Source organism: Candidatus Desulfovibrio trichonymphae (genome assembly GCF_002355955.1).
Lineage (GTDB): Bacteria > Desulfobacterota > Desulfovibrionia > Desulfovibrionales > Desulfovibrionaceae > Desulfovibrio > Desulfovibrio trichonymphae.
In genome coordinates this window covers 1,230,411-1,288,081 of sequence record NZ_AP017368.1, presented here as the reverse complement: position 1 = coordinate 1,288,081, position 57,671 = coordinate 1,230,411, and the positions used below count along the sequence as shown (strand labels likewise).

At 53.6% G+C, this 57,671-nt stretch carries 45 protein-coding genes and 1 pseudogene (2 of these 46 cut by a window edge); 33 read left to right on the top strand and 13 right to left on the bottom strand.

The genetic code is table 11. From position 1 onward, the window contains the following. On the top strand, nt 1-460 hold the 3' portion of the coding sequence (gene larB, locus RSDT_RS06235; RefSeq protein WP_096400081.1) for a nickel pincer cofactor biosynthesis protein LarB. It extends 326 nt beyond the left edge of the window; only the last 460 of its 786 coding nucleotides appear in the window; the start codon falls outside the window, past its left edge; its stop codon occupies nt 458-460. 283 nt (nt 461-743) lie between these two features. Here larB and RSDT_RS06230 read toward each other — a convergent pair whose 3' ends face one another. Next, nucleotides 744-2,012 carry a M23 family metallopeptidase gene (locus RSDT_RS06230; protein ID WP_231941831.1) on the bottom strand — a complete coding sequence of 423 codons (1,269 nt, stop codon included), beginning with the start codon at nt 2,010-2,012 and terminating at the stop codon, nt 744-746. A gap of 324 nt (nt 2,013-2,336) precedes the next feature. On the opposite strand from RSDT_RS06230, the gene RSDT_RS06225 reads away from it, so the two are divergent. From RSDT_RS06225 to fmt, 9 genes are all read left to right on the top strand, one after another. Further along, nucleotides 2,337-3,356 carry a helix-turn-helix domain-containing protein gene (locus RSDT_RS06225; RefSeq protein WP_096400077.1) on the top strand — a complete coding sequence of 340 codons (1,020 nt, stop codon included), beginning with the start codon at nt 2,337-2,339 and terminating at the stop codon, nt 3,354-3,356. Nucleotides 3,357-3,500: 144 nt separating this feature from the next. After that, nucleotides 3,501-4,652 carry a DNA polymerase III subunit beta gene (gene dnaN / locus RSDT_RS06220; protein ID WP_096400075.1) on the top strand — a complete coding sequence of 384 codons (1,152 nt, stop codon included), beginning with the start codon at nt 3,501-3,503 and terminating at the stop codon, nt 4,650-4,652. After that, nucleotides 4,652-7,060 (top strand): DNA topoisomerase (ATP-hydrolyzing) subunit B, encoded by a 2,409-nt coding sequence (gene gyrB, locus RSDT_RS06215; protein WP_096400073.1) that lies wholly within the window; start codon nt 4,652-4,654, stop codon nt 7,058-7,060. Before dnaN ends, gyrB begins: the two co-directional genes overlap by 1 nt. Nucleotides 7,061-7,113: 53 nt before the next feature. Beyond that, nucleotides 7,114-9,621, top strand: coding sequence for a DNA gyrase subunit A (gene gyrA, locus RSDT_RS06210; RefSeq protein WP_096400071.1), 2,508 nt, complete (start codon nt 7,114-7,116; stop codon nt 9,619-9,621). Between the two features lie 227 nt (nt 9,622-9,848). Next, nucleotides 9,849-11,255: an amidophosphoribosyltransferase gene (gene purF, locus RSDT_RS06205; RefSeq protein ID WP_096400605.1), complete on the top strand. Its 1,407-nt coding sequence runs from the start codon at nt 9,849-9,851 to the stop codon at nt 11,253-11,255. Between the two features lie 32 nt (nt 11,256-11,287). Beyond that, nucleotides 11,288-12,547 (top strand): histidine--tRNA ligase, encoded by a 1,260-nt coding sequence (gene hisS / locus RSDT_RS06200; RefSeq protein WP_096400069.1) that lies wholly within the window; start codon nt 11,288-11,290, stop codon nt 12,545-12,547. Then, the gene (gene aspS, locus RSDT_RS06195; RefSeq protein ID WP_408606699.1) at nt 12,540-14,381 is read left to right on the top strand and encodes an aspartate--tRNA ligase; all 1,842 of its coding nucleotides are present in this window, start codon (nt 12,540-12,542) and stop codon (nt 14,379-14,381) included. The genes hisS and aspS overlap by 8 nt, the downstream gene beginning before the upstream one ends. Further along, entirely contained in the window at nt 14,378-14,896 is a 519-nt protein-coding gene (gene def, locus RSDT_RS06190) for a peptide deformylase (protein WP_096400067.1), read from the top strand. The genes aspS and def overlap by 4 nt, the downstream gene beginning before the upstream one ends. After that, nucleotides 14,869-15,855 (top strand): methionyl-tRNA formyltransferase, encoded by a 987-nt coding sequence (fmt, locus tag RSDT_RS06185; protein ID WP_096400065.1) that lies wholly within the window; start codon nt 14,869-14,871, stop codon nt 15,853-15,855. The genes def and fmt overlap by 28 nt, the downstream gene beginning before the upstream one ends. Here the strand turns inward: fmt and RSDT_RS06180 are convergent. Both RSDT_RS06180 and RSDT_RS06175 read right to left on the bottom strand, forming a co-directional pair. Beyond that, nucleotides 15,825-16,793 carry a ParB/RepB/Spo0J family partition protein gene (locus tag RSDT_RS06180; protein ID WP_096400063.1) on the bottom strand — a complete coding sequence of 323 codons (969 nt, stop codon included), beginning with the start codon at nt 16,791-16,793 and terminating at the stop codon, nt 15,825-15,827. The two genes, fmt and RSDT_RS06180, sit on opposite strands and share 31 nt — an antisense overlap. Before the next feature lie 36 nt (nt 16,794-16,829). Further along, nucleotides 16,830-17,615, bottom strand: coding sequence for a ParA family protein (locus RSDT_RS06175; protein WP_096400061.1), 786 nt, complete (start codon nt 17,613-17,615; stop codon nt 16,830-16,832). A 222-nt stretch (nt 17,616-17,837) separates the two neighbouring features. Here RSDT_RS06175 and recA point away from each other — a divergent pair, with 222 nt between their 5' ends. The 9 genes from recA (at nt 17,838) to RSDT_RS06130 (ending at nt 29,151) form a co-directional block, all read left to right on the top strand. Then, complete coding sequence (gene recA / locus RSDT_RS06170) at nt 17,838-18,926, top strand: recombinase RecA (protein WP_096400059.1); 1,089 nt, start codon at nt 17,838-17,840, stop codon at nt 18,924-18,926. 15 nt (nt 18,927-18,941) lie between these two features. Further along, nucleotides 18,942-21,632 carry an alanine--tRNA ligase gene (gene alaS, locus RSDT_RS06165; protein WP_096400057.1) on the top strand — a complete coding sequence of 897 codons (2,691 nt, stop codon included), beginning with the start codon at nt 18,942-18,944 and terminating at the stop codon, nt 21,630-21,632. Between the two features lie 155 nt (nt 21,633-21,787). Continuing rightward, complete coding sequence (gene ahbC / locus RSDT_RS06160; RefSeq protein ID WP_096400055.1) at nt 21,788-22,963, top strand: 12,18-didecarboxysiroheme deacetylase; 1,176 nt, start codon at nt 21,788-21,790, stop codon at nt 22,961-22,963. Between the two features lie 54 nt (nt 22,964-23,017). Continuing rightward, nucleotides 23,018-24,007, top strand: coding sequence for a porphobilinogen synthase (hemB, locus tag RSDT_RS06155; RefSeq protein ID WP_096400053.1), 990 nt, complete (start codon nt 23,018-23,020; stop codon nt 24,005-24,007). After that, a complete protein-coding gene (gene ahbD, locus RSDT_RS06150; RefSeq protein WP_096400051.1) occupies nt 24,007-25,113 on the top strand; it encodes a heme b synthase in 1,107 nt (368 codons plus the stop codon). The genes hemB and ahbD overlap by 1 nt, the downstream gene beginning before the upstream one ends. Nucleotides 25,114-25,165: 52 nt before the next feature. Then, the gene (gene ahbA / locus RSDT_RS06145; protein WP_096400049.1) at nt 25,166-25,660 is read left to right on the top strand and encodes a siroheme decarboxylase subunit alpha; all 495 of its coding nucleotides are present in this window, start codon (nt 25,166-25,168) and stop codon (nt 25,658-25,660) included. 1,048 nt (nt 25,661-26,708) lie between these two features. Further along, entirely contained in the window at nt 26,709-27,935 is a 1,227-nt protein-coding gene (locus RSDT_RS06140; RefSeq protein ID WP_096400047.1) for a hypothetical protein, read from the top strand. After that, nucleotides 27,932-28,492 (top strand): bifunctional adenosylcobinamide kinase/adenosylcobinamide-phosphate guanylyltransferase, encoded by a 561-nt coding sequence (locus tag RSDT_RS06135; RefSeq protein WP_096400045.1) that lies wholly within the window; start codon nt 27,932-27,934, stop codon nt 28,490-28,492. Before RSDT_RS06140 ends, RSDT_RS06135 begins: the two co-directional genes overlap by 4 nt. Then, complete coding sequence (locus RSDT_RS06130; RefSeq protein WP_096400043.1) at nt 28,486-29,151, top strand: hypothetical protein; 666 nt, start codon at nt 28,486-28,488, stop codon at nt 29,149-29,151. The genes RSDT_RS06135 and RSDT_RS06130 overlap by 7 nt, the downstream gene beginning before the upstream one ends. A gap of 6 nt (nt 29,152-29,157) precedes the next feature. On the opposite strand, the gene RSDT_RS06125 is transcribed toward RSDT_RS06130, so the two are convergent. The 3 genes from RSDT_RS06125 to RSDT_RS06115 form a co-directional block, all read right to left on the bottom strand. After that, nucleotides 29,158-30,423 carry an MFS transporter gene (locus tag RSDT_RS06125; RefSeq protein WP_096400041.1) on the bottom strand — a complete coding sequence of 422 codons (1,266 nt, stop codon included), beginning with the start codon at nt 30,421-30,423 and terminating at the stop codon, nt 29,158-29,160. 32 nt (nt 30,424-30,455) lie between these two features. Beyond that, entirely contained in the window at nt 30,456-32,960 is a 2,505-nt protein-coding gene (locus RSDT_RS06120) for a PEP/pyruvate-binding domain-containing protein (RefSeq protein WP_231941829.1), read from the bottom strand. A gap of 62 nt (nt 32,961-33,022) precedes the next feature. Next, the gene (locus RSDT_RS06115; RefSeq protein ID WP_096400037.1) at nt 33,023-35,548 is read right to left on the bottom strand and encodes a sigma 54-interacting transcriptional regulator; all 2,526 of its coding nucleotides are present in this window, start codon (nt 35,546-35,548) and stop codon (nt 33,023-33,025) included. Nucleotides 35,549-35,714: 166 nt separating this feature from the next. On the opposite strand from RSDT_RS06115, the gene RSDT_RS06110 reads away from it, so the two are divergent. The 7 genes from RSDT_RS06110 to RSDT_RS06080 all read left to right on the top strand — a co-directional run bounded on the left by RSDT_RS06110 (nt 35,715) and on the right by RSDT_RS06080 (nt 41,932). Further along, nucleotides 35,715-36,017 carry a DVU0150 family protein gene (locus RSDT_RS06110; RefSeq protein ID WP_096400036.1) on the top strand — a complete coding sequence of 101 codons (303 nt, stop codon included), beginning with the start codon at nt 35,715-35,717 and terminating at the stop codon, nt 36,015-36,017. Between the two features lie 21 nt (nt 36,018-36,038). Continuing rightward, on the top strand, nt 36,039-37,100 hold the full coding sequence (locus RSDT_RS06105; RefSeq protein WP_096400034.1) for a sulfite exporter TauE/SafE family protein: 1,062 nt from the start codon (nt 36,039-36,041) through the stop codon (nt 37,098-37,100). A 13-nt stretch (nt 37,101-37,113) separates the two neighbouring features. After that, a complete protein-coding gene (locus RSDT_RS06100) occupies nt 37,114-37,692 on the top strand; it encodes a DUF4881 domain-containing protein (protein WP_096400032.1) in 579 nt (192 codons plus the stop codon). Nucleotides 37,693-37,780: 88 nt separating this feature from the next. Beyond that, the gene (locus RSDT_RS06095; RefSeq protein WP_096400030.1) at nt 37,781-38,089 is read left to right on the top strand and encodes a hypothetical protein; all 309 of its coding nucleotides are present in this window, start codon (nt 37,781-37,783) and stop codon (nt 38,087-38,089) included. A gap of 107 nt (nt 38,090-38,196) precedes the next feature. Continuing rightward, a complete protein-coding gene (locus RSDT_RS06090) occupies nt 38,197-39,027 on the top strand; it encodes a hypothetical protein (RefSeq protein WP_096400028.1) in 831 nt (276 codons plus the stop codon). A 55-nt stretch (nt 39,028-39,082) separates the two neighbouring features. Beyond that, nucleotides 39,083-40,423 carry a glucose-6-phosphate isomerase gene (locus RSDT_RS06085; protein WP_096400026.1) on the top strand — a complete coding sequence of 447 codons (1,341 nt, stop codon included), beginning with the start codon at nt 39,083-39,085 and terminating at the stop codon, nt 40,421-40,423. A 78-nt stretch (nt 40,424-40,501) separates the two neighbouring features. Continuing rightward, on the top strand, nt 40,502-41,932 hold the full coding sequence (locus RSDT_RS06080) for a sensor histidine kinase (RefSeq protein WP_172414422.1): 1,431 nt from the start codon (nt 40,502-40,504) through the stop codon (nt 41,930-41,932). 1,283 nt (nt 41,933-43,215) lie between these two features. Here the strand turns inward: RSDT_RS06080 and RSDT_RS07580 are convergent. Further along, a pseudogene (locus RSDT_RS07580) lies at nt 43,216-43,333 on the bottom strand (transposase); the annotation flags it as partial. Nucleotides 43,334-43,720: 387 nt separating this feature from the next. Between RSDT_RS07580 and RSDT_RS06075 the strand changes: the two are divergent. The 7 genes from RSDT_RS06075 to RSDT_RS06045 all read left to right on the top strand — a co-directional run bounded on the left by RSDT_RS06075 (nt 43,721) and on the right by RSDT_RS06045 (nt 51,589). Then, nucleotides 43,721-44,521: a type III pantothenate kinase gene (locus tag RSDT_RS06075; protein WP_096400024.1), complete on the top strand. Its 801-nt coding sequence runs from the start codon at nt 43,721-43,723 to the stop codon at nt 44,519-44,521. Nucleotides 44,522-44,580: 59 nt separating this feature from the next. Beyond that, nucleotides 44,581-45,897 carry a phosphopyruvate hydratase gene (eno, locus tag RSDT_RS06070; protein ID WP_096400022.1) on the top strand — a complete coding sequence of 439 codons (1,317 nt, stop codon included), beginning with the start codon at nt 44,581-44,583 and terminating at the stop codon, nt 45,895-45,897. Then, nucleotides 45,894-46,748 (top strand): bifunctional methylenetetrahydrofolate dehydrogenase/methenyltetrahydrofolate cyclohydrolase FolD, encoded by an 855-nt coding sequence (folD, locus tag RSDT_RS06065; RefSeq protein WP_096400020.1) that lies wholly within the window; start codon nt 45,894-45,896, stop codon nt 46,746-46,748. The genes eno and folD overlap by 4 nt, the downstream gene beginning before the upstream one ends. Nucleotides 46,749-46,759: 11 nt before the next feature. Continuing rightward, nucleotides 46,760-47,842 carry an iron-containing alcohol dehydrogenase family protein gene (locus tag RSDT_RS06060; protein ID WP_096400018.1) on the top strand — a complete coding sequence of 361 codons (1,083 nt, stop codon included), beginning with the start codon at nt 46,760-46,762 and terminating at the stop codon, nt 47,840-47,842. Between the two features lie 82 nt (nt 47,843-47,924). Further along, complete coding sequence (locus RSDT_RS06055) at nt 47,925-49,124, top strand: DegT/DnrJ/EryC1/StrS family aminotransferase (protein ID WP_096400016.1); 1,200 nt, start codon at nt 47,925-47,927, stop codon at nt 49,122-49,124. 36 nt (nt 49,125-49,160) lie between these two features. Further along, nucleotides 49,161-50,819: a glycosyltransferase gene (locus tag RSDT_RS06050; RefSeq protein WP_145954820.1), complete on the top strand. Its 1,659-nt coding sequence runs from the start codon at nt 49,161-49,163 to the stop codon at nt 50,817-50,819. A gap of 32 nt (nt 50,820-50,851) precedes the next feature. Continuing rightward, a complete protein-coding gene (locus tag RSDT_RS06045) occupies nt 50,852-51,589 on the top strand; it encodes a cytidylyltransferase domain-containing protein (RefSeq protein WP_096400014.1) in 738 nt (245 codons plus the stop codon). Here the strand turns inward: RSDT_RS06045 and RSDT_RS06040 are convergent. From RSDT_RS06040 to tadA, 6 genes are all read right to left on the bottom strand, one after another. Then, entirely contained in the window at nt 51,558-53,516 is a 1,959-nt protein-coding gene (locus RSDT_RS06040; RefSeq protein WP_096400012.1) for an ABC-F family ATP-binding cassette domain-containing protein, read from the bottom strand. The genes RSDT_RS06045 and RSDT_RS06040 overlap by 32 nt on opposite strands. Then, entirely contained in the window at nt 53,513-54,556 is a 1,044-nt protein-coding gene (locus RSDT_RS06035; RefSeq protein ID WP_096400010.1) for an NAD-dependent epimerase/dehydratase family protein, read from the bottom strand. The genes RSDT_RS06040 and RSDT_RS06035 overlap by 4 nt, the downstream gene beginning before the upstream one ends. Before the next feature lie 33 nt (nt 54,557-54,589). Then, nucleotides 54,590-55,717, bottom strand: coding sequence for a PI-PLC domain-containing protein (locus RSDT_RS06030; protein WP_096400008.1), 1,128 nt, complete (start codon nt 55,715-55,717; stop codon nt 54,590-54,592). Then, complete coding sequence (locus RSDT_RS06025; RefSeq protein WP_096400006.1) at nt 55,714-56,673, bottom strand: dihydroorotate dehydrogenase; 960 nt, start codon at nt 56,671-56,673, stop codon at nt 55,714-55,716. The genes RSDT_RS06030 and RSDT_RS06025 overlap by 4 nt, the downstream gene beginning before the upstream one ends. A 5-nt stretch (nt 56,674-56,678) precedes the next feature. Continuing rightward, nucleotides 56,679-57,497: an iron-sulfur cluster-binding protein gene (locus RSDT_RS06020; RefSeq protein WP_096400597.1), complete on the bottom strand. Its 819-nt coding sequence runs from the start codon at nt 57,495-57,497 to the stop codon at nt 56,679-56,681. A 90-nt stretch (nt 57,498-57,587) separates the two neighbouring features. Continuing rightward, a protein-coding gene (gene tadA / locus RSDT_RS06015; protein ID WP_331712856.1) for a tRNA adenosine(34) deaminase TadA crosses the window boundary here: on the bottom strand, nt 57,588-57,671 show its end. Its footprint extends 435 nt past the window's final position; the window shows 84 of its 519 coding nt (coding positions 436-519); its start codon lies off the right edge, out of view; it ends in the stop codon at nt 57,588-57,590.

Below are 57,671 nucleotides of genomic sequence, written 5' to 3'. Positions count from 1 at the left end.
CCTTTTTGCAGTCAACGCCCCGGCGCGCTTTGCCAACGCCATACCGCCCCCCTGGCCGCAGAGTGGCGACATACTGATTGTTTCAGCCGGTGCGTCAGACATGCCTGTGGCGCTGGAAGCCTTCGGTTCTCTGGCATTTTTAAACCGGAATGCAGGCCTTGTGACGGATGTGGGCGTAGCTGGCCTGCACCGGCTCACGCCGCATATTGCGGCGCTACGCAAGGCAAAGGCCGTTATTGCTGTGGCCGGCATGGAAGGAGCGCTGCCCGGCGTGCTGGCGGGGCTGACAAAAGCTCCGGTGATAGCCGTGCCGACATCTACAGGATACGGTGTGGGCGCGGACGGCTTTGCGGCTCTCTCAACCATGCTGTGCACATGCGTGCCCGGCGTTGCTGTGGTAAATATTGACAACGGATTCGGCGCGGCGGCCTTTGCGGCCAAAATATCCCTCACTGGTTAAAAAGCAAAAAATGCAACACGCTCTTATTTTCTGCATGAACCATGCTTCCATTCTGAGGAATCCACATGTGGAACACGCAATAAAACAACCATGCCACAACTGATGAACGACTTCACATGCCCGAACACAAGCCATTGGGCTGGCGATGGCGGTCTTCAACACGACCGGATGTAGGCACCGCACCTTACCTTGATACGGCAAAAGACGTTGTTGGGCGTAGCTGCCCACACAAAATGACCGCAACAAGAGTTTATATCGCTAACATAAGCGACGCCAGCAGATGTCAATTTGTTTTATGTCGGCGTTTTGTTTTACGCTCGGACTTGTATGAACCTTCGTCAGACGTGGCCTTCCTGTGCACCTCAAAACGCTCCGGCACAAGGCTCTCGATCGTATATCCGGCCAGCGGCTTTGCGCCGTTCAACAAAGCCAGCTCTTCGGCCGCCGTTTTTTCAAATTCGCCTTTACGCGCTGCAGAAACAGGCTCGCCGCGCGGGTTGACAGCTTTGACAGGGTTGATAAATCTGCCGCCTTGTCGCAAGCGGAAATCCAGGTGCGGGCCTGTCGCCAGGCCCGTACTTCCCACAAAGCCTATCACCTGGCCCTGCCGCACGTGCAACCCTGTTTGCAGTCCCCTGGCATAGCCGGAAAGATGGCCATACATGGATTCCAGCCCGGCCATATGCTTGATGATAATCTGATTACCATACCCGCCGGACCAAGCCTTTTGCACAACAGTGCCATCACCAACGGCTTTGACGGGCGTACCGGTCGGAGCGGCGTAATCCACACCTTCATGCGGGCGGTTCACCCCAAGAATGGGATGTCTGCGGTGCATGGTAAATCGTGAAGTTATGCGGGTAAACGCCAAAGGCGCCTGTAGCAAGGTTTTACGCAAATTTTCCCCTTTGTGGTTGTAATACTGAGCTCTGTTGTTCCCGTCGCGGAAAAGAAAAGCTTCAAACAGTTTGCCCTGATTGATGAAAGTGGCTGCCAAAATGCGGCCATAACCCCTGTATTCGCCTTCACGCCAGCGTTTTTCAAGCAGAACGGCAAAAGAATCTCCTTCCTGAAGATCACGTATAAAATTTATTTCAGCTCCGAAAAGTTCCGCAATCTGTAAGGCGAGCTGAGGGCTTTCACCAACATCGGCCACGGCCTGAAAAAGATTGTCATTGATAACGGCTTCAACAACAGAAAGCAAAGTAACATATTCTATAGCTTCCACCCGCGCCACAGGGTTTTCAAGGCCTTCGACCACCAGACGGCGGCGCATGTCTATTTCATACTCAAAACGTTTGACGAGGCCGGTGGCCGCATCTGTAACGACAACATAGGAACGCCCTTCACGAAACGCCAGCGGGGGAAAAACCTGACGCGCCGCGCTTATATATGGGTACACATTTTTGCCGGCCGTTTCTTCCAGAATTTTGCCAACAGTGTCGCCTTTTTCCACAACACCTTTGACAATGGCTTCGTTGCCGCTTTGCGGTGTTGGCTTGTTTACAGATTTGACCGCAAGGACGGTTTGTTTCGCATTATCTTGTTTCACCGTTGTTGGCGGAACAAAATCAGACAGTTGAACTTCTCTGACAGCTGGTTCCCAGCTTGTTTCAAAAGCTGAATTTTGACCTGCAGACACAAAAAAAAATAAACCCGCAAGAAAAAAAAGCAGGGGGGGGGAAATTAAAGGCCTTCTCATTAAAATCTACTATATTCGTAACAAAGCCTCATGTCCATCTGACAGCAATGCACGCAAAACCAGAAGGTTGACTACAACGACACAAACACAGCAAGACTTGTTTCCAAAAAAAAAAAAGAGTAAAAACATTTTTTACTTTACAAAACCAAACACAGGCAGCAGCCACATATACTTATGTTGACAGACACATCAGACAGCAATGAAAAAAATCCGTTTGACACATTTTTATGTAATGCAAAAAACGCTTTCCCTTTGGCTGCAATCACAGAAATAGCCAACAGCAATCCCGGAGAAGCCTATAACCCCTTTACGGTCTGCGGACCTGTAGGTGTCGGCAAAAGCCACCTTCTACAAACGCTGTCCACAGTTTTTAAACAAAAAAGCCTGCCCGGACAAATCATTTACAGCAATGCTGCGCGGTTTTGCTCTGAAAATACACACTGGGCAATGCGCCCAGAAATTTTCTGGCGACAATGCAGCGCGCTGTTACTAGACGATCTGCAGGAGATCACAGAACAAAAAAAATACCAGCATATTTTAACTGTTCTGCTCGAGTCCTGCCCCAACTACACGGAAGGGCAGGGCAGGCAGATCGCCATTGCCTGCTCCGGCAGGGCAGGCATTCTGAAATTGCTGGAAGAACGGCTATGTTCGCGTCTAGAATGCGGCATTGTTATGGAATTGACTGAACCTGACATGGAAGTACGCTTGCGTTATACGCGCGCGCTGTGCAAGCAAAAAAAAATAAACTTAAGCCGTGAACAGTGTCTTTTTCTCGCACAACGTTGCACAGGCTTTCGCCTTTTGCAAGGTTTTCTGCTGAAAATAAAAGCCTTTATCAGCATTCACAAAAAAACCCCCACAGTGGCGGATATGGAAAACATCGTCCATACAGGCGGAATATACAAACCTATCAATTGTCAAAAAATACTAAACAAAGTGGCCCATGCCTTCAATCTGCGGGCTGACGACATTTTGAGCGAAAAACGCCGTCCGGATATTGTCACTGCGCGACAAACAGCCATGTATCTCTGCAGACAAAAATTACACCTTTCCTATGAGGAAATCGGACAGGCATTTGAAGGCAGAGATCACAGTACCGTCATCTATGCTGTAAATAAAATTAAAAAAATTATCCCTGCGAACAAAGATGTGAACAAAATTGTCACAGAAATGGAACAAAATTTACAATAAAAGGAGCTTACTCTGAAAAAATATGGCCTTTTGTGCGCGACGTTACTTGCTTTCACCTTGAACCGCCATAAATTTCTTTTTAATTTCAGTATGCTATTAATGTAAGGAACAAAAAAACACACAATAATAATAAGGAAAAATACTATGAAATTTACAGTTAACAAAGAAGAAATTATTGAGGGTCTGCAAAAAGCCGGGGCAATTATTCCTGCCAAAACAGGCACTGCATATTTGCGGTCTTTATGGCTCAAGGCCGAACATGACAGTCTTTTTGTCATGTCTACAAACGCCGATATTGAATTTACAGGCCGATATCCTGCGGATGTTTCTGAAACGGGGATTATCGGCGTGCAGGGACGAGCTTTTGTTGATCTTGTGCGTCAGCTTCCTCCAGGAAAAATAAGCATAACCCTTGATAATAATGCCGGAAATTTGCTAATGGAACAGGGCAGGCGCGTGTATAAGCTTCCTGTTAACAATGCGGAATGGTTTCAAAATTTTGTTGTTTTTCCGGAAGAAAACGCCGTTGCCTGGTCCGGTGATTTTTTGCGGGAATTACTGGAAAGGGTGGATTTTTGCATTGAAGATAGTAACGATGAGGGACTTGCCTGCCTGTACATGAAGCCGGTTGGCAACGGGCGCATAGATGTGTGCGGCTTGAACGGGCATCAGCTTGCGCTTGTTTCTTTTCTTCATGATGATTTGGCGACGCGTTTGCCGGAACAAGGCATTTTGATTTATAAAAAATATTTGCAGGATGTGAAAAAATGGCTTGGCGCGGACGACATAGAATTTAATTTCACAGACAACCGTCTGTGTTTGCGCACTATGGACGGTAAAGAAATGTTAAGTCTGCCGCGTGCCACATATGCATACCCTGACTACACTATTTTTATAGCAAAACTTTCTGATGAAAACGCAAGTCTTGTTACCGTGGACCGCAAGGAAGGCATGGAGGCTTTGAGCCGTATTTTGATTTTTAATACGGAAAGCGACCGTTCCACCTATATGGATTTCATGGAAAATGAAGTACAAATGACAGCCCAGGGGCAGGATACCGGTTCAGCCAGTGAAAGTCTGGAAGTGACTTTCAAAGGAGATATCGCACGGATAGCCTTTCCCACGCGTAATCTTGTGGATGTGCTTGGGCATTTTGTTTCAGAAAAGGTAGAATTGATAATGACGAGTGCGGAAGGCCCATGCGGCGTTCGCGGTGTAGAAGATGGCGATTATACAGTTATTATTATGCCGATGAAAATTCTTGATGATGTGTATTACAGCGAGGAAGAAGTTTGATGACAGAGGAATATTCTGATAGCGGAGCGTACAATGCCGCTTCCATCACCGTTCTGGAAGGGCTTTCCGCCGTGCGCAAACGTCCGGCAATGTATGTCGGCTCAACAGACGCGCGTGGTCTGCATCATCTTGTATATGAAGTGGTGGATAATTCCATTGATGAGGCCATGGCCGGTTTTTGTTCGCGTATTACGGTCATGCTGCACGCCGACAACAGCGTTACCGTGCGTGATGATGGACGCGGCATACCTGTAGACATACATCCAAAGGAAGGCGTGCCTGCTGTGCAGGTAGTGATGACAAAACTGCATGCCGGCGGCAAGTTTGACAATGCAAGCTACAAGGTTTCCGGCGGACTGCACGGTGTCGGTGTTTCCTGTGTGAACGCTCTTTCTGAAACATTGACTGTTACTGTGCGCCGGGACGGCAAGCGTTACCGTCAGCATTACGCGCGGGGCGTGCCGCAGGATCAACTGAGCGTGATAGGTGAAGATGTTGACGGCCATGGCACAACAGTTAGGTTCAAACCGGATGAAGAACTATTTGAAATTCTTGAATTTTCTTATGAAACTCTGAAAAAGCGTTTTGAGGAACTCGCCTATCTCAATAAGGGTCTGAATATCGAATGCGTGGACGAACGCACAAGCGAAATTCATACTTTTCATGCAGATGGCGGCATACGCCAGTTTGTGGATTATCTTAATTCATGCGAACAGGGCGTTCATCCCATTATTGCCGGTGAAGGAGTGCTGGACAACGTGACGGTGGAGTTTGCTCTGCAATATAACGCAGGTTACAAAGAAAATATTCTTACTTTTGCCAACAATATCCGTACGAAGGAAGGCGGTACGCATCTTGTTGGCTTTCGCACGGCCTTGACGCGCGCCATCAATGCATATGTAAAAAACCAGCCGGATCTGACAAAGAAACTGAAAGGCGTGGCGCTGTCCGGCGACGATGTACGCGAAGGGCTTGTCTCGGTTATCAGTGTGAAATTACCGCAGCCGCAGTTTGAAGGACAGACAAAAACAAAACTCGGCAACAGTGAAATTGCGGGTCTTGTGGCAAATGTAGTGTACGACCGTTTGAATGTATATTTTGAGGAAAACCCTAAGGATATCAGATTAATTATTGACAAGGCAGTGGACGCCGCGCGCGCGCGCGATGCGGCGCGTCGGGCAAAGGAACTTGTGCGGCGCAAAGGAGTGCTTTCAGACAACGCTCTACCCGGCAAACTCGCTGATTGTCAGAGCAAAGATCCACAGGGATCGGAACTGTTTATTGTTGAGGGCGATTCAGCCGGTGGTTCGGCAAAACAGGGACGTAACCCAAAAAATCAGGCTATTCTTCCTCTGCGCGGCAAAATTTTAAATACTGAACGCACCCGTTTTGACCGCATGCTGGCCAACAAGGAAGTTAAAGCCCTTATCACGGCAATGGGCGCTGGCATCGGCCAGGATGACACAGATTTGAACAAGCTGCGTTATCATAAAATCATTATTATGACAGATGCTGACGTGGATGGCGCGCACATACGCACCTTGCTTTTGACCTTCTTTTTTCGTCAGTATCAAGAAATGGTGGAACGCGGTTTTGTGTATATCGCGCAGCCGCCGCTTTACCGCGTGCACAATTCGCGTATGGAAAAATTTATAAAGGACGACGCTGAATTGAACGCGTTTTTATTGACGCGCGTCAGCGATGATGTAAGCGCGGTTGCACGCAACGGCAAGCTGTTTACCGGCACTGATCTTGTCGCCTTGATGCGGCAGATAGAAAAATTGGAGGCACGCGCTGCGGACGCGGAAATAGCCGGTGTTCCACGCAATCTTTTCCTGGCTCTAACCACTTACCCTGTGCGGGTGGAAGCCGGCATGCTGGAAGATCAGAACAGTGAATTCATAGCTTGGCTTGAGGAAAGCGGTTATCAGCTGACGCTGGAGCGCGAACGTAGTGAGGAAGATGATGAAGAGCGACTGTTCGCCGTTTTTGAAAATGCCGGCACTCATCAAACGCGGCGCGGCATGGAATTTTTTACGTCACGCATGTATAAACAGGCTTGGCAAACATTTGCCGATCTGCGCGATGCGTGCGGCGGCCTTGCATTTGGCATGCGCCGCAAGGAGGGAGAAACAAAGGCGCAGGATGTTTTTACGCTGTTGCGTCTTGTGCTGGACGAAGCCCGCAAGGGCATTAACATTCAGCGCTATAAGGGCCTTGGCGAAATGAACCCCGACCAGCTTTGGGAAACGACTATGAATCCGCAACATCGTGTGCTTCTGCAGGTTTCTGTGGAAGACGCCAATGAGGCTTCCGACGCTTTTGTTGAATTAATGGGCGATCGCGTTGAGCCGCGCCGTATTTTTATTGAACGTAATGCTCTGGCGGTTCAAGATCTGGATATTTAGCATCGCCAGCATCCCACATCTACATTTGATATTTTCAGCATTTCGAGGAAAACGTGTCAGACAAACCGCAAGTCAGCATAGAAAAAGAACTTCGCAAATCCTATCTGGAGTATTCGCTCTCGGTCATTATCGGACGCGCCATTCCGGACGCACGCGACGGACTGAAGCCTGTACACCGGCGCATTATGTTTGCCCAACATGAACTCGCCAACAACTATAACCGGCCGCATAAAAAATCTGCGCGTATTGTGGGTGATGTGATAGGCAAATATCACCCGCACGGCGATTCCGCAGTTTATGACGCCCTAGTGCGCATGGCCCAGGATTTTTCCATGCGCGACCCTCTGGTTGACGGTCAGGGGAATTTTGGTTCTGTGGATGGCGACGCCCCGGCGGCAATGCGCTATACTGAGGTGCGTATGTCGCGCCTTGCCCAGGAATTTTTGAACGACCTTGACAAGGACGCGGTGGATTTCAGACCGAATTACGACAACACCCTGCTGGAGCCCTCTGTTTTGCCGACCAAGGTTCCCAATCTGTTGCTTAACGGTTCTTCCGGAATTGCCGTGGGCATGGCCACCAAGATTCCCCCTCACAATCTGGGGGAATTGTGCGGCGCGTTGCAACTGCTGCTTGATAACCCTCAATGCAGCGTTGACGATCTCATGGAATTCGTCAAAGGGCCGGATTTCCCCACCTATGGCTTTGTCTATGCCGGCAAGGCCCTCTCGGACGCCTACCACACCGGCCGCGGCACGGTGAAAGTGCGTGGTCGAGTTGAGCTGGAAGAGCGTAAAAAGGGCGCACAGTCTATTGTTATTAAAGAAATTCCTTTTGCTCTGAACAAATCAAGCCTTGTGGAAAAAATCGCCGCTTTGGTCAATGACCGCAAAATTGACGGCATTGCGGATTTGCGTGACGAATCTGACCGCAACGGCATTCGCATTGTCATTGATTTGAAGCGCGGGGTTATTGCCGATATTGTCATCAATTCCCTGTATAAATTCACGTCGCTGGAAACAAGCTTCGGCATCAATATGCTGGCTGTGGCGGAAAACAGGCCTCAATTGCTGACCCTCAAAACTGCCTTGGGCCATTTTGTCGACCACAGGCGTGAAGTGGTTATACGGCGCACACGTTTTGATCTTGAAAAGGCGCAGGCGCGGGCGCATATACTGGAAGGCCTGCAAATCGCCATAGACAATATTGACGCGGTGGTTGCGCTTATCCGCGCTTCTGCAAGCCCTGAGGAAGCCCGTCTCAGCCTCATGCGCGCGTTTTCTCTTTCTGAAGTCCAGGCCAAAGCCATTCTGGAAATGCGTCTGCAGCGTCTTACCGGCCTACAACGCGAAGAATTGCAAAATGAGTATAATGAACTTTTGGGCAAGATCGAATTTTTCAGATCTGTGCTGGATAATCCGGAAGTACTCCGCAACGAGCTCAAACGGGAGTTGCGTGAAATACGCGAAACATTTGCTACGCCGCGCCGCACGGAAGTCCTGACAGAAGCGTTGACCGGCATTGATATTGAAGATTTGATACCGGATGAAGAAGTGGTGATCACGCTCTCTCGGCGCGGCTATATGAAGCGTACCAATCTTGAAAATTACCAGCAGCAGAAGCGCGGCGGCAAGGGCATAACCGCGCTGCTTATTTCTGAGGGCGATTATGTACAGGAATTTCTGACTACAACAAACCATCAATATCTTTGCCTGTTTACCAACAGGGGACGCATGCTCCAGCTCAAGGCACATCAGGTGCCCGATGGCAGTCGTACGGCCAAGGGCGTGCACATTAACAACATTTTGCCGCTGGAAGAGGGTGAATGGGTCACAACGGTGCTGGCCCTGCGCGAATTTGCCGACGACAAATATTTTCTCTTTGTAACGCGACGCGGCATGGTGAAATGTTCCGCCGCTTCACTCTATGCGCGTTGCCGCAAAACAGGCATCATGGCTGTGGGGCTTCGGAAAGACGATGAGCTTGTGGCTGTGCGCCCCATACGCATGGACAGCCATATTGTACTCGCTACGGCCGACGGTCTTGCTATACGTTTTGCCTGCGGTGATTTGCGTCCGCTGGGCCGTGTGGCTACGGGTGTCAAGGGCATTGCCTTGCGCAGAAAAGATTGCGTGGTGGCCGTGGTCGTCCTGAAAGAGCCTGATCAGAGCACGGAAATCATGTCCATTTCTGCTAACGGTTATGGCAAGCGTACCAGTGTGGATTTGTACCGTCTGCAGTCGCGTGGTGGCAAGGGAGTGGCCAATTTCAAGGTAACCGCAAAAACAGGCAAAGTGCTGGGTGCCATGCCTGTGCGGGACAATGACGGCCTTGTGCTGCTCACTTCAGCGAGCAAGGTTGTGCGCATAGGAGTGGACGAAGTGCGTAGTATGGGGCGGGCAACACAGGGTGTTATGCTGGTGCGTCTGGACGGCGGCGCGTGCGTTATGGGCTTTGACCGTGTGGATGAGGGTGGTCAGATACTAAAAGCCGATGACGAAAATGTGTCGCAGATCGTCGTTGACGGCTTCACCGATATGGATCGGGGAGATGCGAACTGATATTGCGGTCGGCGCTGTCCCGTTTTGTTTGCTTTTCACATTAGCTCTTTGGGCGGCGATGACATCACGTTCACTCGTTCGAAAGTGCGACCTCGCCCAGCAGACTTCTGGACAGTGAGCTGGGTAAAATTTTCATGGCCTTGCAGCGTGTCTGCGCCGTCATAGACAATCGCATTGCGCATTTGCGAAAAAAATTAAATAGCATGTTGTGTGCTGGAGATAGTTTTATGATACGGCATGAATGCGGCCTTTTTGGCATTTACGACCATGAGGACGCGGCGCGGCTTGCATATTTCGGTCTTTACGCCCAGCAGCACAGGGGCCAAGAAAGCGCCGGCATTGTCACGCTAGACAACAACACGGTATATGAACACAAAGGCATGGGCCTTGTGCCTGATGTCTTTTCTGAAGCGGATTTGCGCCGCCTGCAGGGCCGTATTTCCATCGGGCATGTACGCTACTCCACCACCGGCGTTTCTGAACTGCGCAACGCCCAACCCTTTCTAGTCCGTTACAGAGGTCAGACCATTGCTGTGTCCCACAACGGCAATCTGATTAATACGCAGGCTCTGCGTGACGAACTGGAAAATGCGGGCAGCATTTTTTCCACCAGCAATGATACTGAGGTGTTCGTGCATCTGCTTGTCCTTGCTTTGCGAGAACATGAGTTGCCTAATGCCGTGCGCGAGGTGTGCGCCAGAGTGCGAGGCGCGTATTGTCTGCTTGTGCTCTCCGGTTCCACCCTTATTGCTGTCCGTGATCCGCAGGGGTTTCATCCTTTGGCGCTGGGGCGTCTTGACGCAAGCCCTGTTTTCGCCTCGGAAACCTGCGCCTTTGATTTGCTGGAAGCCGAGTATCAACGTCCTATTGCGCCGGGTGAGATGTATATTGTGGATGAACGGGACGAGCGTAGCGAGCGCTTGTGCGATCTGTTGCCGCAGAGCCCCAGTCAGTGTATTTTTGAGCTCATTTATTTTGCGCGGCCTGATTCCTATGTCTTTGACGAGCAGGTCTACCTTTGCCGCAAGCGCATGGGTTGGCAGCTTGCCTGTGAATCGGCGCCTGATGTGGATTTTATTTTACCTTTTCCGGATTCTGGCGTTTATCCGGCAGTGGGTTTTGCCCAATGCGTTGAGTTGCCCTACGAACACGCTATGATACGCAATCATTATGTTGGACGCACTTTTATTCAGCCAAGCCAGAGCATGCGCAATTTCGGAGTTCGTGTTAAAATCAATCCCGTGCGTCCCATGATACACGGCAAGCGCATATGTATAGTTGATGATTCAATCGTGCGCGGCACAACTATGATAACGCGCGTTAAAAAACTGCGCGAACTCGGCGCGCGTGAAGTGCATATCCGCATCAGTTCCCCCCCTGTAAAATTTCCCTGTTACTATGGCATAGATTTTTCCTCGAAGGGGGAATTGATTGCGGCCACACATTCCTTGGAGGAAATAATCAGACGGCTTGATGTGGATTCTTTACATTATTTAAGTGTTGACGGGCTGTTGCATGCTGTTATGCAGTCAGATAACTATTGTCTTGCCTGTTTTACTGGCAACTATCCCCTGCCCTGTGAGGAGTGCGGCAAATATCGTTTTGAAACCATTTGCGGAGCTCTTCCCGGTTGATTTTATCCGGTTTACCGTCAAAGAGGGGACGTATGTCGCGGGTGACGCGCATTAAAGGGTTTGCGGATATGTTTCCGCCGGAAAGCGATGTCTTTACACGCATGCAAGATTGCGCGCGAGCTGTGTTCTCCCGGTATGGTTTTATGGAGTTGCGCACGCCTGTGCTGGAATTTGCCGAACTTTTTTCGCGCTCCATCGGTTCGGAAACTGATGTTGTACAAAAAGAAATGTACACTTTTTCTGATCGTAAAGGGCGTTCTTTGTCGTTGCGCCCGGAAGCCACGGCCGGCGTCATGCGCGCTTTTCTTGACGCCTCGCTGTTTAGTCGCGAGCCGGTGAGCCGTCTTTTCACGATGGGCCCCATGTTTCGGTATGAGCGTCCCCAGCTTGGTCGCATGCGGCAGTTTCATCAGATTAATTGCGAGTGTCTTGGGTCGGACAGTCCTGTGGCTGATGCGGAACTCATTGCCATGCTTTTGCTTTTTTTAGCAGATCTTGGCGTAAAAGACCTGACATTGAAGATTAACTCTTTGGGCTGCGCCGAGTGTCGACCGCGCTACCGAGCCGCTCTTGCTGCATATCTGGCGCAGGTTGATCAGTCAACTTTGTGCGCGGATTGCGGTCGGCGCGTTCTGACAAATCCCTTGAGAGTGCTTGATTGCAAGCATCCCGCCTGCAAGGCTCTGACCGCGCAGGCCCCCAAAATACTTGATTGCCAATGCCCTGACTGCGGTCGGCATTTTGATGCGGTTCTTGCATTCTTGCGCGTCCAGGATGTCGGATTTGAGCAGGATCACCGCCTTATGCGCGGCCTTGATTATTATTGCCGTACCACGTTTGAGGTTGTGAGCGGAGCTATTGGCGCGCAAGCGGCTGTTGCAGGCGGCGGCCGTTATGACGGTCTTGTTAAAACCCTTGGAGGGCCGGACATACCTGGCGTTGGTTTTGCCTGCGGCATGGAGCGACTGGCTTTTTTACTTGACAAAAAGCAGCGGCTCCGACCGGATTTTTATCTTTTGGCCTTGGACGCCACTGTGCAGCTCCAGGTTTTTGTGCTTGGGCAGAAACTACGCGCAGCCGGGTTGTCTGGTCTGCTCAATTTTACCCCTGCTGGCTTCAAGAGTCTTATGCGGCAGGCAGGTCGATCTGGTGCGCGCTATTGCTTGATAATCGGCCAAAATGAAACTGCTGCAGGTCTGGTGACTGTTAAAAATATGAACAATGGGGTGCAGAACGCCATGCCCGAGGCTGATGTTTTTCACTTTTTGCAGGCGGGAATATTTCATGACTGAATCTATGCCGGAAGACATACAACCTGCTGATCTGCAGCAGGAACATCAAAAATTTATTCAGGATGTGGGTGGCTGGTTGCGCACGCACTGTTGCGGTGCCCTGACGCTGGATGATGTCGATCAGGAAGTCTGTCTGATGGGTTGGGTGCAATACCGTCGGGATCATGGGGGGCTTATCTTTGTCGACCTGCGTGACTGTTTTGGTTTGACACAGGTTGTTTTCAGCCCTGATACAGCCTCGGGCGCTCACAACAATGCGCACATCCTGCGTTCGGAATATGTGCTCGCTGTGCGCGGCAAAGTGCGGCCGCGTCCGGCAGGCATGGTCAATCCAGCTATGCCAACAGGGAAAATTGAGGTTGTGGCCATTGACTGGAAACTTTTGAACACTTCAAAACCCCCCCCTTTTTCTGTTGAGGAACGCTCAGAGACAGGGGAAAATCTGCGCCTTGCCTGGCGCTATCTTGACCTTCGCCGTCCCCGCATGCAGGCAAATTTGCGACTGCGCCATCTGGTGGCCCAGACAGTCCGGCGTTTTCTGAATGAAAACGCCTTTGTGGAAGTGGAAACACCCATGCTTACAAAATCAACTCCTGAAGGAGCCCGGGATTTTCTTGTTCCCAGCCGGCTGAACTTTGGTCAGTTTTATGCACTGCCGCAGTCTCCACAATTATTTAAACAATTACTTATGATTGGTGGTTTTGATCGATATTTTCAGATAGTCCGCTGTTTTCGCGATGAAGATCTGCGCGCTGACCGACAGCCGGAATTCACGCAAATTGACATTGAAATGAGCTTTGTCAATGAAAATGCTGTGATGTGTATGGCTGAAGGCCTCATGGCGCGCGTTTTCAGCGACGTTCAAGGGATTTCGCTGAAACGGCCCTTTCCCGTCCTGTCTTGGGATGAATCTATGAACCGCTATGGCGTTGACAAACCGGATACGCGTTTTGGCCTTGAACTGCACGATATTACCCATATTGTGTATGCTTCAGCTTTCAAGCTTTTTGCCGCCGCAAAGCTTGTCAAGGCGATGAAAGTGACTGGAGGAGATGCCTTTACCCGCAAGGAAATTGATGAGTGCACGGAATTTGTAAAAATTTATGGTGCACAGGGTTTGGCCTGGATCAAAATTAAATCTGGTGAATGGCAATCACCCGTTGCAAAGTTTCTCTCCGAGCGTGAGCGCTACAGCATTGCGCAAGTACTTGATCTGCAACAGGGCGACATCGTTTTTTTTCAAGCCGGAGAACCTGCCGTGGTCAATGCGGCTCTGGGAAATTTGCGTCTCAGGCTTGGCGAGCATTTGCATCTTGTTTCTGAAAACAGTTTTAATTTTTTGTGGGTGACGGATTTTCCACTCTATGAATATGACAATGCGGAAAAACGCTATGTCGCCCGTCATCATCCTTTTACGGCGCCTGCGCATGGACATCTTGAGCGTATGCTCAGTGACCCCGAAAATGCCCGCGCCCGTGCCTATGATCTTGTACTCAACGGCAATGAAATAGGCGGCGGCTCCATACGCATTCATTCTGCCGATGTGCAGCGGCGTATGTTTGCGGCGTTGGGTTTTTCTCCTGATTCTGCGGAAAAACGCTTCGGTTTTCTCCTCCGCGCTTTGGAACTTGGTGCCCCACCGCATGGCGGCATTGCCTTTGGCCTTGATCGTCTGGTCATGCTGCTTGCAGGTGCCTCCAGCATACGCGACGTCATTGCGTTTCCTAAAACGCAAAAAGCTGCCTGCCTGCTTACGGATGCGCCGTCGGGCGTTGCCTCCGGCCAGTTGTGTGAACTTGGGCTCAGATTGAGAGAACCGGCTGCCGAGACATGATTCTTGACATTCTTACATACCCAGACCCGCGTCTTGCGCGTATGTGCGAGAAAATATCTGAAATTACGCCGGAAATCTGCGCATTAGCCGATGACATGCTTGAGACAATGTATGCGGCGCGTGGCGTTGGTCTAGCTGCGCCGCAGGTTGGCCATGCAATCCGCATGCTGCTTATAGATCCCTCAAGAGGGGGTGCTCCGTCAGCGCCACGGATCCTTGTGAACCCGGTTCTTGAGCTTTCAGGTGAGGATGTGGCAAGCGAGCAGGAGGGATGCCTTTCCGTGCCTTTGGATTATCGCGCAGATATTGTGCGTAAAAGCCGTGTACTTTTAACCGCAACAGACATTGACGGCAACAGCATTGTTGAAGAATTGCTTGATTTCCCCGCTATTGTTTTGCAGCATGAATATGACCATCTTGATGGCGTTCTTTTCATTGACCGCCTTAGCCGCTTGCGCCGTGTCCTGTTTGACGGTAAAATGAAAAAATGGCTGCACCGCAAAAAGCGCGCATAGTTTTTATGGGCACGCCGGAGTTCGCGGCCCGGATTCTCCGGGGTCTACTTTTTTGGCCAAAGGGACGTGTTGTAGCTGTGTATACGCGTCCTGACCGTCCTGCAGGCAGGGGACATAAAATTGCCGTCTCTCCCGTTAAAGTGCTGGCTCTTGCGTCATCTCTGCCCGTAATACAGCCATTGCACTTTAACAGTACTGCGGCGTTTGATGAACTGGCCGCTTTCGCTCCAGATTTTCTTGCCGTTGCGGCGTATGGTATGATTTTGCCTGACAGGATTATTGCCGTTCCACGTCTGGCGCCGCTCAATGTGCACGCCTCTTTGTTGCCGCTGTATCGCGGCGCGGCGCCTGTCCAGCGGGCGCTTATGGAAAATTGGCATGATGGTGCCGTGACCGGCGTTTCCGTTATGCATATGGTTTCACAGCTTGATGCCGGCCCGGTGTACGCCGTGCAGACTGTTCCTATTAGCGATTCAACGGCTGGGCAAATGCAAGATCTGCTTGCGCAAGAAGGCTCGCGTCTTTTGTGCGCAGTGATGGATGATTTGCTTTCTGGCCGGGCAAATCCTGGGAAGCAGGATTCTGACAAGGCATCTTATGCTGCAAAAATTCGTAAAAAAGACCTGATAATTAATTGGAATCTGCCTGCGCTTGCCGTGCACGCCCATCTTCGCGCACTTGCGCCGTGGCCGTCGGCCAGGGCTCTTTTCCGTTTTGTAGGGTGGACTGATGACTGGTCTTTGTTGCTTTTTCCCGGTTTTCCGGGTGATCCGCTCACAGGCGAGACGCCAGGCGTACTCAGTCATACTCGCCATGCCCTTGCTGTCGCCTGCGCTGACCGCTGGTATGAGCTTGATTTGGTCCGTCCGGAAGGCTCCGCCACAATGTCTGTACGCGATTTTGTCAACGGTCGTCTTCGCGGCATGCCTTACGGTCTGTGCGGAGCGGCTCTCTCTTGACGACCTTTCATGATTTTCTGTGAAGTTTTTACATTCTGCGGAAGCACGCCCATACGTTCCAACAAGCCCTGTAACTCTTCCCTGCTCGCGTAGTTCAGTGTGATGTGACCACAGTGTTCGTCGCCGCTGATTCGTGCGCAGCAAGCAAAGTGTGTGCTTAAACTATTTTGGAGCGTCCGCAATTCCGCAGTTTTTCTTTTCCTGCTACCTGCTCTTTTATCCATGGTCACCGTGCCGTCGCCTATAGATTGTTTCCAGGGCAACCTGCCGGTTTTATGCCATGCTGCAACGGCTTCCTCGGTTTCTCTTACTGTGAGCTGGCGTGTAATGATGTCTTCCCGCATGGCGTCTGCCGTATTCGCATTGTCAATGCTGAGCAGACAGCGGGCGTGTCCCGCGCTGATACGTGCTGTGCGCAAGTCGTCCTGCGCTTGGGGAGAAAGCTGCAGCAGGCGCAACGCATTGGCAACTGCGGGCCGGCTTTTGCCCAAGCGTGCAGCTGTTTCTTCTTGTGTCAAGCCCATTGTTTCACGGAGCGCCTGAAGCGCCCGTGCTTCTTCCATCGGATTTAAATCTTCTCGTTGCAAATTTTCAATCAGTGCTGCGGCCATTGCTTCCTGACCGGACAGGATGCGCACAAAAACCGGCACTTGTTTCAAACCGGCTGCTTGCGCGGCACGCCAGCGGCGTTCGCCGGCCACAATCTGCCAAGTTTTGCCGTCGGGCATCGGCCGCACAAGCAGAGGCTGAATAACACCTTGAATTTTGATGGAATCAGCGAGTTCTTTGAGCGCTTGCGCATCAAAATATTGCCGCGGCTGGTCGGGATTGGGCGTAAGTGCTGTAATAGGCAGCAGTTTGACAGAGGTGTTTTCCTCCAGTTTTGCTCCAGCTCCTGCCAACAATGCGTCCAGGCCGCGTCCGAGGCCTTTGTTCATGCTGCTCTCCTTGTTTCTGACAATACCGTTTATTTATTACAGGATGGTTTGTTTTTTTGTGGGGCGGCGTAAAACAACTTCTTTTGCCAGACCAAGATAAGCTTCAGCTCCTTTTGATTTAATGTCGTAATGGATGATTGATTTGCCGTGGCTTGGCGCTTCAGACAGCCGTACATTGCGCGGAATTGCTGTTTCAAACAAATGGTCAGGAAAACACCGGCGCACTTCGTTTTTGACTTGGCGCGTCAGCCTGTTGCGGATGTCATACATAGTTAAAACAACGCCCAGCAAACAAAGATTCGGGTTTAAACGCTTTTTGATCTGTTCGTATGTCTGGAGCAATTTAACTATTCCCTCCAAGGCAAAAAATTCACATTGTAATGGTATGAGCAATTCTCCTGCCGCACAAAGCGCATTGAGCGTGAGCAGTCCAAGTGATGGTGGACAATCAAGAATGATGTAGTCGTAGTAGTTTTTTATCTGTTTCAGACATTCATCCACATAGAATTCGCGGCCAATTTTGTCGACAAGTTCAAGTTCGGCACCCACAAGATTGGTACTGCCAGGCAGTATGTCGAGATAGGGCGGGCGAACGGATGCAATGCTTTGACGCACGTTTTCTGGGGAATAAAGAGTGCTGTACAAATCATCGGTGAATTCTTTCTGGACAAGGCTGACGCCGCTGGTGCTGTTTGCCTGGGGGTCGCAGTCCACCAGCAATACTTTTTTTTCCATAACTGCCAGAGCGGCGGACAGATTGATTGCAGTCGTTGTTTTGCCGACGCCGCCTTTTTGGTTGGCAATTGAAATTATGCGCGTCATCCCTTCTCCGTTTGTATTGCCGTCACGAAATGTTTCACATGAAACATCCGTTGCGAATATGTAATTGCGAAAATCATAAAACAGATATTACATAAAAGAGTCGGTGCACATCCGTCAAGATGAAAGATTAAAACAAAGGGTCATGACGCATGCCGCTGTTGCCTTGCAGGTGTACCTCTGGTAGGATAATGTGATTGAGCACATTTTACCCGGAGCATCTGTATGGCTAAAAAAAACGTCTCAGCGGAAAATGCGCGCGCTGAAGCTCTTTCCACCGCCCTTGCCACCATTGAACGCAAATACGGCAAAGGCGCTGTGATGAAACTTTCTGACGAGGCCCACGTCAACATTCCCGTCATTCCCACAGGCTCTATCGGTCTTGATCTGGCGCTGGGCGTGGGCGGCATACCACGCGGCCGCATTACAGAAATTTTCGGCCCCGAATCTTCGGGCAAAACCACCCTTACGCTGCACATCATTGCGGAATGTCAGAAACTCGGCGGCGCATGCGCCTTTGTAGATGCCGAACACGCTCTAGACGTAGCATACGCGAAACGCCTCGGCGTGAACACAGACGATCTGCTCATCTCGCAGCCGGACTACGGCGAGCAGGCTCTTGATATAGCGGACATGCTGGTGCGCTCCGGCGCAGTAGATCTTGTGGTGGTAGACTCCGTGGCCGCGCTCATCCCCCAAGCGGAACTGGAGGGAGACATGGGCGAAACCCAAGTGGGTGGTCATGCAAGGCTTATGTCGCACGCCATGCGCCGGCTGACGGGAACCATACACAAATCACGCACCTCGGTGATATTTATCAACCAGATACGCATGAAAATCGGTGTTCAGGGTTACGGCAGCCCGGAAACAACCACCGGTGGCAACGCGCTCAAATTTTATGCCTCGGTGCGTATGGACATACGCCGTATCCAGACTCTCAAGGACAAAGAGGAATCCTTCGGCTCGCGTACCAGGGTCAAGGTGGTTAAAAACAAAGTGGCTCCGCCCTTTCGTAGCGCGGTGTTCGATATTCTATACGGCCAGGGCATTTCGCGCTCCGGTGAACTGTTGGACATCGGCATTGATGCCGGCATTATAGAACAAAGCGGCTCGTGGTTTGCCTTCGGCGCGGAAAAACTCGGTCATGGCCATGAAAAAGTGCGCGCGCTGTTGGACGCAAACGAAACCTTGCGCCTTGAAATAGAAAAAGTCGTCATTGAGCATCTTGGCATACACCCCGGGGCATTCGCACCGGCGGCAGACAGGGACACCGCCGCGCAAGCGTCTTTCTCGGCAGTGCCGGACACTGATTAAATTAACGGAACAGCCATGCTCACCGCTAAAGAAATACGCCGCCGCTACTTGGACTTTTTCCATCGCCTCGGACACGAAATAACGCCCTCAGCGCCGCTCATTCCGCCCAATGATCCAAGCCTGTTGTTCACCAATGCGGGCATGGTGCAGTTCAAAAAAATCTTCCTGGGCGAGGAAAAAAGGCCTTGCAGGCGCGCCGTTTCCTGCCAGAAATGCCTGCGCGTGTCCGGTAAGCACAACGATCTGGAAAATGTGGGACGCACGGCCCGCCACCACACATTTTTTGAAATGCTGGGCAATTTTTCCTTCGGCGACTATTTCAAACGCGAGGCTATAACCTGGGCATGGGAATTTGTTGTCGGCGAACTTGAGCTGCCTAAAGACAAGCTATGGGTGACGATATTCCGCGATGATGATGCCGCCGCTGGCCTCTGGCAGGAGATCGCCGGTCTGCCGCAGGAGCGCATTGTGCGCATGGGCGAAAAAGACAACTTCTGGACCATGGGAGACACAGGGCCTTGCGGCCCTTGCTCTGAAATCTATATTGATCAGGGCGCAGACATGAGCTGCGGGCCAGACTGCGGCATCGGCAAATGCGATTGTGACCGCTTTCTGGAAATCTGGAATCTTGTCTTCACTCAGTTTGACCAGAGCACGGACGGAAGCCGCGCGTTGCTTGCCTCGCCCAACATAGACACTGGCATGGGGCTGGAACGCATAGCCGCCGTGTGTCAGGGTCAAAAATCCAATTTCGACTGTGATCTCTTCCAGCAAATTATTCAGCGCGCGGCGGAGCTCGCGGGCGTGGCTTACAGCTTCAGCACGCCGGACACGAACGATGTGGACACGGCGTTGCGCGTCATAGCCGATCACAGCCGCGCCGCGGCTTTTCTCATAGCTGGCGGGGTGCTGCCTTCCAACGAAAACTGGGGTTATGTGCTGCGCCGCCTCATCCGGCGCGCCCTGCGTTTTGCCACGCTCATGGGTGTGCATGAACCTTTTTTGTACAAAGTCGCCCGTACAACAACCGCAGTTATGGGCGACGATTACCCGGAGCTGAGGCAAAACGCGGGCTTTATTGCCCGCGCCGTGTTTGAAGAAGAGCAGCGCTTTTCTCAAACACTTGAAAAAGGCCTCTCCCTGCTGGAAGAAGAACTTCAGCGTCTTGCCGCTGCGGGCTACGGGGAAATTTCAGGGGATTTCTGCTTTCAACTGTACGACACATACGGCTTTCCTCTTGACATTGTTACTGACGTGGCGGGCAAACGCGGTTTTACGGTGGACGGTGCAGGATTTGAGACCAATATGCGCGCCCAGCGCGAACGATCCCGCCAAAGCCGCAAAAACGACATGTGCGCTCTGGACGAAAAGAACCGGAGCGCTCTGGACGCAGCCTTTGCCCGTCTGAAAGACGACGATCTGCAAAGCCACTTTGTGGGTTATGAATGCCTGACAGTCCAAAGCCGCATTGTGGCGCTGCTCGACGCGGACGGTTTGCCCGCGGGCTGTCTGGATCATGGGCAGAAGGGTTTTTTCGTTGCCGGGCGAACACCTTTTTACGGTGAATCCGGCGGGCAGATGGGCGACAAGGGCCTTGTTCGCTCCGCAACCGGGCAGGCGAGGGTGATCAATACCCGTCATCCATCGCCGGAACTCATTGTACACGACATTGAAGTGTTTCGGAACACGCTTTATGCTGATCAGGAAGTCATCCTGCATGTGGATGCAGACGAACGCACTGCCGCTGCCCGTAATCATACCTGCACACACCTGCTGCACGCGGCTTTGCGCCGGACGCTCGGAACACATGTCAAACAGGCAGGCTCCTTGGCGGACAGCCGCCGCGTGCGTTTTGATTTTTCCCATATCACGGCACTGACTCCGGAAGAACTCGCCGCAGTGGAACGGGACGTCAACCGCGCCATACTGGCAAACCTGCCGCTCACAACGCGGGCAATGCCGCGGGAACAAGCTCTGGCCGCAGGGGCTATGGCGTTGTTTGGCGAAAAATATGGAGACACGGTGCGCGTAGTCAGCATAGGCGACAACGATATGCCTGAATCTGTAGAACTGTGCGGCGGCACCCATCTGGCCTGCACGGGACAGGCAGGAATTTTTCTCATCACGGCTGAAACAGGTGTAGCTGCGGGAAGGCGCCGCATTGAAGCCGTCACCGGTTGGAACGCCTACAGTGTCGCCCTGGAACAGCGCGCTGAACTGAACTCCCTCTCCGCCATGCTCAAATCCCGACCGGGGCAATTGACAGAGCGCGTGCAGGCCATGTCCGCGGATATCAAAACACTGCGCAAGGCTTCTGACAAAGCGGCCGCAGCCACTGCTTCCGGCGCGGACATAGTCAAACAGGCAGAAGTCGTCAACGGCATAACCCTGCTGGCGGCACGGCTGGACAACGTGCCGGTGAAAGCCCTGCGCGAAATTATGGACGACGTGCGCTCGCGCCTGGCGGAAAAAATCGTGATCTGCCTTGCCACAGTGGAAGACGGCAAAGTAGGGCTTCTGGTCTGTATTTCAAAAGACTTGCACTGCCGCTTCACCGCGCCCGTCCTGATTAAGGATGTGGCGGCGTTCTGCGGCGGTTCTGGCGGCGGCCGTCCGGATATGGCTCAGGCAGGCGGCACGAAACCGGAAGGACTGCCCGCGGCTTTTGCCGCCTTAAAACAGATCGTCAATAATATTTCATTGTAACTCCCAGCATATTTTGAGGATATGAAAATATCTCCCAAGACGATAAATAAGGCATGCCTTGCCGCGCCCCTGCAGATCCATCAAGATACAGTTTTGTCATTGCCGGGGCACAGTGACGTCGGCATCCATAAGATTATGACAGACTGGGCACGATTATGATAGGCATATCCAAACTCTACTGCGGGCAGGCGGAGGCCTCGGACGCGTTGCGTTACGGCCGCGAATCCTGCAAATTGTCCTCACATCTGCTGCAATTTTCCAAAGACAAAAAACCCGTCATTGTCTGGAACATGACGCGGCGCTGTAACCTCAAATGCGTACACTGCTATGCGCACGCCACAACAATGGAAGGTGCGGACGACATCGATACAGAACGGGCAAAAAACATGATTGACGACCTCGCGGCCTACGGCGCGCCGGTGATGCTTTTCTCTGGAGGAGAGCCGCTGGCCCGCAAGGATCTGACGGACCTCGCGCGCCACGTGACGAGGAAAGGCATGCGCGCTGTTATTTCCACCAACGGCACGTTGATTACACCGCAAAAAGCGCGTGAACTCAAGGAGGTGGGGCTTTCTTACGTGGGCATTTCCCTTGACGGTCTTGAAGATGTGCACGACCGTTTCCGCAGCGTGCCCGGCGCATTTAGAAAAGCGCTGGACGGCATTGCCAACTGCCAGACAGAAGGACTCAAAGTGGGCTTGCGTTTTACCATCAACAAAAGAAATATCTCTGAAATTCCGGGTATCTTCCGCTTGTTGAAAGAAAAGGACATTCCGCGCGCCTGTTTTTATCATCTTGTCTATTCTGGACGAGGCTCGGATTTGATCAGAGAAGACCTAGACCACAATGCAACCCGCAAAACGCTTGACCTCATCATGGACGAAACACGCGCCCTCTTTGACGCCGGTCATCCCAAGGAAATTCTGACGGTGGACAACCACGCCGACGGCCCGTACGTGTGGATGCGTCTGGCCCGTGAAGACAAAAAACGCGCCGATGAAGTCTACACTCTTTTGCAGTTCAATGGGGGCAACAGCTCAGGTCACGGCATAGGCTGCATCTCCTGGGACGGCAAGGTGCACGCAGACCAGTTCTGGCGTGAGCACGTTTTCGGCAATGTGCTTGAGCGGCCTTTCTCAACGATATGGGATGACCCGTCAATTGAGCTTCTCCACAAACTCAAGAACAAAAAAGCTTATGTCAGTGGTCGTTGCGCAAAATGCCGGCACCTGAACATCTGCGGGGGCAATTTCAGGGCCAGAGCAGAGGCTTTTTACGGCGACGCGTGGGCTGAAGACCCGGCCTGTTATCTCACAGACGAGGAAATTTAGAACATTCATTCCGCGAATAATCATGTCCACCTGTGACAAGGTTTGCAAAACAGTATGACCACGACTTTTCATCGGGGGCGGCGTTTGCGCAAAACGCCAGAACTACGCGCCCTTGTGCGGGAAACAGCACCGTTGCTGGCTGAAGATTTGATCATGCCCTATTTTGTGCTGGAGACAGACAGCACCGCCTTTCGCAAACCCATTCCATCTATGCCCGGCCAGTTTCAGCTCTGCCTGCCGGAACTGGAAAAACAGATGGAAAAAGCAGTGGATATGGGGCTTGCGTATGTGCTCCTGTTCGGAATTCCAGCCCGCAAGGATGAGCAGGCTCACGGCGCATATGACGAAAGCGGAGTGGTGCAACGGGCCGTGCGCCGACTGAAGGCCCGCTGGCCGAAACTTTTTGTCATCACAGACGTGTGCCTATGCGGATACATGAGCCACGGCCATTGCGGCCTGCTTGCCACGGACGGCACGGTGCAAAACGACCAGACCCTGTCGCTGCTTGCCAAAACGGCCGTAAGCCATGCGGCCGCCGGGGCTGATATGGTGGCTCCGTCAGATATGATGGACGGCCGCATAGCCGCCCTGCGCGCCGCCTTGGATGACAACTGCCTTACAGACACGCCCCTCTTGTCCTATGCCGTCAAATACGCCTCTGCCTATTACGGGCCCTTCCGCGAGGCAGCGCAGTCATCTCCGGCCGCAGGCGACCGCAAATCGTATCAGATGGATCCCGGGAATGCCCACGAAGCTCTGATTGAGGCGCGTGCGGACATAGCCGAAGGCGCTGACGCCCTTATTGTCAAGCCCGCCGGGCCCTATGCCGACATTTTGTACAGGGTGCGCGAGGCTTGCGACGTGCCGGTCTGCGCGTATCAGGTCAGCGGCGAATACGCCATGTTGCGCGCGGCGGGCATGCAGGGATGGGTGGATGAGCAGGCTGTCATGATGGAATCTCTGCTGGGTTTGAAACGGGCCGGCGCGGACATGATCATTACCTATTTTACAGAAGCGCTGCTCAGGCAAAGGCTGGTGCGCTGATGCCGGATACACGCGCTCCGGCGGCGCGTTTACATGCCGTCACGGCACACGAGCTTGAAGACGGCATCCCCCGTTGCCGCCTGATAGCGTGGGAAATCACCCGCTCCTGCAATCTGGCGTGCCGACACTGCCGGGCCGAGGCATACAAAGAGCCGTACGAGGGTGAACTTTCCACAACAGAGGCACGCAATCTTATTGATACTTTCCCGGAAGTGGGCAATCCCATCGTTATTTTTACGGGCGGCGACCCCATGATGCGCCCAGACGTGTATGAGCTTGTGGCCTATACCCATAACAAAGGTCTGACCTGCGCCTTTTCCCCCAACGGTACACTGATCGACGCAGACAATGCAAAAAAATTGAAACAAATAGGGGTAGACCGCTGCTCCATATCCATTGATGGGCCGGACGCGCAAAGCCACGACGCCTTTCGCGGCGTGTCCGGCGCCTTTGCCGCCTCGCTGCGCGGCATTGAACACTTGAAAAACGCGGACCTGCCTTTTCAGATCAACACTACCGTGACTCGTGACAATCTGGCGAGCTTCAAAAAAATTTTTGCTCTCTGCGAGCGCCTTGAAGCCGCCGCCTGGCACATTTTTCTACTGGTTCCTGTGGGGCGTGCCGCAGGACTGGCGGATCAGGTCATCACGGCAAAGGAATATGAAGACGCTCTGCACTGGCTCTATGAGTTCCGCAAAACAACAGGCATGCACTTAAAAGCCACCTGCGCTCCGCACTATTACCGCATTTTGCGGCAGCGCGCGCATGCGGAAGGACTGCGCGTCACCTCGGATACATTCGGCATGGATGCGCTCACGCGCGGCTGTCTGGGCGGCACAGGCTTTTGCTTTATCAGCCATACCGGGCAGGTGCAGCCCTGCGGCTATTTGGATCTTGACTGCGGGAATGTCAAGACAAGTCCCTTTCCAAAAATCTGGAGGGCAAGCGGATACTTTCGCCAATTTCGCGACCAGACATGTTACGGGGGGAAATGCGGGCAATGTGAATACCACAATGTCTGCGGCGGCTGCCGTGCGCGGGCTTACAGCATGTACGGCGACCACCTTGCCGAGGAACCGCTGTGCAACTACATGCCCACCCGCTGATCCGCCGGAGCTGCGCACAAACAGATCACACACGCTGAGGCCGGGGAACGTCATGCCGCATACAACAAAAATACGTGCGCGAGGCGAAAAGCAGCTTGCTTTGGACAGCACGGATCGACGACTGCTGGACATCATACAGACAGACTTCCCTCTGCTTTCCCGACCCTATGCTGAACTCGGCAAACGCATCGGCATATCGGAAGAAGAGGCGATTGCCCGTGTGCGGGCCATGCGCGAGAAATGTGTTATCCGGCGACTAGGGGCCAATTTTTGGTCCGCCGGGATTGGCTTTGTCTCGACACTGTGTGCGGCCAAAGTGCCGCAAGACCTTCTGGAGTCGTTTATTGCCGACGTCAATGCGCAACCCGGCGTAACTCACAATTATCTACGCGACCACAGCTATAATGTGTGGTTTACCTTGATCAGCCCTTCGCGTGAAGAAATTCAGACCATACTGAACGGCGTCAGCGAGCGCACAGGTGTGCCGGTGCTCAACCTTCCAGCCACGAAAATTTTCAAAATTCGCGTGGATTTTCGTATGACCTGAATCCGCAGGAAGTTGCAGCAACACAGAAATATACCAGTATAATTGTTTATTATTGTGGTAATCCTTCATTATGACAACTTCCTTATATAAGGAGATTTTGGACATGCTTCATCATATTGCTCTCTTTTCTCAAACACTGTTGTTCATTACGCCATATTCTTGTGGACGGGCGTGGTGTTCCCGATCGTCCTACCAAGGCGAACAGACATGACGTAAGCTGGCGGCAGCAATAATGTTGTTGGCAAGTTACGAGATGGGGTCATGCCTCGCGGCGCAGAGAAAAGTCAGCGATAGAGGGCAACCTTATATTTGACTTTAAAATAATATTACTTTGATTCTTGTTCATATATAATTACCTTTTCATTTTCAGACAAAAACATAAATCAAAAATTTCAGAAGTAACTCGCTCACATTTTTGCTTACTGTAACAAGTAACAGTAATGACAATATTGTTGTTAAGACTAGAACTGACATTAATATTATCAGGACTACGTAACGAAGGAGAATTTTCTAAAGGAATGTTGATAAGTTAAAGGTTTCTATCTTTTTTGTTATACTCAAAGCCTTCAGATATAATTATTTTAGCACTCATTATATTTTTTAAAAGAAAAGGAAGCTGGGCGCTTGCCTTGATTGACGGGTTTACTGCGAATGTTTTTTGGCGGATCGGGACTAGGACTCCGATGCAATCATCGAGCATGCAAAGCTCCAGGGGATCTCCCAGGTTATCCCGCTAAAAAAGAATCGTAAAATACAGTGTGACTATGACAAAAAATTTTATAAAACCAGGCACTTGGTAGAAAATATTTTTCTACATTTGAAACCATGGCGCGAAATAGCAATCCGATACCTGAAAAATACAGCATCATTCTTGTTGCCATGCAGATTTTGCTGTGGATATATTATCAGAAAAATTCTTCACAGCCGAAAAAAGCCATGCTATCGTAACACTCTGCCCCGGATATTTTTGGGAATACACATTCGCGGACAATCGTCGGGCGCAAGTTCGACGCGCCGCCGGAGGCGGCGCGGAAGCGAGGAGATCGGCATGAAACTGGAGCAAAAACTCCTAGAAATTCCCAGGATCGACAGCATCCCCAATCCGCAACCGGCAAAAGCCGGCGGCAGGCTTTTGCCGCTGACTCTGCTGACTCTGCTGCTTGTCGGCGGGGCCGCCTTCTGGCTAACCCGCGACGGTGAAACACGCGAACAGTGGCGGCATCAGGCTGCGGAAGCAATCAAGAACGCCACGGATGGAACCCCGCTGGCCGAGCTGAATGACCTTTTGCGGGGCGGATCGCCCCTCCCGCCTGTCGGCGCGTCGTCAGGGGCTTCCGGATATATTGTTCATGGCACGGTTGCCGCGCCGATAGATGCAACCCTGCCGCCGCAGGGTGCCGCAGCGGCCGGGCAACAGGCGCAGGCCGTTATTCCGAAAGTAACGGCGGATAATATTGTCCGCCCTGACTTTATAGAAGACCTTGCCGCCTGGCTTGTATCACAGTACAAGCCAGGATTGCCCACAGGAACGCTCGCCGTCAGCGCGCAGAGCGCCAATCAGCGCTACGGCGAAAAAATGACGGGGCTTTCCGGCGACGGTCAGGGCGGACGGGCCGGCATACTGCGTTACGTCTTTCATCCGGCCATGATTCAGGGCATGTATGCACTGTATGTCGACAGCTTTCTGGAGGCTGTTCAGCGGGAAAGCGCGGCAATAGCGCTGCCGCCAGAGCAATGCCGGCAACTGCTGCTGGCAGTTGCCGGGCGTAGCGTTCTGCTGGCCGTTGCCTTGGAAGGGGTGGCCTCTGTGCCGGATTTGGATGAGCAGATCAAAAAACTGGAGTGGATATCGCAGAATGTGGTCAGCGTGAACTCACAGATGACCCAGGTTGTTTTTGATCTTGACGAGCTGCGTGAAAACAGGGCGGCGCAATCCAGAATTGACGAGCTGCAGGCGTGTGTCACCACTCTCGCCGCCCGCTACCGCAAGGAGCTGGAAGACAGGGAAGCGGCCCGCCGCGCTCTTGTTGCCGCTGTCCGTGTTGCCGCTGTCCGCAAGGGCGGAGGCCAGGCATTTGATGAAGATTTTCTGCTCTTCCTTGCGCACTGGGTAGACCGTCGCCTGCGCACAGAGCCGCAGGCTCTGGCTTCGGTGTGGAGCGCGGCGGGCGTTTTGCGTGACCTGGCAAGGCGTTGCGCCCAGATAGCCTTACAGCAGGATACAGCCGACGGCGCGTTGCCCGCGCCTGTTCAGATTGGTGGCCAAGGCCGGTGAAAAATTCCGCACTGCTCTTTGTCGGCGGCGTACGTAGCGGCAAAAGCGGTCTCGCCGTGCGATGGGCGGAGCGGCAGGCGCAGCGTCGGCTCTTTCTTGCCACATGCAAACCGCAGGATGCGGAAATGGCTGAACGCGTTGCCGCGCACAGGGCTGAACGCGGCGTCGGCTGGCAATGTGTTGAAGAAACGATGAATCCGCAGGGTGTCTTGCGCGCTCTTGCCGCAGCCCGCTCCGACGACGGACCGGGCGTATTGCTGCTCGACTGCGTCAGCATGTGGGTGGCCAACATGTTGACCGCCGGTCTGACGCGGGACGTCGCACTGGACAAAGTCGCCGCCCTTGCGGCTTACCTTGTCGCCGTCGGCATTCCTATCGCCCTTGTCAGCTCGGAAACAGGCCTCGGTCTTGTGGCACCCACATCTTTGGGACGTCAGTTTCAGAACGCCCTCGGCCGCGCCAATCAGATGCTGGCAGGCGCCTGCGGTACGGTGATCTTTGTGAGCTGCGGCCTGCCCGTCGCGCTCAAGGGCGCGCTGCCGGAGGAACTATGCTGAACATCAGGCGTGTGTCCGCACGCGCGCTTGCCTTGCTGTGCCTTATAGCTGTGACAGCTTTAAACCTGCCGCGCGCCGCCTCCTGCGCCCCGTTCGCTGATCCGCGCCAAACCCCGGCGGAAATCGCCGGAGTCATAGACGCTGCTGACGCCGAGGCCTTCGAACGCCTTGTGGATGTGGACTCCATTCTCAATGCGGCCCTCACGCTCTTTTTACGCGAGGCGCAACAGCCGGAAATTGTAAATGAACTGCCGCCGTTGCTGGCGCTGATGTTTTCCAAGGCCGCAGCGTTGGATACGGAAGGCAATGCCCTGCGCACCCTGCTTGTTCATGAGGCGAAAGCCTTTGTGATCAACGGCGTCGCCTCCGGGGCATTTGCCGGGCGCTCGCCATCGGGCCCGCCCGCCCATGGCCTGCTGGCGCCGCTTTTTGCCGATGCATCCACAGGACGCAAAGAAATAACCGATATCGGTCAGCCGACGCCGCACAACAGGGACTGGATCGTCCCCTTTGTGGTTCGCGATGTGGGCAACGGTGAAAGTTATCCCGTAATAGCCCGCATCAGTCCGGTAAATATCGGGTTTCGCATGACAGGTGTGGAGAACCTGCCGGAGCTTATGCGCCGCGTCAACGAGGAACGCAAACATCAGGAAGAATAGCGGCAATTATATACAATCGCGTCGCTCCTGCAGATGTAGCCGCAGCTTGTCTGCGAGCATGCACATTCCGCACAGTGCTGCCGCGACGGCGGTCACCACAAATACTCCCCTGTAGCCGAAGCCCGCGTGGACGACAAGGCCGCCGATCAGCGGGGCCAGCATGCCGCTGGCGTCAAAGGCTGTCATCATCGCGTTTGAATTGATGGACCGAGTCTCCGGCGTGGAACGGTCATACACAACTGCAGCCATCAGGGGATAGAGCAGGCCAAGCCCGAAACCGTACATGCAGGTGAGCGGCACAAAAGACCAAAGCGGACCCCAGGCAAGTCCCAGCATGCTAAAGGCCAGATCGGCGGCGCACAAGGATATTACGCTGTAGCGCGGCAAGGTATCAAGGCGGCGGCTGCCGATTAGGCGCACCAGAATGATGGTCACGGTATAGATGGAAAAAAACCATGCCGGATGTGCGCCGGTGACGGAACACAGGCCCTTTATAAAAAAGATCGCCAGAATGGTCATGATGCTGAAAGACAAACAGCCCAGATACACGAACATCAAGCCCGAATGGCGCACAGCATGCCAAATATCGCGTCCGGGAACGCTGTTCAGACTGCCTGATGGCATCTCCGGAGTTTTCAGACGCGACGAGAGAGGCATCACCATCACGAGAGAAAGCAGTCCCAAGACGGCCGTCATGGCGAAAAGACGTGGTTCTGCGCCGCCGTCGCCGAGCAGAGGCAGCAAAACATGTTCAGACATCGCCGGAATAATCGAATACGGCAGAAGCATGGTCAGGGAAAACAGCGCAAAGCCGCGCGCGCTCTGCCCGGAGGGAATGCAGCTGACCAGCACGGAAACAACGCAACTGGACTGCACAGCAAGCGCAATGCCCTGAATAATGCGCAGCAGCAGCACCTCGCCGATGATATGTTTGCCCGCTATCCAAGGATAGCACAGCATAACACAGATCAGAACGGCTGTGGAAAGCGCAAGAGCAGGCAACCTGCCGCCTCTCAGCAGCAAAAAGCTGGCTGGCGGCCGGCACAGCAGCACCATGGCAAACATTGAGGAAATCAGCGCACCGCGGTAGTTGGGACTGACGGCAATCCCCTCCAGCCATTGTTCAAAACAATAAAAAACAGCGATGTGGCTGTTGCTGCACATTGCAAGACAAAAAAGTAAAATAAAATCGCGGCTCAAGAGTGCCTTGGGCGGCTCAGAGGGGGTACCGGCTCTTGATGCGCCGACATGCGGGGCAGAGGGGAAAAACATGCGCGCCTCAATTGCTTTCGGCGATCACGCGTTTAATGATATTCGCCGTTAAGAAACTTCGTGGCATAAAGCTGAACAGACTCTTCATCCACCATGAGCATATCCATCTGCCGGGTCATGATGAGCAAACGCCCAAGCTGATCCAGCCGCGGGAGCATTTCAAGCTTGGGATATTTTCTGAATCGCGCGTACGCTCTGTCCCCTGTCACGTCGACAGTAAAGCCGAGTTTAGAAAGAATCAAAGCTATGCACTGTACGCGCTTGGCGCGCTGTTTATTGCCGGCGCCGCCTCCGGCAAACTCAAACCGTATGTAATTCTTGCTGAGAGTATCGCCGCACCAAGTGTCCAGAATGGCGTAGTGATAGCCTATACGTGAAGAAAAATTGAGATAACGGTCAGAGACAATGGCATAACTGCGCTCGCCGAAACGCGCTCCATCCTTCTGCTGATTGTCGCCTATCATGCTCCGCCCCACGACGGAAAGAAAACCGCGCATGTTCACCGGACGGGGACCTTTTGCCTGCACGTCGGGATGGGTCATGCCGTTGATCACCTGTCTGAAGGGCGCGCTCAAAATATCCGCCGGACCGACAGATCTGTACTCAGGATGTTGCAAACCGCCGCCTAGGTCAATAATAAAAAGATCAAGGGGTACGTTACAGACAAGACGGCTTGACGCGCCAGCACTGCTTTCAGACAGGCTGTCGGATATCTGAAACATTTCTGTATAGCTCTTTTCGTGCGCGTAACGCATGACATCATGCAGAGAAAGACAGTTTTCCGGAGAAAAAAGGGCAGAGTTCGGGTCTGTCAAATGCAGAGGGAAAAGATGCGGCGCCACACGCCGCAACAAACACAAGACTGGCGTATTGATATTGGGCTGCCTCGGGCTTGAAGCAAGGGCTAAAAGTTCAGGAATTTCACCATGAAAAATACGTCCAGAGAATGCGTCAACAGTGACGAGCTGCCCCGCCGTGAGGCTGGATGTCGCACCGGGTACATTCATCAGGGTGGGAACGCCGAATTCGCGGCAAAGAGAGGCCATATGCCCTGTGAGGCTGCCTGTTTCAGCAATAATTGCTGAAGCGCGCTGTATGGCGGTCGTCACACTGGGCGAGGAATGGGCGAGCAGCATGACGCCGCCTTCAGGAAAGTGTGTTATATCTCCACCCGGCTTAAGCGGCGTCACAACTCCACAGCCAACACCCCTTGCCGCCACATCAGCTCCTGAAAACAAGGGGTTAACGTTGTCGAGCGTGGCGGCGTCCAATTCCGCCGTGCTGTCAATACCCATAGGCCGGGTTTGCAGCAGAACAACAGCGCCGTTTTCGTCTATCGCCCATTCCATGTCCTGAGGAAACTGGTAGTGACACTCCAGTTCAAGCGCAAGGGCGGCTATTTGCTCCACCTGATCGCGCGTCAGGCAGGGGGCGTCGCGCAACGCTTCCGGTACGTCCACAATATGGGGTAACCTTTCAGCGCCGGATTCGGCAAGCGTCATCATGAATTTTTTATGGGCGACAATCTCGTTAGTCACGTGCTTTGTAGCTCTGGAAACCAGCCATACGTCCGGGGTACTGACACCGTCCGCAACCATTTCACCAAGGCCCCAAAGGCCGTTGATCATAACGCAATTTGAACGCAAGTCAACAGGATGTCTGGAAAAAGCCACGCCGGCGCTTTTTGCGTGCACCATTTCCAGACAACACACTCCCATACCCGTCGCTTCCAGCGGATAACCGTGCATGCTTCTGTAGGCCAGAGCGTGCTCAGAAAAAAGACTGGCAACAACTTGCTTAAATGCCGTCAAAAGCCTGCGGCGGGAAACCCCCATAATGCTTCGATACTGTCCGGCAAAAGATTGAGCGCCATCTTCAGCAATCGCGCTGGAACGCAACGCAGCCAGAATAGCACCGTCACCACTGCCGAAGGCTTCATCCCACGCTGAAAACAGGGCATCCGCCACGTCAGGGGGCGTTTCTACTTCAAGAATAAGTGCTTCTATCGTTTTAGACGCTTCACGAGCCGTAGACGGCGTTTCGGGATCAATAGCGCGCAGTTGGTCATAAATATTTTTGAACAATCCCCTTGGGCGCAAAAGCAGCATGCTCCCTGCCTGTACGGTTACGGCAAAACCGCGCGGCACGGGCATGTCAAGCATATTGCGCAATTCACCCAGATTGGCGTTTTTGCCGCCGACGCTGCAAGCCATGCTGGCGTTCACCTTGGAAAGCGGCAATACCAGCGCGTTAATGTCGTCGTGCCCATGCTGCTCCAGTTCGCCGGCAATGCGCCCGGCTATGGCGGCAACAGCAGCAGTCAGGCCGTTATAGCGGCCTGCGGCAATGTTATTGAGCTTCTCCGCCATGCGCTCACACTGCAAAATAGCTCTTCTGGCTTTCTGGCGGACCCAGGAGATTTCCATCGGTCGCTCACCGCGCTGTGTCGCATCCATATCCGCTAGAAGAGCTGCCAGTTCTGCGTTAGCCTGCAAAAGATCTCTGAAAGAATCATAGCGCCGAACAAAGGCGGTCATGGCCTGCTCACGCGAGATTCTTGGAGCAAGACAGAAAAATTTTTTTAACGTTTGAACCGCGTTCATACTGTATACCCTTTTGCCCGATCCAGCGCGTCGCCAGAAGAAACAACAAGGTACCGCAGAGCCGGGCCGCGCCCTTCCTTGCGCACTATACCAAGCCGGACAAAAGCCTGCAGGTCATACAGTGCCGTGCGTACGGATATATTATCGCCAGCAAGAGCGCGATATTCCTGGCGACTGACGCTGCCCAAGGACATGATGCGCGGCAAAATTTCTTTTTGACGCGGATTGAGCTGCACAAATTTCTTGCCCCAATCGTTGTCCTGTGCGCGTTGCGCCGCAGCCAGACCTGGTTTGTCCGCATACCATTCCCCCCCTTCATGCGACATTGCAGGCGCATCATCCCCAGATTCTATGGGAATATTTTCCGCAAGAATTAAATTTTTCTCACAGAATGTCAGGGCATTCGTCAGGATATTTTTCAGCTCCCGCACATTGCCGGGCCAGTCGTATCGCATAAGCCGGGCCAGAGCGCCGCGGCTGATTTTCGGGATAGTCCGCGACATTCCCGGCCTTCTCGCAGTGACGGCTTCTGCCAGAAAATGCATCAGCAACGCGGGGATGTCTTCCTTGCGATTGCGCAGAGACGGCGTACGAATGGTAATAACGGCAAGGCGGTAATACAGGTCTTCGCGAAATGTGCCGCCCGTATTTTCTCCGGTGAGTTCCGCATTGGTGGCCGCGAGAATTCTGGTGTCAAAAGGCACGTCGTAATCAGCTCCCAAAGGACGTATCCGCCTTGTGGCGAGTGTGCGCAACAAAGCCTGTTGCACTTTCGGCGTGGCATTGCCCACTTCGTCAAGCAAAAGCGTGCCGCCCTCCGCTGCAAGAAAAGCGCCTTTCCTAGGGTGTTTGGCTTCAGTAAAGGCGCCCTGAACATGACCAAAAAGCGTGTCCATCAACAAGGCTTCATCCAGTGCACCGCAATTGATGGCGATAAAAGGCCCGTCCGCTCGCTCGCTTGCTTGATGAATGGCTTCAGCAACAAGCTCTTTGCCGGTGCCGGTTTCCCCCACAATCAACACGTCCGCTTTCACTTGCGCCGCTTTCTGCACCTGGCTTTTCAAACTCTGTACCACTGCGGAAAAACCAACCAGACCATGGGATGGCACATTTCCCGGCTCAGGGAGATCCTCAACCGGTTCCCTTTGAGACAACGCTGTCGCTTCAGCCTGCCTGAAAAGTCGATGCTCCATCGCCCCGTGCAGCCGCTCCAGCAGAATGTTGGAAGCTCCTTTTATCTTCTCCAGCGCCGGCAACAGAAGGGGCAGAACAAGCGGATCATCTCTGTTTTGTTCATTGCGGCTTTGCAGCTCGACGGCGAGCGCATGCAACTGTTTGTCGGCTGCACGGGTAATTCTGGCCAGGCATATGCCCAAAAGCAACATTCCTCCAAAAAAACAGAAGGCATAGACGCTGAACAATTGTGTGCCGGTGCGCGTTGCCGTAAAACTGCTGTCCAACACGGCAAGGCCGCCTATGACGTTCCGTTCGTCATCAGTGTCGGCAGGGGTTGTGACAGGTACATAATTTACGCCCTCCACCCGCAACTGGCCGTCTCCCCACAATGCACCTGTTTCCGGCAAAGAGATACGGCCAACACGACGGTTTTGTACATTAATCACCATATCCCAGTAGTTCAGATAATCCGGCGCAGGACGAAAAGCCTGACTGAAACCAGGACGTCCAAAATCTCCACGAAAGCCTGCCCGTACGGTGTCGGAGCTCAGAGGGGTTTCACGCTGCTCAACATTCGGCTTTTCCGACTGAAAGAGCATCCAGCCGTCTCTGTCAAAAAAAAGGCTGCGGACATTGGTGCTTTCTTTTCCATCTCCGGCGGCCCCATCGGAAGAAAAGGCGGAAACAACGTCACGCATGGCCGCCAGATCAAGCGAGAGCGCCAACACTCCTTGAAAATTCCCTTTCGCGTCATGAACAGGCGTGGAAAAACGCAGGACGTGAAAAGTTAAACTCTGCACAGAATTACTGACCGGTACAAAGGCATAGCTCACTTCCAGGGGCTGCCCCACGTTTACACGGCCGGGAAGTCTGGCGGAACCGACATTGTGAAAAGGGCCGGACAACGTGCGCATGGTAACATCCGGCGGCACAGTAATAATATCGCCCATGTAGTTCAGCAAAAGATATTTGTTTTCAGGCGCAAGCCCGATGAAGGCGATTTCACGGTAATGAAAATTCGATGAACGTATCTGAAGTTTGAGACGTCGCACCATTGACTGCTTATCAAGCGCGCCCGCAGCCAGAATCAAAAGGTGATTGCGCGCTTCCGCGAGCAATTGCTCTAAAGCGAGAGCCATGATGCGCGTTTGGAACTGCGCATTGCGCGCCACGGTATGATTGACGATATTTTCGACAATACGGCCGTTTGTATAAAAAAGAAGCAAGAGCACAAATGCCAGAAGAGGCAGACCGAGCAGAAGCATCTGGCTGAGTATGCTGCGATTGACAAAAAGGGAAGCGGTTTTTAAAGAATTTCCCGCAATAACAGGCAAAAAAATACGCATAATGTTTCCTGTCGCGCAAAAAACACGCAAATATAGCGACAACTCTACTTTGGGGCCATTTTTTTTGCAACTGCTTTTTTACAATTAATGTCTCTCTGTCAAAGATAATCGCGCAATGGCACAAGCCTTGCTATAATACTGTCGAAAAAACTTAATGGAGGGAACCATGAAAAGAATGCGCAGGCTTTGGTTATGGATTACGGGCTGCGCGCTGCTGTTGCCCGTGCTCATGCCTTCAATCGCCCTCGCGGCGGAGAAAAAGGCCGATGTAGTTATTGTGGCCGATACGCGCCAAGTGGACGGCATTTTGTATATGTGGGCGGAAATGTACAACGCAAGCCATTTATTTTTCGCTATGGTAACAATGATCAGCATTCCCGTTCTTGGCGTCATCCTTGGCTTTATAGCTGACTTTTTTATGACCAAGATCGGTATTGATCTCGAACACCGCGAACTGGCGGAAAAATAATCCAGAATAAGGAGATACTTAATGGAATGGCTTTATATGTTGATGCCCATTTCCGGCGTAAATATTTTTTGGCCCGGTTTGATCATTCTCGGGCTGGGCGTCGGCATTATCGGCGGGTTCTTTGGTTTGGGCGGTGCGTGGATGGTAACTCCGGGTCTTAACATTCTCGGCTTTCCCATGGCCTTTGCTATCGGCACGGACGTGGCGCAAATGGCTGGCAAATCTTTGATTTCAACCATGCGTCACGGCAAATTCGGCAATGTTGACTATCTGCTTGGCCTGGTCATGCTTATGGGCACCGTTGTGGGCGTGGAAATAGGCGCGCAGATGGTCATGTGGCTTGAACGGATTGGGCAGGTGGACAAAGTGGTACGCTGGCTCTATGTGGTGCTGTTGATCCTTCTCGCTTGGCTGGTCTTTCACGATGTGGCCAAGCGCAAGCAAAAGGAACGCGAGGCAAAGGCAAAAAATCAGGAGCTGGAACAGGGCGCCACAGGCCTTGATTGGGCCTCCAAGCTTCAGGCCATCCACGTTCCGCCCATGGTTTACTTCAAACGGGCTGGCGTGACCTGCTCGTTCTGGCTGCCCATTACTGTAAGTCTCTTCACAGGCTGGCTGGCCGGCATTCTTGGTATCGGTGGAGGTCTTATCCGTATGCCAGCTCTGGTCTATCTGATAGGTTGCCCCACGCACCTCGCCGTGGGAACCGACCTTTTTGAAGTGGCCATTTCCGGCCTCTACGGCGCCGCCTCCTATACCTATAAGGGCCGCACCGAGCTTGTCGCGGCCATTATCATGCTGTGCGGCGCCGCCATCGGCGCACAGATCGGCGTTGTCGCCACAAAATACGTCAAGGGTTACGGCATACGCATCGTCTTCGGCCTCGCTGTGCTGGGCTGTCTGATGTCTGTTTTGCTCAAACTGCTTCAAGCTGAATTGCCTTCAATCGCAGGTCTGCTCGGTACGCTGGCTACCATTGAGGTACTGGCCTTTGTGAGCGCCATTTCCGTCTACATCGCCGCCCGTATGGTTCAGGGCGCCAAGGCTGAACTCGCCGCCAAGCGACAGAAAGCCGGCAACTAGGAGGAGACAAGCCATGAAAATACGTACATTGCTGATATCGGTCCTGGCCTTCTCCTTTGCCCTCGCGGCCTGTGATTTTAACGGCGACGTGGAACAGGGGCGCGCGGTGGCCTTTGACCCCGCAACAAAAACAATGACCATTGTGGTGGACGCAAACCGCAACAGCGCCAATCCCAGCTATACCGGCGCGGTCATCACCTACAAGCTGCCTGTCGAAGCAAAGGAAATGGGGCCCAAACCCATAGTGGGCGGCCTTCTGAAGATCAATCTGGACAAGTCGTTGGTTATTTTTGACCCGATTTCCAATGCCCCAAAAGAAATGACTGTGGAATTCACTGATGTGGAAAAGAACATCGGTTCCAAGCACCCCAAAGTGGCAGGCAAGACTTTTCCGTTGATAGACGAGGAAAAAGGGAGAGTCACCATCTATGCGTCTGATTTAAAAGCGCTTATAACCTTTAAGCCCCAGCGGCTTCTGTCGCCGGAAGTCTGGACGGCCGGAGATATAATGCGCGTCGCCTATCATAACGACGACAAAATACAGGCCATACGTGTGATGAACGTTTCAAAAACAGATATCTTCAAGAGATAGACTCTGTCGTTGTTGTCTGACCGGAGCGGCCTTATCTGCTCCGGTCAGATTGCTTTTGCGCTCCCGTAGAATATTCGGAGACACTCCCATGAACAGCTACAAACAATCTCTCTATATCGGGCTCATTCGCATCGTCGCCAATCTGCTCATGTTCGTCGCCGTGTTTGTCAGCATGCATCAGGCCGCACGCGGGATGTGGTCGGCAGATATCGCTTTTTGCATATGGTTTTTCAGCATTACCATACCGCTGTGGACCACCGCCTTTCTTTTGACGCGCTTTGTTAAAAAACGCTTCCCCGCAGAACAGGAAAGTCTTGTTAATCTGCCGAGGCAGGGTCCGAGCCTTGTGCGTTGGAGAGTGCTTAAATCCTCACGGACGCAGGTTCTCGCGCGCTGACACTGAAACAGCGCAAACCACCTTTCTCCGCGCACAAACTCCCCGCGTCCAGATTGTTCGCATCATCTTTTGTTTGTCCCCGCGCGAAGGGGGATGTATATTGCAGCATGGCTGTATGTTCCGACAATACTCTTTGGCAAACCTGTCAGGCAATCCGCAAGCGACAGCGTTTTTTCGGACGGATCAGCGCTGTTTTTATCGCAGCAACACTGTTTTGTCTTGCTGACGGCCTGTATTCTTCCGTACGCGTCGGCTCTGACGTTCTGGAACTTCTTCCCGGACAGAGCCTTATGCTTTCCGGCCCGTCGCCGTATAAAAATCCGTTCAACAGTGATGTGCAGGTTCGCATCATGCCGGAAGATCCTTCGTTGCATTTTGTTCTGGACGGTTTTTTTGCCAGTTACTGGTTCGGCAGCGCCATGTGGCGCGGTTCTGTTCAGGTAGATGCCGCGGCTCTGCCGGGTCAGCATGATTTGCTCATCCACTTCAGGGGCGCGTCCCCGAAAAGTGCGCAAAAATTTATGGTCATCGTATGGGAGGACATGGCGGCGCAACGTGCGGGCGCGGCGTCTGTAACGCAGCGCCTGACAGGATTGAAGCCTGTTTGGCCCGGCGTTTTCTGCGGTGTTGTGGCCCTTGTTTTTTGTACTGTCACCTATATATGGGGCAAACTTTATCTCAATACGCTGGCAAAACTGGGTTTTTCTGAAATTTTACGTGTCGTTCAAGCTGTTGACGGATGGCGTGTCTTTTGTCTCAGTTACGGCCGGACAGTGCCGCGCGAAGGAGCATTGCGCAGAGTGCTCACGATGAACAGCCGGCCAGTGGGCGAAGCCAAAGTAATCACGCTCCACAAAGAGACGCTTGAACTCAGTCTTCCGCCGGACGCCAAGGTCAGTATCGGCCATATTGTGGAATTGTGGCCCGCAAACCCATAAAACCCGGATCAGTGGCGTTGTTTTACAACCAATGCCATAACTTGCTGAGGATCACATGCCCCATACTCTTGAATGGTCCCAGGCATACACGCATCGTCTGTCCAAAAATAACGCGCGCGCCGTTGCGGCCCGTCAGGCAGACTTGTCACAACGTCTTGCCTATGAAACGGCTGCCGGCGCATTGCCCTTCCTGACCATGTCTTATCGGGAAAAACTCGTTGTCGAATTGCCTCTTGTGCTCCCCCGTCTGAAAATCTGCAAGCATATGCTCGTGCTGGGCATAGGAGGTTCGGCACTTGGCGCGCGGGCCATACAACGCGCTTTTGCTCCGGGGCAGGACGGGCCGGAGCATCAGGGCCCGTGGCTGTGGATTGCCGACAATGTCTGCGCGCAGACCTTTGACGCATGGCTCAGCAAACTCAACCCGGCGGAAACAGTGGTGGTGTGCATCAGCAAATCCGGAGGCACCATTGAGACACTGGCGCAATATTTTCTTGCCTGCGACTGGCTTAAGACAGCTTTCGGTCGGAACTGGACGCAAAGGATGATCGTAATCACCGATAAAACAAAGGGTTATCTGCGCGAAGAAGCGCTACGCCACGCCCTGATATCTCTGGAAGTGCCGAATTGCCTGGGAGGGCGTTACTCCGCCCTCTCCGCGGTCGGTCTTTTACCTGCGGCTTTTCTCGGCATTGACTGGCAGTCTCTGCTGGACGGAGCGGCCGATGTGGCCCGCCCGCTCACGCAAAATCCGTCAAACATCGGCTCACACCCCGCTTTTGCTCTTGCTTGTTGGGCCCATGAGCTGGAAGTTCACCAATACTCACAGCTTGTTTTCTTCTGCTACATTCCCACATGGTCCGCATATGGTCTGTGGTTCGCGCAACTCTGGGCGGAAAGCCTCGGCAAAAAAAGTATGGGAACCATGCCTGTTCCGGCAACAGGCGTGACTGACCAACACTCAGTTAACCAGATGTTTCTGGATGGCCCGCGCAACAAGGGGTGCCTTTTTTTGACAAGCCGCGTTCAAGCCGCCGGCAGAAATTTCGGCACGGATCTCCCTGAACAGTGGGCCTGGCTGCGCGGCAAGGCTTTCGGCAGCCTGCTCGAAGCGGAATCTCTCGGCACGCGCATGGCTCTTTCTGAAAGCGGCGTACCGCTTGTCCATCTGGAAATGCATGATACAAGCCCGAGGGCAGCCGGCGCGCTTATGATGCTTCTGGAAGCTGCAACTCTTTTTACCGGATGGCTCATGGACATCAACCCCCTTGATCAGCCAGCGGTAGAACTCGGTAAACGCCTTGCAAACGCCCGGCTTGGCGCAACCGGATACCTGCAGGAAGAAGCCGATCTGTTCGCCTTTCTGTCTGCAGCAAAAAAAGAACAGCATTTTTAGTCCATGATCGTTAAAAACAAATCGGCCATGGAAGACACTTCCCCCGACCGGCGGGAACCTCATCAAGGCGCAGCAAGCATGCTTGACACAGGTAAAGATTTGGCCTTGAGCTATGCCCGCAGCCTCTCGTGGTTCTCTCTGCTGGTTATTTTGCTGACAACCCTTGGACTTTCATTTTTTATTTCTAATTCGGCACGCGAAACACTGCTGACGCGCCAAGAAGATTTTATCCGTTATCTGGTCGTTAACCTCAATCATCAGATGTTCCGACGTTTCATCCTGCCCACTGTTTTGGCGCACGGGCACATTGCGCTACGCCAGCTGGAACAGTACGAGCGTCTTGACAAGGTTGTACAATCCGTCATTCAGGGCCTGCCGGTAAAACGGCTGCGCATCTATGATTTTATGCACCGCGTGGCCTATTCTTCTGACGCGGAAGAACTGGGCAGGATCGGACTTGCGCCGCCAAATCTTGATGAGGTTCTGGCGGGAAACACGCCCAAACCTCAAATTATTTCCGATATCCCGGCGTGGCAGGCACCGTTCAGACTGCCGCTACGTGAAAACGCCTTTGTGCTGCATGCGCTTTATCCGTTACGCGGTGAACTGGATGAAGGCCGTCAAACGCCGGTCATGGGCGCATTGGAACTGACACAGGACATTACCGGAGACTACGAGCAGGTATTGGCCTTTCAGGGCATTATTGTGGTTATGTGTCTGCTCTCCTCGGTAGTGCTGTTTACACTGCTGCTCATGTTGATACACCGTGCCGAACGGGTACTGGCCGACCGAATGCAGAAAAACCGGCTGCTCGAAATTGAACTGCACAGCAATGAAAAACTGGCAAGCATGGGCAGGGTGATAGCCAGCATAGCTCACGAAATACGCAACCCTCTGGGCATCATCCGCTCAAGCGCAGAACTTCTGCAAAACCGCATGGACAAGATCGACGCGGCCACTGCGCGCATTCTGGGGGCGATCTATGACGAATCCCTGCGCCTGTCCCAAACAGTCAACGACTTTCTGGACTACGCCAGACCGCGCCGCCCCAAACAGGATATGGTGGACGTCAATCTGGTTTTGGATCAGCTTCTGGCTTTTCTGGAAGGGGAACTGTGTCACCACGGCGTGACGCTGGAACGCGCTATAGCGCCGGCGCTTTTTGTGCGTGGCGACAAAGATTTACTGTACAGGGCCTTTTACAACATACTGGTCAATGGTCAGCAGGCCATAGACGGGCTGGGCTTTCTGCGCATCACGGCCGATCTGGACAACCTGGGCCGCGTGCGTCTGGAATTTCTGGATTCCGGGCCGGGCTTTGACCCCGCAGCGCTGCCCCAACTGCTTGACCCCTTCTTTACTACCAAGGCCGCGGGCACCGGCCTTGGCCTGCCTATTGTACAGTCCATTATCCTCAGCCACGGTGGGTTGATTGAACTGGAAAACGGGCCTGCCGGCGGGGCTCTGGTACGCCTGCTTTTGCCGCACGCGCCACCGACGGCATCGTAGCATTAGAGCATTGCTTTGAAGAGAGCAACCGTCCTAGGATTCCCTTCGTCTCTTTCTGTTAGGGGCAATCATTTCAATACCTAGGTCTCTTTCAGCCTGCTGTCAGCTTTGTCACTGTCGTAAGCCTTGTCACCTGTCAACCGGATAGGCAATTCATTTGCATTGCTCTTTTGCAGGTTTGTCATTGATTTTTACAAAGTCAAGTGTTGTGTGGCGATTTTTTGAACAACTTATTCCCCAGTGATATGTACCATTGCCTTTTTGTGGTAATAAGGCGTTTTTGTTTGTGCAAAAAAGCTGCCCATATCGAGCAGTATTTTCAGTATATTTTCATGCAGGAATAGAGTCAGGGAAAAATTTGATAGTTGATAACCTCTCTGTTTTCATTATACTGTATTCTAATTCTTAATTGTTCATCTAGAGATAATTTATTATATCTGCTTTCTTCAAGTTTTTTAATTGTTTTAGGGAGTCATGTGTTTTTGCGAATATTTCCTTTAGAGATTGTACACGGATGCTTCGGCCAAGGATTCACTGCAAAGTCAAAAAATACGCGACTGCTATTCTCATTCTGATAGAAAAAGATAGACTTCCTACAGACAGGGCATTTTGTATTTATACATTGTCCAGAACTTGGATTTTTCACATGAGTGGTCAAACCTTGCTCTCTTAAATTTTTTAATAATACTAATGACAATTCACTATGATTTGAATATTCAATGAAGTTAAAGAATTTTTTGCCTTATTTTCAATATAGACAGTAGATATACCATTGCTTGAGTTGAGACATACATAGAGTTCTCCATTTTCATTCTAGAAGATAAGAGGATGGATTTGTAAATATCATTTTTCAACAAACGACGATTTCCCAAGTACCAACATAACTTTGCCAAAAAGTAGTGGATGATTTGAATAAATTTGGCAATACGTCGTGAAGGATCTTAGCCACATCGATAGATTCCTTGCTGGGTACAGTGATACTGTGACTGATGGTATCCGAGCTTACATTGAACAGCAAAGCCATGATGCCGGCGATTTTAGAATTAAAGCTGAAGATCAGCCATCATAGCTTGCACGGACGTGGGCGGCTTTTAGCCGCAATCGCCCGCTTTAGCGGTTAACCGATGCCACCGCCTTTAGACGGTGGAGTATTCACTGAATCCAAAAAATCTTGAAATATGCGATTCATCTTCCCAAATGCTATCAATATGGCGTATTGTGCCAATCCTAACTATTTGCCCAGTTGGCATATTTAGTCTCCTGCTATAAATATTACTCATTCAAGAAGCGTCCATGCCTCCGTATTTCGAGCGCCTCTTATAAAAAGAGGCGTTGCGCATACCATGTTGACGGCACAATTCCGGCGTTGGCGTCCCGCTCTCAGTTCAATATCGCCAGAATCCGGCTGTCTGCAAATCGTGCCTTTTCATGTGAAAACTCCCGCTTGCCCGGTATGGGAAACTCTATTTCTGATTGCTGCTTTTTTTTGGGAGGGTTAGTGTCCAGCCTGTTGTTACTGCAGAGATTGAAAAAGTTTCTACAAGGTCGTCAGTGTTGTTCCCCAAGGGCAGATGGGGCAGGCCGATGACGAACCCGCTCTGTGCCTACGCTGCTGCGCGGCGGCTTCAGTCTTCTGTCTGTTTTCTTGCGCTGTATGCCAACGCATTGTCCAGACAGCAGAACACTGCTGACGCGAGGTCTCTGATAAACGAGTTCGAGCTTGCCTGACGCGCGGCAATACGGCATACTCTGCCTTTAGGCAAGGTATTTAGACAGACGCGGGTTGGCATGCGGCCGGAACTTTTGCTTCTTGACATAGGCAATACATCCATCAAGGTTGGCCTTGCCGACAAAAGCCGTGTGCTGACATCGTACAGTCTGCGTACCGACACAGGGCAGACGGCTGACAGTCTGGGCCTGACGCTCCTCTCTGTGCTGTGTCACGCTGAGGTGGCCGCTTCCGGAATTCAGGCCTGCGTGGCGTCGTCTGTCGTGCCGGGTTTTGACCCGCTGTTGTGCGAGGCGGTAGCCCGATATGTAAAATGTCCCTTGTACAGTGTGCTGAAAGATATGCCTGTTCCTCTGGAAAACCGCTACAAGCGGCCTGCGGAGGTCGGGGCGGACAGATTGGTGGGCGCGTATGCCGCGCGCAGACTTTGCCCTGACGCGCTGTCTTTTGTTGTGGTGGATTTCGGCACGGCCGTCACTTTTGACTGTGTGTGTGGTTATGAGTATCTGGGGGGGCTGATTTTTCCCGGGCCGCTCACGGCAATGAGCGCGCTGGCGCGCGAAACGTCCAGATTGCCCAGAGTTAATCTGGACATCAGCGCCAAAGAGCCGGCCCCCGGCCGGGACACGGAAACCAGCATTCGCCACGGGCTGGTGTTCGGTTTCGTCTGTATGGTGGAGGGATTGACGCGGCGGCTTGTGCAACAGCTGCAAGAACCGTGTCTGGTGCTGGGCACGGGAGGTTTTGTGGCCGCCATCGCACGCCTGAGCCCTGTTTTTGATCAGGTGCTGCCCGATCTTGTCTTGGAGGGTCTGCGGCGTCTTTATTACGAATCGTCAAGTGTTTTGCCAAAGCGATAAAAGGCTGTTTTGAATCGTGCCACATATTTCAACATTCCTGCGGGCAAAGGAGCTTCAACATGAGCACTGTCGCAACTGTATTTGGTCGTGAGATTCTGGACTCGCGCGGCAATCCCACTGTGGAAGTGGAAGTGACGCTGGAGTCGGGCATCAGTGCCCGCGCAGCCGTTCCGTCCGGCGCTTCCACCGGCACGCGTGAAGCACTGGAAATGCGTGATGGCGATAAAAAACGCTATGGCGGCAAGGGTGTGACCAAGGCCGTGGAACACGTCAACAGTGAGATAGCCGACGCTGTCGCCGGGCTTGACGTCTTGCGTCAGGTGCAGATCGACAACACGCTCATTGATCTTGATGGCACGGACAACAAATCCTGCCTTGGCGCCAACGCCATGCTTGGTGTCTCTATGGCTTGCGCACGGGCCGCGTCCACTTTTCTCGGGTTGCCGCTCTATCAGTATTTGGGCGGCGTGAACGCCAAAATGTTGCCCGTGCCCATGATGAACATTATCAACGGCGGCGCGCACGCGCCCAACAATTTGGACATTCAGGAATTTATGATTATGCCGTTGGGGGCGCTGACCTTCCGTGACGCCCTGCGCATCGGCGTGGAAATTTTTCACACGCTCAAGATGATTCTGGCAAAAGACGGCCATGTCACGAGCGTGGGGGACGAAGGCGGTTTCGCGCCCAATCTCAAAAATCACGACGCTGCCTTTGGCTATCTCATTAAAGCCATTGAAGAAGCCGGATACAACCCCGGCAGCGAAGTGGCGCTCGCCGTTGACGCCGCCTCTTCTGAATTTTTCAAGAACGGCAAATACGTTCTTGCTGGTGAAAATGCATCGTTCAGCAATGCTGAAATGACTGAATGGCTTGCTGAGTTCACACGCAAATACCCGCTGATTTCCATTGAAGACGGCATGGCCGAGGGCGACTGGGACGGATGGGGCATGCTCACCGCGACGCTCGGCGAAAAAGTGCAGCTCGTGGGTGACGACGTTTTTGTTACAAACCCCGCCATGTTGGCTGAAGGCATTTCCGAGGGCGTGGCCAATTCCATTCTCATTAAGTTGAATCAGATAGGCACTGTCACTGAAACGCTGGATACCATTGAAATGGCCAAGGAAGCTGCCTATACCACTGTAATTTCTCACCGTTCAGGTGAAACGGAAGACAATTTCATTGCGGATCTGGCCGTGGGCGTTAACGCCGGGCAGATCAAGACAGGCTCACTCTGTCGTTCAGAGCGCATGACCAAATATAACCAGTTGTTGCGCATTGAAGAAGAACTTGGTGACAGTGCCGAGTACTTCGGCCATATGCTGGCGGAATACTATTCGCTTGGCGGGGCCGGAGAGGGAAACGCCATTGAATGATTTTGATTGACGGTAAAAAGACCGCGTTTGAACTGCGTGAGGAACTTGCGGCGAAGGTGGCGGCCGGCCGCCACGCCGGCCGCCGGCCGCCGGGGCTGGCCGTTATTCTGGTCGGCGAGGACCCGGCTTCGCAGGTGTATGTGAATAACAAGGAGCGGGCCTGCCTTGCGGTCGGCATTGTTTCCTTTGCCTTTCACCTGCCTGCGGAGACAGGTCAGGACGAACTGCTGGCCCTGATAGCCGAGTGCAACGCGCGTCCGAATGTGGACGGCATTCTGCTGCAGTTGCCGTTGCCGCCGCACCTTGACGCGCAAGCCTGTCTGCTGGCCATTGATCCGGCAAAGGATGTAGACGGCTTTCACCCGCAAAATGTGGGGCGTCTTTCCATAGGGTTGCCGGGCTTCGCGCCCTGCACTCCCGCCGGTGTTATGGAACTGTTGAAGCGTTATGACCTTTCCCCCGCCGGCAAAAAGGCGGTGGTTGTGGGCAGATCCAATATTGTGGGCAAACCGCTTGCCATGCTGCTGGCGAGGCCGGGCGCCTACTCCGACGCCACAGTGACGCTGTGCCATTTACGCACGGCGAATATTGCGGGCGAATGCCGCACTGCGGAATTTTTGTTTCTCGCTGTGGGCCGTCCGGGTTTTGTCACGGTCGACATGGTGCGTGAGGGCGCTGTGGTGATTGACGTGGGCATCAACCGTACGCCGCAAGGCCTGCGCGGCGATGCGGATTTTGAAAGCGTGAGCCGCAAGGCACGGGCCATCACACCTGTGCCAGGCGGCGTTGGCCCTATGACCATCGCCATGTTGTTGAAAAATACAGTCCAAGCTTGGCAGGATCTGGCATAACTGAGGTTTTTATGTACAGAAACGCGAAAAATGTCGGGTATTACATAATCGGCAAGGGTGCGCTTTCCCAACTGGGGGATATTCTGGCGTCGTTGCGCGCGGCGGACAGAGACGCCCCGGCCCTGTTTTTTCTTGACCATTATTTTAAGGGGAAGGATCTCGCCGCCCGGCTGCCCGTGGAAAGCCGCGACATGATCCTCTATGTGGATACCGGCGAGGAGCCGACAACGCAAAGCGTAGACGGCTGCACCGCCGATGCCGTGGCTTTTTTGAACGGGCGCAAGCCTTGCGCCCTGCTGGCGTTTGGCGGCGGCTCCACATTGGACACATGTAAATGCGTGGGCAATCTGCTGACAAATCCCGGCAAGGCCGAAGACTATCAGGGATGGGAGCTTGTCAAAAATCCCGCGCCGTATAAAATCGCGATTCCCACGCTTTCCGGCACCGGCTCTGAAACATCGCGTACAGGTATTATGTGCAATAATGCAAAAAATCTGAAACTCGGTATGAACAGCGATTTTACCATGTTCGATCAGGTGCTGCTTGACCCTGATCTGACGGCGAGCGTGCCCAGGAATCAGTATTTTTACACAGGAATAGACACGTGGATGCATTGCTTTGAGAGTATTTCCGGTTCATATCGCAACGTGGTTGTGGACGCACTGGCAGCCAAGTCCATGGATTTGTGCAAAAAGATTTTTCTTTCCGATGACATGATGAGTGAGGAAAACCGCGAGACAATGATGATTGCCTCGTTTTTGGGCGGCATGGCTGCCGGTTTCGTCGGTACGGTACACCCTGTTTCCGCGGGTTTGAGCATGGTGCTGCGCGTGCCTCACGGCATTGCCAACTGTTATGCGCTTTCTGTGCAGGAAGACATTTATCCTGAAGAATACAAAGATATTATGGCAATGATTTTACGTCAGGGCATTGATTTGCCAAAGGGCATCTGCCGTTATTTGAGTGGCGCGCAGTACGACGCCTTGTATGAAGCCAGCATTGTGCATGAAAAGCCTTTGGCAAACCGGCTCGGCCCTGATTTCAAAAAAATTCTGACCAGAGAAAACGTCATCGAACGCTTCAAGCGGATGTAGCATAGAATTTTTTATTGCAGGTTCAGTGAACGTCACGCACTGAACCTGCAATAATTATTGAACGAGTTTCAAGGGGATATTTGTGGAGACTAAAATCAATTTCAGCGGACGTTCCATCCGCTACACGGAAGAGGAAATCGCCGTGGTTGTGGAAGCCATGCGCTGTGCCGACCCACTGACGCAGGGTCGACACATGCGTGAGTTTGAGCGCTGTTTTGCACACTACCAGAATGTTGCCGAAGGTTCCTGCTTCACTGTCATGAACGGCTGTTCCGCCCTGGAAATATCGGCCCAGCTCTGCCGCTTCAGGCCTGGCGATGAGCTGGTTATTCCGGCGCATACTTTTACAGCTTCGGCTTACCCGTATGTGAAACGAGGCGTCCGTCTTGTCTGGGCGGATGTGGACAGGCGCACCCGCGTCGTCACTGCGGAAAGCATTGAAGCAGCGCTGACGCCCAATACAAAAGCCGTGGTGGTTGTGCATCTGTACGGCTATATCGCAGATATGCCGGAAATAGCGGCCCTTTGTCGGGAACGCGGGCTTATTCTTATTGAAGACGCGGCTCAGGCTGTCGGCGCGGAAGTGGCCGGCAAAAAGTCCGGCAGTTTTGGCGATATGGGCATATTTTCCTTCCATTCGCACAAAAATCTCACTACGCTGGGTGAGGGGGGCATGCTGTATGTGCGTGATCCCGCGCTGGCGGCTGTGGTACCGGCGCTGCGTCACAACGGGCACTGCGATTATGCTTTTGAGCGGCCGGACTACTGGAAGCCGGCCATGGGCAACGTGGACATCCCGACGCTGGACGGCGAGGCGCTGATGCCCAACAATTATTGTTTGGGCGAGGTGGAATGTGCCCTTGGCGCCAAACTGCTGGAGCGGATTGATCAGATAAATGACGAAAAACGGGTGAGGGCTCTGTATTTCATTGATGCTCTTGCCGGTTTTCAGGAGTTGGAATTTCACCGCGTGGATTCCCGCCGCCACAACTATCACCTGCTGGCGGCGCGTATGACAACAGGCCCGGATATGCGGGATCGCTTTATTCGCGCCATGGCTTTTGAAAAGGGAGTGAAATGCGTTGTACAGTATATCCCGCTGAACCGTTATGGTTTTTACCGCCGTCTCGGCTACGGTGAAGCATCCTGCCCGTGCGGCGATGATTTTTTTGACAGTATGGTGTCCTTCCCCTTTCAGCACTGGCTGAGCAATGAGGATCTCAATTATATGCTGACGGCGACGCGCGAGGTGCTGTGCTCTTTGCACGGGGCTGAAAAATAATATCAAAATTGCTTATCTCCTCCCCCGCGACGAATTATGGCAGATCAGACCGCGGCTGAAGGCGCTGTATTTGTGAAAAAATGTTGTATAGTCATTCCGGCCGTGAAAAAAAACGCGGTCATTCCGGACCAGCTTGTCAAACGGCTTGCCGGCGTCATGCTGATTGACCGCGCCATACACACCGCGCGCGCCGTGGCGGCCGGAGGGGATGTTTTTGTTGTCACGGACAGTCAGGAGATAGCGCTTGTCTGTGAACGCTCGGGTGTTGAATGCCGTCGCAACAGCGCTCTGCGTTTCACCAGCCTGGACATAGTGGCTGAACTGCGCGACGCGCTCGCTGAGCTGGCCGAACATTACGAACACTGTCTTATTTTACGCGCCTCCTGTCCCCTGCTGACCTGGGTGGATGTGGAAGACGCATGGAAACAGTACTGTGAGGCGCAGGCCGACAGCCTTGTTACGGTCAAAAGCGTGCGGCAGCGTATATGGAATGTGCGCGGCGGCAGCCTGGAGAGTCTGCTCGACGACGGCATCGGCGAAGAGCAGGTTCTGGTGGAAAGCCGAGCGCTGATCATTGTGCGCCTCAACCTGCTGCAAGGCGGCGGAACTGGCCACCCCAGGATTATTCCTTACTTTCTCAATGAACGGGCCATTGAGATTCAGAGTTACCAGGACTGGTGGATATGCGAACGCCTGCTGTTGCGGCGGCATCTGGTGTTTGTGGTTGCGGGATATCCGGCCATCGGCATGGGGCATGTTTTTCGCGCGCTTATGCTGGCCCATGAGATAAGCAGCCACAAGATATCCTTTGTCTGCACACGCGGAAGCGAGCTCGCCGTGGAAAGTATTGCCCGCAAGGATTACCGCATTGTGCGTCAGGGCCGGGAGCCTCTGGTCGACACGGTGCTTGCGCTGCGGCCTGATATGGTGATCAACGACATATTGAATACTGATGCGCCGTATATGGGGCGGCTTGCCTCAGCCGGCGTGTGCTGCGTTAATTTTGAAGACGAGGGACCCGGCGCCGATATGGCGAATCTTGTTGTCAACGCGCTCTATGAAAGCGCCGGGAGCACAGAGCGTCTGCGTTGCGGACCGGACTATTTTTGTCTGCGGGATGAATTTGTGGGCGCCTGTCGCAATGTGCTGCGGCAGCAGGTTAAAACCGTGCTCATCACGTTTGGCGGCACAGACTTCAGAGATTTTTCGCGCCGTGTGCTTAGTGTTATTGAGCCGGTCTGCCGGGCGTACAATATAGCCATCCGCCTTGTGGCCGGGCCGGGGTACGCTCACAAGGAGGCTATGGAATCCCATTTGCGGGAGCTTGCCAACCCTCTTGTGGAATTTACCTGGGACACCAATGTGATGAGCCGGATGATGGAAGGAGCGGATCTGGCCGTCTGTTCCGCCGGACGCACCGTGTACGAGCTGGCGCACATGCGCGTGCCGGCCATGGTGGTGGCCCATCACGAACGCGAAGTCGGCCACGCCTTTGCCCGGCCGCGCAACGGTTTTGCTTTTCTTGGCATTATGGACAGCATCAGCGACGCTAAAATCCGCAATGTGTTTCTGGCCATGCTGAAATACAAAAGGAGGGCGCGTTTTTTTGAACGTCAGTCACGGCGCGATTTTACCGGCAACAAGGCGCGTGTCATTGCTCTTATGATGCATGCCGCCGGATTGGCGGATAAATAGCCCTGTTGCCGGCACTGCCGGAGGATATCGTCATGCCGACAGGCAAAATTGTGGCTGTTGTTCAGGCCCGCTTGGGCTCCGGCCGTTTGCCCATGAAATCTCTGCTCTGCCTGCGGGGTCTGCCGCTTGTTGACTGGGTGACGCGCCGCTTGGGGCGCGCCAAAAATCTGGATCAGATTATGGTGGCCGTGCCGGATACTGAACGTGACGAGCCGCTGCTCGACCATTTACGGCGGCACGAGGTGCCCTGTTTTGCCGGACCTGAAGATGATGTGCTTGCCCGTCTTGTTCTGGCGGCCAAGGCCGCGGACGCGGATTTGGTAGTGCGTGTGTGCGCGGATAATCCACTGATATGGGGAGAGGCCGTTGACCGTCTGATTGAACACTATGGTCGCGTCGACTGCGACTATGCCTATAACCACATCCCCCGCGACAACCGCTGGCCGGACGGTCTGGGGGCTGAAGTCGTTTCCCGCGAGCTTTTGGAAGAGATGGACGAACGGGCCGACAAACCCTCACAGCGCGAACACTGCCTGAATTACATTTGGGACAATGCGGCCGTGTATCGCATTTCCACCTTTGATCCTGCCGAGTCTTGGCTCTGCCGCCCGGATCTCAAGCTGGATGTGGATCGGCCGGAGGATTTCCGTCGTCTGGCGCTTCTGCCCCTTGAGTACGACATGGACGCCCGCGCCATTGTACGGGTTTTTGACGACCCGCAAAACAGGAAGTCTGATTTCAGAGCGTTTCCTGCTGATATTTTGCCTTGACCGCAGCTATTTTTTCTTCCTGGCTGGTCATGTTTTCCAGAATGTCCCCGCTTTGCCGCTGTACCTCTTCAAAACGTGTGAGCAGGTCGGCTGATCGCGTGTGATCGGCATATACAGCCGGGTCGGCCAGCAGGTTTTCCACTTCGCTTTGTTCTGCAATCACGCGGGCCAGCAGTGCTTCGAGTTCTTCATAGCGATCTTGCAGGGGTTTGATCTCTTTGTGCAGCGCGTTGCGTTTGCCGGCCGCCTCGCGTTTGAGGCGCTTTTGTCCCTCCCATGAGAACGCCGGAGCTGATTTGCCGTCGGTTTGCGGCATGGCCCGCACAGTCTGGCGAGCCCGTCGCGCTTCGTCGTAGGCGGCAAAATCGTTGTGCCGGGCAATGCCGTTTCTGTCCAGTTCCCATACTTCGGCGCCCACCTGCGAGAGCAGGTATCGGTCATGGGCCACCATGAGGAGCGTGCCGGTATATTTTTGCAGGGCATTTATCAGAGCCTCACGGCTTTCCAGATCCAGGTGATTTGTGGGTTCGTCCAAAAGCAGCGTGTTGCAGCGTTTCAAAAAAAGGCTTGCCAGCACGAGGTGGCTTTTTTCGCCACCGGAAAGGGCGCTGATCTGACGGTCAAAGTATTCCTGCCCGAGCAGAAAGAGCCCGAGCACGCTCATCAATTCTTCCTCGGTTGTGTGCGGGTCTGAGAGCCGGCGTATTTCACAGAGCACGGTTGTGTCCGGCCGCAGTGTTTCCATCTGGTGCTGGGTGTAATAGCCAAGGCGTATCTGCGAGGCGGAAACAAGATTGCCACCGCTGCGCTTGTGAACGCCTGCCAGCAGTTTGAGCAGCGTGGATTTGCCGCAGCCGTTGTGGCCCACCAGCGCCGCGCGCTGGCCGCGGTACAACGTAAATGTGAGCGGCGGCCAGAGTTTTTTGCCGTCAGCAAAATGAAAAGCCATGTCCACGGCGGCCAGCACAATTTTTTCGGAATGCGGCGCCTCGGGCCAGGCAAAATTGAGTTCCTTGCGTTTGGGTTCAGGGCGCAAATCTTCCAGTTTTTTTTCCAGCTTTTTTGCCGTCTTCTGTCGCGATCCGGCCTGACGGGCCTTGGATGTCTTGGCCCTGAAGCGATCTACGAACGCCATTTTGCGGGCTATTTCATTTTGCAGGGCGCGGGCTTCGCGTTCGCGCTGCATGTTGTATTCTTCCTGAACGGCAAGGAATCCGGTATAGTTTGTTTTGCGAAAAACGGGGCGGGAAAGGCCCAGATAAAGAATGTGCGTTCCCGCCTTGTCCATGAAAACGCGGTCATGGGCCACAAAAACAAGCGCGCCCTTGAAATCCAGCAGAAAAGTTTCGAGCCACTCCACGGCGTCCATATCCAGATGGTTGGTAGGTTCGTCCAATAAAAGCACGTCAGATCCTGCCGTGAGCACACGCGCCAGTTTGGCGCGCTCCCGCCAGCCGCCGGAAAGGCTGCGCAAGGAGTGCGCCCATTTGTTTTCAGCAAAACCTAGGCCGGAGAGCACGGCTTTGGCGCGGTGTTCAGGGTTATAGCCGTACAGTGTCTCCATCTCTGTCTGGCGGTGCATGAGTGTGGCAAGGCGCTCGTCGTCCTTGTTGTCGGCAGCGGTTTTCCATTCTTTCCAGAAATTGTTCCAGTCGTGCAGAACATTCAGCACATAGCCGAGCAGTGGCTCGTCCAGGATCTCTGCCGTAAATTTTTGCTCCACATAGCCCAAACGGCAGTTTTTTGGCAGAACAACCCTGCCTCCGTCAGGCGATTCCGCTCCGGCGATAAGGCGCAGCAGGGTGGTTTTGCCCGTGCCGTTTGGCCCGCAGACGCACAGCCGGACGCCGAAATCCACCTCAAGGGAAAAGGAGCTGAAAATATCCTTGCCGTTGAAGGCTTTTGAAAGTTCCTGAATGCTGATCATAAAAATCCTTCGCGCAGATAACCTTCTACGGTTTCCGCCAGACCTTCGGTCAAGCTGACCGCCGGCGTCCAGCCGAGTTCTGTTTGTATGCGGGAGGAGTCGCACAGCCAGCCAGCCTGCTTCGCCTCACGGTATTTGTCGAAATTCCAGACAGGGGCGCGGTCTTGCGGGTCTGTCAATCTGACGTGTATACAGCCGAAGGCGGTGGAAAGCGCGGCAGTGGCGGCCATGATGGGCAGGGGCATGCGCAGCACGCGCACAGTGCCGGGCTTGCCGGTTATATCCCTCAACGCCCGGCCCACAGATATGCAGAATTCGGCCATAGTGTGCCGCGCGCCGTCATTGACGTGGTAGACGCCGTTGGCCTGTGCCGCGCAGCAGCACAGAACGGCTTTTGCCATGTCTTTGGCGTGCACAACGGAGACGGGAAAAGTCCGGAATGCGCCGGGACTGACGGCAATACCCTTGGCGGCGCCTTTGAAGACAGGCAAAAGGCCTTTGTCGCCCGAGCCGTAAATGATCGGCGGGCGCAATACAACAAGGCGGTCGTCGAGCGCCAGCCCGAGCGTCTGCTCCGCCATGAGTTTTGACCAGCCGTAAGCGGAGACTGGCGCGGGCGGAGTTGCGTCCGTCACGCCGGGAGCGAGGCCGCAGGGACCTGTGGCCGCAAGGCTTGAGACAAGAACAACTCGTTCCGGCCGCTTGTTCCCTGTTGACCGGCGGCCCAGCGCTTTGGCAAAGACTGAGGCGGCAAGGGCGTTGGCCCGCAGATAGTCCTGCCAGCCAAGGCCGAAGAGCAGGGCCGCCAAGTGGACGACCACATCCTGTTCTTCAAGGGCTTCAGCCAGCCCGGTGCCGCTTTGAAGATCAGCCTGGACCGCGGCAACGCCCCGCGGCAGATGCCCTGTGCGGGAAGACGCCCGTGTAAGGCAGGTGACGCGTGCGCCGGCAGCCTGAAGCAAGGGCAAAAGATGACGGCCCATAAAACCTGTTCCGCCGGTAACGAGCACGTTTTTGCCGGCCAGATGATCATTGTTCATGGCGATGTTCCAGAAAAATTTCCCCGCGTCGGCTTATGCGATTTCTCGCCGGTAAATGCGGTAGCGTTTTGTGATTATACCGGAAAAATCTTCAAGCAGGTCATTGATGGCCGTATTGTCCTCCAGCACCCAGGAGCCTTCCACCCATTGAAAGTCCGGATTTTCGCGGGCTTTTTCCAGCATGTAATCCAGAAGCAGCAAGGGCAGGCCAAGCAGGCGGAATTCCTTTTTGACGCCGAAAAGAATTATTCTGTACCCGCTGCGGATCTGCTCCCTTGTTCGCCACCAATGCCAAGGCGTGGCGACGCCCAGCCTGCCGTTCAGGCGTTTGAGCAGGGGGTTCATGTCCGGCAGCGCCACCATGCCGGCGGCCGGTTCGTCGTTATGGAAAAAGAGGACGAAAAATTCCGGATTCAGTATCTCCTTGAGTTCCTTGACATGCTGCCCGGCTTCGGCTTCGGAAAGAGGCGAAAAGCCCCAGTTGTCTGCCCAGGATTCGCGGTAGAGGTCAAGCATGATGCGTATGTCCGCGGCAAGGGTCGCTTTTGAGGACGAGCGGCGTGTGAAGCGCGCCTCGGCTTTGATGCGGGTTATTTCATCCCGCAGCCGATCCTGCAGAGAAAATCGCGTGCGCTCAATAAGCCAGGCAAATAAATCCTGTTCTTTGCGCAAAAGCCATGTCTCCAGCATTTCGGCATACCGGGGCGGGTTCCAAGGCATCATGATTGTCGGGGCTTTTTCAAAGCCGTCCACCAGCAGGCCGCAGGTGTAGTTTGTGGAGGGGTTCAGCGGACCGCGCATGAAGGCCATGCCCGCGCGGGCAAGGCTGCCGCGCGCTGTTTCCAGCAGAGCATGGGCGGCCTGTCCGTCGTTTTCGCATTCGAAAAAGCCGAAAGCCCCGCACTGCTCTCCGGCAAAGTCGTTGTATTTTTTATCCACAATGGCAGCTATTCGTCCCACGGGTCGTCCGGTGCGCAACGCCAGAAAAAGCTCCCTGTCTGCAAAATTCCAAAAGGGATGTGCGCCCGGCGTTAAAAGCGCACGCTCCTGATTTTTAAGGGGCGGCACCCACAGCGGGTCAGCCGCGTGGACAGCAAAGGGCAGGTTGATAAAACTTGTGAATTCCTGTTTGGAACATACCGGAATAATTGATAGCGTCATGCCATTGCCGGGTGTTTGCGTTGTAGGGCTGACCCGTTTTGCAAGGTTCCGCGCAGTTCTTCCATACTTTTGACGCCGATTTTTTCGCAGGCTGCCGGCAGTTGTGCCGCCACAGTAAAGGCGCAGTCCGGGCGCATAAAATTGCCGCTGCCTATCTGTACTGCGTGCGCGCCCGCCAGGATGAACTCCAGCGCGTCGTGGGCGTTCACAATGCCGCCTACGCCGACAACGGGAATACGCACGGCCCGCGCGACCTGCCAGACGCAGCGCAATGCCACAGGCTTGATGGCCGGGCCAGAAAGACCGCCCAGCACATTGGCGAGCTTTGGGCGGCGCAAGCGCAGGTCAACAGCCATGCCGAGCAGGGTATTGATGCACGAAACGCTGTCCGCACCCGCGTCTTCCGCGCTTTTCGCCATGAGCGCTATGTCCGTGACGTTCGGCGAGAGTTTGACCATAACATGCTTGCGCGGCGCGGCCTTGCGCACAGCGCTCGTGACGGCGGCGGTAAGCACCGGATCTTGGCCGAAAAGCACGCCGCCTTTGGCGACATTGGGGCAGGAGACATTGATTTCCAGGGCGGCCACACCGTCTTCCACGTTCAGGCGGGCGGCAAGATCGGCAAATTCATCCGTGGATGCGGCATAGATATTGGCAATAATCGGCGTATCCCGCCAGGGCAGGGACGGCAGTTTGTGCGCGCAAAAGTCTTCCACGCCATCGTTTTGCAGCCCTACCGCATTGAGCATGCCGGCTGCTGTTTCCACAACGCGCGGGCAGGGGTTGCCTTCACGCGGGAGCAGCGAAATGCCCTTCACCACAATGCCGCCCAGACTTTTCAGATCGCCGTAGGGCGCAAATTCCAGCCCGCAGCCGAATGTGCCGGACGCCGTGAGCACCGGGTTTTTGAGGGCAAGATCGTGAGTTTGCCCGCGCAGGGTGACTGAGATATCCATAAATTTTACAATTTTACCTGATCAGCCCAGAATACAGGCCCCTGACGGCAAGCCTGCACAAGACCGCCGCGTTTTTCCGGAGTCGGCCAGGCGTCGCTTGTTCTGGTCATACATCCAAGACACGCCCCCACACCGCAGGCCATGGTGTTCTCAAGCAAAATCTGCGTGCGCGCCTTGAGTTCCCTGGCGAAGTTGCGCACAGTTTGCAAAAAGGGCAGCGGACCGCAGGCCAGCACAAGGCCGTTTTGTTCCGCGCAGTCACGCATGCGTTCGTTCAAGGTGAAGATAAAATTGTCCAGTTCTCCGGGCGTTGTTTCGCGCAGGCTGTCCAGCGGTATGTATTCGTGGATGTTGTCAACAGGGTAGCATTTCAACGGTTCGCGATGACCAAAAAGCATGCTTGTATTCCACGGTTTGGGATGCGCATTGACATAGCCCACAAAGGGCACAATTCCCATGCCTCCGGCGAGCAACAGGGTCTGGCTGTCCGGTTCCACGGCGAAGCCGTTGCCGAGCGGGCCCCATACGTTCACCTCGTCGCCGTGTTTCAGCTGGGCCATGCGCCGCGTGCCGCGTCCGCAAACCTGAAAAAAACATATCAGGCAACGGGCAGTCGTATGACAGATGCTGAAGGGTCTTGCCCAAGGCAGTTCAAGCCCGAAAGCGGCGGGCCGCAACATAAGAAACTGGCCGGGCCGCCAGTTTTTCCAGCTGGGACGGGGCAGGCGCAGGGCAAAAAAGCGGTATTCGCCCTCCGGGCCGGCAGGGCCGAAGGGCGTCACCTCCAGCGCGGGAAGACGGCTCAATATGGGCTTGATTTGCATGCATGCAGTATATATGGGGCTTTGTCCTTCGGTCAACAGAGGTTCTGCGTCACGCAGGTCGCAAGCCCGGCGTACCCGGCACATCGTCATTTATCCGGCCGCGCGCCGCGCGGCAAAAAAATCCCGCAGAAGGTCGGCGCAGGCCTGCGCCCGTATGCCGCCCATATGCCAGAC

Bases quoted from the DNA above. Each gene is read 5' to 3' on its own strand.
- RSDT_RS06025 (WP_096400006.1), bottom strand. From the start codon at position 56,673: ATGGATATCTCAGTCACCCTGCGCGGGCAAACTCACGATCTTGCCCTC.
- RSDT_RS06060 (WP_096400018.1), top strand. From the start codon at position 46,760: ATGTACAGAAACGCGAAAAATGTCGGGTATTACATAATCGGCAAGGGT.
- RSDT_RS06040 (WP_096400012.1), bottom strand. From the start codon at position 53,516: ATGATCAGCATTCAGGAACTTTCAAAAGCCTTCAACGGCAAGGATATT.
- RSDT_RS06080 (WP_172414422.1), top strand. From the start codon at position 40,502: ATGCTTGACACAGGTAAAGATTTGGCCTTGAGCTATGCCCGCAGCCTC.
- alaS (WP_096400057.1), top strand. From the start codon at position 18,942: ATGCTCACCGCTAAAGAAATACGCCGCCGCTACTTGGACTTTTTCCAT.
- RSDT_RS06020 (WP_096400597.1), bottom strand. From the start codon at position 57,497: ATGCAAATCAAGCCCATATTGAGCCGTCTTCCCGCGCTGGAGGTGACG.
- RSDT_RS06175 (WP_096400061.1), bottom strand. From the start codon at position 17,615: ATGACGCGCATAATTTCAATTGCCAACCAAAAAGGCGGCGTCGGCAAA.
- RSDT_RS06045 (WP_096400014.1), top strand. From the start codon at position 50,852: ATGCCGACAGGCAAAATTGTGGCTGTTGTTCAGGCCCGCTTGGGCTCC.
- RSDT_RS06140 (WP_096400047.1), top strand. From the start codon at position 26,709: ATGAAACTGGAGCAAAAACTCCTAGAAATTCCCAGGATCGACAGCATC.
- folD (WP_096400020.1), top strand. From the start codon at position 45,894: ATGATTTTGATTGACGGTAAAAAGACCGCGTTTGAACTGCGTGAGGAA.
- RSDT_RS06125 (WP_096400041.1), bottom strand. From the start codon at position 30,423: ATGTTTTTCCCCTCTGCCCCGCATGTCGGCGCATCAAGAGCCGGTACC.
- hisS (WP_096400069.1), top strand. From the start codon at position 11,288: ATGTCGCGGGTGACGCGCATTAAAGGGTTTGCGGATATGTTTCCGCCG.
- RSDT_RS06110 (WP_096400036.1), top strand. From the start codon at position 35,715: ATGAAAAGAATGCGCAGGCTTTGGTTATGGATTACGGGCTGCGCGCTG.
- RSDT_RS06100 (WP_096400032.1), top strand. From the start codon at position 37,114: ATGAAAATACGTACATTGCTGATATCGGTCCTGGCCTTCTCCTTTGCC.
- RSDT_RS06095 (WP_096400030.1), top strand. From the start codon at position 37,781: ATGAACAGCTACAAACAATCTCTCTATATCGGGCTCATTCGCATCGTC.
- RSDT_RS06090 (WP_096400028.1), top strand. From the start codon at position 38,197: ATGGCTGTATGTTCCGACAATACTCTTTGGCAAACCTGTCAGGCAATC.
- dnaN (WP_096400075.1), top strand. From the start codon at position 3,501: ATGAAATTTACAGTTAACAAAGAAGAAATTATTGAGGGTCTGCAAAAA.
- RSDT_RS06050 (WP_145954820.1), top strand. From the start codon at position 49,161: ATGGCAGATCAGACCGCGGCTGAAGGCGCTGTATTTGTGAAAAAATGT.
- hemB (WP_096400053.1), top strand. From the start codon at position 23,018: ATGACCACGACTTTTCATCGGGGGCGGCGTTTGCGCAAAACGCCAGAA.
- eno (WP_096400022.1), top strand. From the start codon at position 44,581: ATGAGCACTGTCGCAACTGTATTTGGTCGTGAGATTCTGGACTCGCGC.
- fmt (WP_096400065.1), top strand. From the start codon at position 14,869: ATGGCTGCACCGCAAAAAGCGCGCATAGTTTTTATGGGCACGCCGGAG.
- RSDT_RS06130 (WP_096400043.1), top strand. From the start codon at position 28,486: ATGCTGAACATCAGGCGTGTGTCCGCACGCGCGCTTGCCTTGCTGTGC.
- ahbC (WP_096400055.1), top strand. From the start codon at position 21,788: ATGATAGGCATATCCAAACTCTACTGCGGGCAGGCGGAGGCCTCGGAC.
- RSDT_RS06115 (WP_096400037.1), bottom strand. From the start codon at position 35,548: ATGCGTATTTTTTTGCCTGTTATTGCGGGAAATTCTTTAAAAACCGCT.
- ahbD (WP_096400051.1), top strand. From the start codon at position 24,007: ATGCCGGATACACGCGCTCCGGCGGCGCGTTTACATGCCGTCACGGCA.
- purF (WP_096400605.1), top strand. From the start codon at position 9,849: ATGATACGGCATGAATGCGGCCTTTTTGGCATTTACGACCATGAGGAC.
- RSDT_RS06225 (WP_096400077.1), top strand. From the start codon at position 2,337: ATGTTGACAGACACATCAGACAGCAATGAAAAAAATCCGTTTGACACA.
- gyrB (WP_096400073.1), top strand. From the start codon at position 4,652: ATGACAGAGGAATATTCTGATAGCGGAGCGTACAATGCCGCTTCCATC.
- aspS (WP_408606699.1), top strand. From the start codon at position 12,540: ATGACTGAATCTATGCCGGAAGACATACAACCTGCTGATCTGCAGCAG.
- RSDT_RS06035 (WP_096400010.1), bottom strand. From the start codon at position 54,556: ATGAACAATGATCATCTGGCCGGCAAAAACGTGCTCGTTACCGGCGGA.
- ahbA (WP_096400049.1), top strand. From the start codon at position 25,166: ATGCCGCATACAACAAAAATACGTGCGCGAGGCGAAAAGCAGCTTGCT.
- RSDT_RS06085 (WP_096400026.1), top strand. From the start codon at position 39,083: ATGCCCCATACTCTTGAATGGTCCCAGGCATACACGCATCGTCTGTCC.
- RSDT_RS06120 (WP_231941829.1), bottom strand. From the start codon at position 32,960: ATGACCGCCTTTGTTCGGCGCTATGATTCTTTCAGAGATCTTTTGCAG.
- def (WP_096400067.1), top strand. From the start codon at position 14,378: ATGATTCTTGACATTCTTACATACCCAGACCCGCGTCTTGCGCGTATG.
- recA (WP_096400059.1), top strand. From the start codon at position 17,838: ATGGCTAAAAAAAACGTCTCAGCGGAAAATGCGCGCGCTGAAGCTCTT.
- RSDT_RS06075 (WP_096400024.1), top strand. From the start codon at position 43,721: ATGCGGCCGGAACTTTTGCTTCTTGACATAGGCAATACATCCATCAAG.
- RSDT_RS06180 (WP_096400063.1), bottom strand. From the start codon at position 16,793: ATGAACAAAGGCCTCGGACGCGGCCTGGACGCATTGTTGGCAGGAGCT.
- RSDT_RS06030 (WP_096400008.1), bottom strand. From the start codon at position 55,717: ATGACGCTATCAATTATTCCGGTATGTTCCAAACAGGAATTCACAAGT.
- RSDT_RS06105 (WP_096400034.1), top strand. From the start codon at position 36,039: ATGGAATGGCTTTATATGTTGATGCCCATTTCCGGCGTAAATATTTTT.